The sequence below is a fragment of the Vasconcelosia minhoensis LEGE 07310 genome (assembly GCF_015207255.1).
GTDB classification, from domain to species: domain Bacteria; phylum Cyanobacteriota; class Cyanobacteriia; order Phormidesmidales; family Phormidesmidaceae; genus Vasconcelosia; species Vasconcelosia minhoensis.
Map to the genome: position 1 here is coordinate 1 of NZ_JADEXG010000014.1, position 55,872 is coordinate 55,872.

Consider the following 55,872-nt stretch of genomic DNA (forward strand, 5'->3'; position numbering starts at 1 on the left):
CAGGAGCTTGGCAATTTCGCTGACATGAGCTTGCAGCTGCTGGTTTTGCTCGGGGGTCATGGCATCTATTCTCTGCGTCCTACTCCTCTATAGTGGTTTTTCTCTCGCTAAATGATGACGCACTCCCAACCGCCAATCGTACCAATCAAGGCAAAGGGAATCGCCAGCAAAATGATGAACGGCTGACGAAAGGACCCCAACTGTAGCACCAGCACGGCAAACACCAGGAAGATAGCCAGTCCCAACGACTGACCGGCAGAACCAAACGTCTCAGCCTGGTCTTCTGTTTCACCGCCAAAGCTGTAGCGATATCCCTGGGGCCAAGTCTGCTGCATTTCCTGAAGTTTTGGCTCCAAGTCTGCCAAGATTTCACCGACGGTCCGACTGGTATTCTTAGCAAGGACGGTCGCCGTCCGCTGCCCTCCTCGGCGGGCGATAGAGAGGGGCGATTCTGCCTGCACCGCGTTAACCACTGCTCCGGCAGAGATCACCGCTTCGTCGGGATTGTTGGTAAAGAAACGTGTCGCCAGCAGCTCATCCCGGCGAGTTGGCCCCCCCACTTGCCCCTGGCGAGAAGGCCAAGCCGTACTCAGCCGGATCTCTAGATCTTCCTGATCGCCACCGATGGCGTAATCACCGACATCAATGGCGCGGGTGTAGTACTGAGCCTGGGCTGATAGTTCATCTTCGCTCAAATTGTAGAAAGACAGCTCTTCCCGCTTAGGCACCAAGCGCAGGTCTTGCTGGAGTGCCCCCAAGCTGTCACGTACATCCGTAGCGCCGGGTATTTGTCGCAAGGCGTTTTGCACCTCTTGAGCAATTTGCCGTAATTGACTCAGCTCACTACCGCTAATTTCAATCTGGATGGGGTCGCCGCTTTGACCTGACTGCTGAGCATTCAGCACAAGCGTCGCGCCTGGATATTGATTCACGGCAGTTTCTAGCTCTGGACGTAACTCTTCCAGGTATTCAAAAGACAGCTGATCCCGTTCATTCTCAGGTAGGAAGGTCGCTGAAAAGCCTACCAGATAGCTCCCTGTCGTCGGCTGTAGCTCTCCTGAAGCGACCAAGTTGCTGCGCTGTCCGACATACTTGATGACGCTGTCGAGGTAATCTTTCTCACGCAAAATTTCGCCCAAGTCATCGGCAACCCCTTGGGAAACCGCTAGGGTGGTCGTAGGTGGCAGTTCCACGTTGACGCTGAAGTTGCGCTGATCGCCTTGGGGAAAGAATTCAACGGGGATCTGACTGAAGGAAGCCATCACGCAGAAAAATAGCGCCAGGGTACCGAGTACCCAAGCCCAGGCAGTTTTGCGATTGCGAACGGTGTGGTTAAGGCTCCAACGCACCCAGCGGCGGGAGGCAGTCTCGCTCAAACGATCAATGCGGGACTTTTTCTCAGCTCCCTTCAGATCGGCCAGTAGGTAGCGTGAGAGGGGAACATCAATGAGTATGGCGATCGCAAAACTCAGCACCAGACAAATAATCGCCGTATAGGGCAGCAGCTGAATAAACTTGCCTAGCGTACCGCTGATGGCCAGCAGTGGAAACAGAGCCAGAATGGTCGTGAGCTGACCGGCAAAAGCAGGTGGAGCATAGGTTTTCACCGTTTTCAGAGCGGCTTGGTTAAAGCTCATCCCCTGAACAAAGATAAACTCATGCATTCCCTCCATCATCAGGATGAAGACATCCACCAAAATGCCCAGCGCCAGCACCATGCCAATCAGCACCATGTTGTTCAGCGTCTGCCCGGTCAGCCAAAGCACCGCCATCGCTCCCAGAAAGGTCAGAGGAATCGATAGCCCAGCAATCAGAGCTTCGCGCCAAGACAGGGCAATAAACAAAATCACAAATACGGCTACCATGGCCTGTAGAGCGTTGACAAACAGGTTGCCGAGCTGTTCCCAGATAATGTCTGCCTCGCTGGCAATGACGCTATATTCCATGCCGCTGGGCCAGTCATTGGGATTCTGCTGAATCTGCTTTATAGTAGTCAGGACGCTATCAATGACCTCAATTGAGTCCTGCCCAGGCACCTTTTTAATCCCGACGCTGACCACAGGCTGATAGGGTTCACCCTGATTGCTAATAAAGGCGCGAGTTTCCTCTTGCGCTAACTCTCGCCGGACGGAGGCTAGTTCTTCTAAGCGCACGACTCGACCTTCTAGACGGGTAATGGGCAGCTCGCGCAGGTCTTCCAGATTCCGAAACCGAGCATAGAAGCGGACCTGCGAACCAATTACGTCACTCTCAATTTCCGCTAGCGGCACATCTCGGTTAGCCGTGCGGATCTGATTGGCCACAGCTGTCGGTGAGATCCCTAGAGTCGCCAGGCGAAAAGGATCCATCTGCACGCTGATGACCTCTTCGCGGGCACCACCGAGATTCACTTCGCTGACGCCTGCTACCTGCTCTAGACGGTCCTGAATGCTTTCGGCGGCTTGAGAAATCACGGTGGTGTCGATGTCGCCAAACAGAGCCAGGGTCAGAATGGGCGCATCGTTGACTGAAACCTGCTCGACTACCGGCTGGTCAGCATCCTCCGGCAGCTCCGATTCTGCTTGGGAAACGGCCTGACGCAACTCCTGCACTGCCTGATCCGGATCGGCCTCTGAGGTGAATTCAACATTGATCACAGAGAACCCTGTGTAGGACGCACTCTGAATCTCGCTGACGTTTTCCACTGAGGTTATTTCAGTTTCAATTTCGCTCGTCACCTGCTGCTCAATAGTTTGAGGGTCAGCGCCTCCCCAAGTGGTTGTGATGGTCGCTACCGCAATATCAATATCGGGGTTGGACTGCTTGGTCATCGAAAAATAGCCCAAGATGCCGCCCACGACCATCAGCAGACTGAGCAGAATCGCAAAGATGGTATTTAGAAAAAAGAACCGAGCCAGTCGTGGCGTTTTACTGACGTTAGGGGCATTGACTGGGAGATCGGGAGACCGACCGTTATTCTGGGCATGGGTATTCTTTAAGTGGGGTTTCACTTCGCTCATGATTCGCTCTCATTGTCGCGGCCATTATCGCGGTCAACTACCTGAACTGAGGCTCCGTCCACTAGGCGATTCTGGCCTTCCGTCACGACAAGTTCTCCAGCGGTCACGCCGCTCGCGATCGCTTGCTGAGTAATGCCTGTAATCCCCAGCTCAACCTGACGCTGCTCAACGATGCCCTGATCCGGATTGACCACAAATACATAGGGCACCTGGTCTCGTCGCACCACAGCATTGAGGGGCACTACCACAGCGTCAGAATTTTCGGCCACCGCAATCCAGGACAAGACCTGCTCACCGTGCCGAATATCTTCAGTCGTCGTTGGATTCAGCCGAATTCTAGCTTCGATTGCCCGCCCCCCCGGACTAACAGCGGGATTCACTGCAAAGACTTCACCCCTGGCGCGAGCATTGGCGATGAGCGTTTCTCGGTAGGTCTCTGCTTGAGTCACCGAATTGTTAATATCCGTTTCCGAAGCCACAAAGGCATCCTGGCCTACTTCTACTCGTTCCCCCGTTGGGCCTGCCAGCTCAACCAGCACCTCGTACTGGCTAGGGTCAATAATCACCATCGGAATGCGCTCCAGAATGCCCTGGTAGTCGCCACCCAGCTGAGAGGTCACAATCTGCGGGGTGAAATATTCCCCCTCTGTAATGTTGAGGTAGGCAATAATGCCGTTAAAGGGAGCGTAGATGCTAGCCCCTTCGAGAGCGATTTGGGCCTGAGAGAGTCGCGCCTGGGCCGTTGTAATAGAGGACTGTCGCGCCTCGACCTGCTGCTGAGCGGCGGTGACCTGGGCCTGGGCCGACGTCACCTGCTGCCGAGCCGATTCGACCGCTGCGCGAGCGGACTGTACCTGGGCTTGAGCATCGTCTAGGGTATTTTGCCGCTGGTCAAATTCCAGCGCGGAGACCGCCCCTTGATTAACTAAAGACCGATATCGTTGGACGTTGGTCGCTGCTAGGTTGCGAGATGACTGAGCGTTTTGCAGCTGGGCTTGGGCCTCCTGCAGCTGGGCTCGGGCCTGGGCGACCTGCGACCGGGCCCGAGCCACCTCAGCAGAGGCTGCGGCTCGCTGCTGCTGAGCTTCGGCGACGGCGGCTTCTGCTTGACGGACATCAGCCACTAGCTCACGATCATCGACGCGAGCTAGCAGTTCGCCTTCGGTAACGCGATCTCCCTCTCGCAGCCGTCGGCCATCGCGGTCAGCCAGATAGGTAACATCGCCTTCGGTATCAAAGGTTAGGTGCTGATACTCGACCGCCCGTGCCGTGCCTTCGCTAGAGACCCAGGCGCGAATCGGCTTTTGCTCAGCCGCCACTGCCCGGACGGATAAGGGAGCCGTTTCGGTCACCGCGGGCGGCTCATCCTCTCGCAGTCGAATGAAGGTAACGCTTCCGACCGCTACCACTAGCCCCAGCACCGGGATTAGCCACCAGTATTTTTTAATGCCTGACTTCTTTTCTTCTGAAGAGGGCTCAGCTGCCTCTTCATCGGCTGAAGGTGTGACCGTTTCGGGGGGTTGCTCGGCAGGTGCCTTTTCAACACGGCTGGCCGATTCAGGCTGAGATAAATCTAACGTAGGTTGGGATGAGAATCTGTCTTGGGAGGTCATGGGAGCAATAAGGGGTCGCAAATGGATGGATTTAAAGGGCTTATTTGGTTAACAATCCTGATTAAACAAATGCTGAACAAAGCCGAAGCTTCTCAGGCTTTATTCAGTTCTATAGATGCCTCTAAGACTTGTACGATATAAGCGCTAGCTACTTCTCAGCTTGCAGTGAAGAGAACAGAAGCACTACTTATTTTCGTTTTCAAAAGGCGGTCAAAGCATCTTTCACGGGAGGGATGCTCATATGGGCTGGCCTCAACCTTTTGTGATAGAAGAGCTGCCCATCCCATGTTCTAGAACATAGATCAGCTCGTCAAAAATTTGCTCAACTGCCTGCATATCGATCTCAGGTGCTCCTTCACTCGTAAGCTGTTCAGGATTCAGCCCTAGCCGCTGAGGAATAAAGTATCTCAGGCCATCTGCCAGCGTATTTATGACAAAGGTAGCGAGATCTGGGTCTATGCCAGAGTCAATATCTCCTTGGCTGACTCCCTGCTCTACCAGACGGTAGACATAGAGTAAGGATGCAGATTGAATCTGCTTTAAAACCTCATCACGGAAGGGGACATTGCCGTAAACTGCACGATTGATAATTTGACTTAGGGCCGGGTGGGACAGGTCAAACTGAGCGCTTTCTCTGAACAGCCAGCGCAAATAGGCAAAGAACCCAATCTCAGGTTTTGGAGGACGAGCCTGTTGTAGAAAGTCAATCTTCTGCTGGTGGGCTAGATTAACTAAATATAAGTACAGGTCTTTCTTATCTTCAAAGTATTGATAGAAGCTGCCTTTAGCTATTTTTGCCTGCTTTACCACGTTGGAGATCGAGGCAGTATCGTAGTCGTAGCTAGCGAATTCCGCGATCGCAAGTTCAGTAATCAGCTGCCGCTTTTTGTCAGGCAGGTTGAAAAACGTCTGGTTAGGCATATCAGGTAATCTTCCATGATGACCAATCAGTCACGTGACCGATAAGTCACATTATAGACGCAGTTGTGCCGAACTGCTACACCTTCTTTAAATTTCACCTTGAGGACAGGCGCGATCGCGTCTACATTCAAAGTCACCGTCGAAAATCTTGCGCCTGGATTATTAACCTACTTCAGCAGCGGTGGCTCGGCGCTCAGGCGTTCTTTCCAGCGGGCCAGGCGGGGATCGTCGGGCAGGGCTTGCTGCCACATTTGCAGCCAGGATCGGGCCCCGTCGCGCTGCTTTTGGGCTAGCAGCAGCGTAATGTAGGCTTCGGAAAATGCGCTGAATTCCATAAAGTGAAAGCGATCGCGCTTCAAAAACGGTTTCAGCAGCGCCTCGGCAGCATCGAGCTCGCCCGCGTCGATCAGCGCCTCGGCCCGCGCCGCTCGGGCAAACAGGTAGTCGGGATAGCGCTCAATCACTTCGTCGATGAGGGCCTGAGAGTCTGCCTCGCGGCCCTGGATGAGATAGGCCATAGCCAGATTATTCTTCAGGTCGGGCGCGTCGGGCTCCAGCTTTAAAGCTTCCATAAAAAGCGCTTCGGCGGCTTCCGCCTGGCTTTTAGTCCTTTGGCGCAGCAGCGGCGTGCCCTGCGCTAGCAGCTTTTCGACTTGCTTAGAATGCTCATACATCAGTTCGCCGTGAAATTCGTAGGCGAGCAGCATCAGCTCACGCCATTCGCCGCCCATCCAGAGCCTGACCTTATCCTTGGCAAGCAGCCCGACTTCGACAGCGAGCATAGCGGCCTGATAGCGCATCTGATCGGTACCGCTCTGGCTGAGGGCAAAGTCTTTGACCATTTCCAGCAGTTCGGGCGATCTGATTTGCGCGGCGTTGCCAAATACAAACTGCTGCCCGGCGGGACCCCCGCGCTCCAAAATTCGCGGGAATAGGGTTAATAGCTCTGGATGACGGCTGAGAAAAGCCCTGATCTTTGGAACAATCTGGTCAACGGTGGTCAACGGCTTGGCTGTTTTCAGAGACTCCATCAGGTCGGCTGAGGCTTTGGGCGGCAGCCAATATTCCCAGCTATAGGGCCAGGCACCGTGACGCTGGCTGGCGGGCTTACGAATATCGCGCAGGTTATCAGCGGCTAGATCTAGGCTGGGCTGGAGTTCCAGGGCTTTTCCCCACTGCGCGATCGCGGCCACCCGGTCGCCCGTCCGGGCCAGACCCACCGCAGCCAGGTGATAGAACATTGCCCCGGCTGGGGAGTCAGCCACTCCCGCTGCCACAGCCTGCTCGAAGACTTCCACCACACCTGCGTCGTCGGCCAGATAGCTGAGCCCCTCAAGCTTTTTGGTCCAGCCGTCCCAGGCGTCGGCCTGGCTGGCCTTGAGTCGTTCACCGTAGGGCTGGGCGGCCTCGGCCTGTCCCACCACGACCCGATAGTGAACCAGATTGGAGAGGGCATGGATGTTGTCTGGATCGCGCTCTAGGACATGCTGGGCGATTGCGATCGCGTCTTCCGCATCGCCCTCTAGCCAGCTAATCAGGCTGAGATTGTTATGAGCTGACAAAAAGTCAGGATGTAGGGCTAGTACCTGATTTTCGGCCTCGCGGGCAGCCGCATAGTCTCCCTGCTCCAGGTAAGCCTGCCCCCGCTCATGTAGAATAGCAATCTCTTTGCCGTTTGCCTGAGTTAGCCCCATCTCTTCTAAAACACCCGTGAGCTGAGGTGTGAGCTGCTCAAGCGTTTCTTTAGCTTTGGCCGCAAGCTCATGGTCAGGCGCGATCGCGACAGCCCGTTCAAAAGCTTCCAGTGCCAGCAGCGGATGCAGGTTATGGAGGTATGCGCTCCCCAGCTGAAAGGCACTACTAGCGTCATTGGGAGCCGCCCTGCACAGACCTTCACAGGCTTTTTGGTAAAGCTGCATATTGCCAATCTCAAAGCTAGCCTCTGCCATGTATCCCCAAATTTTTTTATGCTGAGGCTGCTGCTCAACAAGAGTCTGTAGAACTTCAAGGGCATCGATCCAGTTTTCTTTCGCGAGATAGGCTTCGACCCGACGCAGCTCTGACTCCAGATTTTTGGTGCCAAAGCCCCAAGTCCTCAAATTTGCTGGCTTCTTTTTACGCTTAACCATATCAGCCCGTTTGCAAACTATTCGGAAAGTTAGCCATAGTCTATCGCGGCAGCGCTCTGCCGAGCCACTTTTAAGTAGCCTCCTGTCCAGCAGCTTAGGCCAATGTTTGGATGAGAGAACACTATTGCCATCGCGGTAAATTTTATGGTACAAATGAACTATTCCCTCAATTCAAATCTATGGCTTTCCCTATTCCCGGTGACGCCATTGAGCCGCACCTGAATCTGAACCAGTACCTAATTGACAGCCCAGCCTCGACTTTCTTCTTTCGGGTTGGTGGAAATCACAAAAGATGTCAGACGGGAACTCAGGAAGTTCAGCCCGGCGATTTGCTCATCGTGAACCGAGCGCTAGATGTGGGTCATCAGTCGCTCATTGTCGGCATCATCAATGGAGAGTTTATCGTTTCAAGGGTGCAGAAACGAGCAGGGAAATGGGTTCCCTTGACGCGTGAAGACGATAATGCCGAACTGTCCTTGACAATTTGGGGAGTGGTCATTGTGATTGTTCGCAACGTTAGCGCGGCGCCGCTATGTTTGGCTTAATCGACTGCAACAACTTTTTCGTGTCCTGCGAACGGGTCTTCCAGCCTGAGCTAGAGGGCAAGCCGGTGGTGGTTCTTTCCAATAATGATGGCTGCGTTGTCTCTCGTTCCAATGAGGCAAAGCAGATTATCCCGATGCAGACAACGCTGTTTGCCATTCGCCATCTGGTCAATCAGGGCAAAATCCACGCCTTTTCATCCAATCCGGTGCTCTATCGAGATATGTCCCGCCGGGTAATTGCCACGCTGGAGCAGTTCAGCCCTGAGGTCGAGCAGTACTCAATTGATGAAGCGTTTTTGGGGCTGCATAGGTTCCCAGCAGATTCGCTGACAGACCGCGCCCAGCAGATTCGCAGGCGGGTCCACCAGTGGACGGGTATCCCGGTATCGGTAGGAATTGCCAGCACAAAAACGCTGAGCAAAATTGCGGCCCATCTGGCAAAGCGCGATCCTAGCCTAGAGGGGGTCTTAAACTTAGAGACCGTTGCCAGCCTAGAGGGGCTGCTGACGCAGGTTGAGGTGGGCAAAGTTTGGGGAATTGGGCGCAATTCAAAAGCAAAGCTCAACGCAGCGGGAATTGTTACGGCCTGGCAGCTGCGGCAGGCGGAGGACCGCTGGGTGCAAAAGCACTTGGGCATTTTGGGGCTACGCACGATGCTGGAGCTGCGCGGTACGGCCTGCTTTGCGATTCAAACGGTGGAGCCCCAGAAAAAGATGCGCATCGTCTCGCGCTCCTTTGGCCATCTTGTGACTGAGCTGGCCGATATTAAAGAGGCCGTGGCGACCTACACGACACGATGTGCCGAAAAGCTGAGGCTGGATGGACTGGCGGCGGGCTGCCTCAGCGTCTCTATGCGCACCAGTCGGTATCGCGACAGTCATCCCTATCAGGCTGCCCGTTCGGCGGTGCTAGAGCCACCAACCAACGATACGGCTGTCCTGATTCGCACCGCTATGCGGCTAGCGGAGGCGGCCTTCGAGCTGGGCTATGAATACCAGAAGGCAAAAGTGATCGCGACTGAGCTGGTTGCGGTGAATGAAATTCAGGGCAATCTGCTGGCAGAACCGGTGGATTCGGAACAGCAGGTGCGGCTGATGCAGGTGATGGACCGGCTCAACCGCAGATTTAGCTCAGATACGATTAAATTCGGGGCACTGGGCCTGAGCCCAGACTGGAAAATGAAGTCAGCCTATTTTTCTCAGCAATACACAACAGACTGGGAGGCGCTGCCCCAGGTCGAAGTTTGGTCCGCACCGGGTCATTCATTTCCGATAGACAGGTAGAATTAGCACTAGGGTGAGCACTAGCAAGCCCTGAGCCGATTTCTGGGGGTCTATGCAGGCAATCTGGTCAGAGAATAAAAAAATTATTGGCCTGATCGGAGCTGTCGTTGGAGCGGTATTGCTGCTTGGCTTTCTTTTGCCCACGGATGAATGGGCAGTTAAAATTAACCAGTGGCTAGAGTCGCTCGGCCCATGGGCGCTACCGGCTTTCGTTTTAATCTATGTCATCGTCTCGGTCTGCGGCCTGCCTAATGTTGTTTTTTTGCTGGTGGCCGGAACCGTTTTTGGTTTTTCCAATGGAATATTTTCGGCGTCAATCGCAGATACGACCGCAGCGGTTGCCTGCTTTTTATTGGGTCGTACGCTGATTCGCAAGCAGGTAAAATCGCGGGTTGAACAAAGCTCCCAGTTTTCAAAACTAGATCGCGCAGTGGCTCAAAAAGGCTGGAAAATTCTGTTGCTCAGCCGTCTAGCACCAATGATTCCCTCCAATATTCTAAACTACGGGTTTAGCCTAACCCAGGTTAAGTTCTGGCAGTACCTGCTATGTACCTGGGTGGGAATGCTGCCTGTGATCGTCTTTTATGTCTATCTCGGCTATTTCGGCATGAGTCTGTTGGGTCAAAACTCGACCCCCCAGGTGCTGATGCTACAGGTTGGAGGGGTCGCGATCGCGGTTATCGCCGCGATCTACGCCACAAACCTTGCCCAGCAGGCCCTGTCCTCTGAAGAGAGTGACCGTTAAGGCCGGTAAGCCCCTCAGATTGACATCGGTGAGCTCAGAATTGCCCCATCGCTGTTTACAGTAAGCGGGCTGCGAGAGGGGGGTTAGCGCGCCAGAAGATTTTCCAGACTACCGGGCAGTTCCTGACCCTGTTCGGGCGGCGGCAGCTGAGATTGGTCGTCATGCCGTCTTCGGTGAGGTTGACGTGCTAGACTAAGAGCAGTCAAGAGCTGGGTAGCGTGCTGTTAGCTTGAGCGCAGGGCGCATGCTATCTAGGGGCTGCCTATGCTTCACCCCAAGGCACCCCCCAAAATATCCTATGGCAGATAGTCCTTCTAACTATGACCTAGCCGTCGCGGCTTACCGGGAGAGCTGCGATCGCAACAATCTCACCTTTAGGCAGCCGGTCGAAGCCTTTTCCAAGCGCATCGATAACGTCATCTATATGCGCACCAGTTCCGTTGGCTATGTGGCCAGATACGACATCCGACGGCGGCAAATTCTGGTCTAGCTGGCTTGCCGCCATTGCTCACCCGTTTAACCCGATCAGAGCCCGCTCGTTGAAGGCTCTGATCGGGTCCCGCTGGCTTAAATTCGCGCCCTTGACCCGTTCCTGATACCCAGTCTTGAAATCATGCTTGCAAAACCGACCTACGTGAAAGAACTGCTGAGCCGATATACGGCTGGACAGCGAGATTTTCGGAATCTAAACCTGATTGCCGCTAATTTGAGAAACCTAAACCTAAGCGGGGCCAACTTCAGCGGCTCCAATCTAGCCAAAGCCAATTTGACCGGGGCCAACCTGAGCCAGGCCAACTTAACCGATGTCGTGCTAACCGGGGCCAATCTGACAAATACCAACCTGACTCGGGCAAACTTGACCAACGTCAGCCTGAATGACGTTGATTTAAACCGGGCGATTTTGCGCAGTGCTATTATTCCTCAGTCATCCTAGACACTGAAAATACCGTTATTTTTAAATGACCCCAGAAGCGATTCGGCAGCTTTCCCAAATTAGAGACGAATTTAACACCCTATTCTCAGCGGCGATTGGATTGCCGGTCAGCATTACGAAGGGAAGCTCTCATTCTAGCAATGCGGCTAAGATTGCCTGGGAAGATCGTCACCACAGGCAAAACTATATTTGCCTCTATGCCTGCATCGCACCCGATGAGCTGCTGCCAGACCGTCCCCTCATCCTCCGTCTCGGCGTCAACAAAGGATTGGGAGTCGAAGCGGCCCGGCGGGGTAAGAAATCTCAGCAGACCAGCCAGAAGCCGCTACGATTTGAGCTCACCCTTTTACCCGATGAAGTCCTCAAGGTTGTCCCCTGGGTGATCAGCCTGCTACAGTCCTACGATCAGGGTTCAAGTTTGGATATCGCCCCACCCTGTCGGCTCAATTTTGATACCCTCGACCAGCTGGTACGGCAGGGAGCCTGGACCCAGCGGGCAGCCTGCCGTACCCAAGCGCATGCTTCCCAGGCCCTTGAGAATGTTGATTTTGAGTTAACTGACGAACGGCTGACTAACGGTTGACCAACATACGTTAGATTTATGGGCATTCAGCCCTTTTCGATTTTTCTGCGGTGTGATGACGGCTGCTCGATTTAGAAAACGCACGGCTCCGATTTTAGCGATACTGCTGGGGCTGCTTCTATGTGGCGGAATGCTTCAGGTTGGCGTGGGTTTGTGGATCGATCATAGCTGGTTTTCTGCCCTGGGCTATGGCCGGGCCTGGCGGCTCAACCGGGCTGCTCCCTGGGGCTTAGGAATAACCGTTTTTGTCAGCACTGCCCTGTGGTTAGCAATCAATTTGCGGGTCGCCTGGCCTAGGCCAAAGCAGCACTGGCGGGGGCTGATCGTCGTCGTCGCCAGCGCGATCGCGGCCGCTGTGACAATGTCTCGCTGGTTTCTCGTCCTGGTGGCGCTGTTTCAACAACGAGTGGGCATTGCCGATCCGATTTTGCAGCGCGACATTAGCTTTTATCTGTTTAGCCTGCCGCTGCTGCGGCAGCTTCAGCTGTGGGGTTGGCGAGTCGGCGCTTTTACCCTTTGCCTGATCGTGCTGTGCTACAGCGTTCGGCTACAGCGGCTGTCGGCCCGGGCTCAGGAGCGGCTCGGCCGTCAGGCCCAGCGGCATCTGCTGAGCCTGGGCGGTCTGATTTTGCTATTGCAGGCGGCCGGGCACTGGCTGGCTCGCTATGTGCTGATGTATTCCAATCGCGGCGCTTTTGCCGGGGCCAACTATACCGATGTCCATGCCCAGATGCCGGTCGATGGGCTGCTGGCCGGGGTCGCAGTCGCTGCCGCGATCGCGCTATTTTACCTTGCCCTGTTTGCCCCGGAGCTAGTCTATCTCAAATTTTCTGCGGGCCAGCCAGAGTGGTACTGGCAGCCTCAGCAGATGACGGCACTGCTGCTCGTGTTGGGTATCTATGGGCTGATGGCGCTGGGCGGGGGCGTCATTTACCCCGACCTGGTGCAGCGAATTGTCGTTGTCCCTAACGAACTAGAGCGCGATCGCCCCTACATTGAGCACAATATTGCCTTTACCCACCGGGCCTACGGCCTCGGCGAGGTCGAAGTGCGGTCCTTTCAGGTGAAAGACAATCTCACCTCTGAAAGCCTCAGCCGTAACCAGGCCACCCTGAAAAACATCCGGCTGTGGGACAATGAGCCGCTGCTCGCCGCCTACCGACAGCTCCAGGAAATTCGGCCCTACTATCAGTTTCCCAGCGTCGATGTGGACCGCTATCCGATTGGCGGCAGCCTGCGCCAGGTCATGCATTCTGCTCGCGAGTTGGACGATGACCTGATCCCCGAACGGGCCCGCACCTGGGTTAATGACCATTTTTTCTATACCCACGGCTACGGCCTAGCGCTTAGCCCGGTCAATGTTGTGACCGAAGTAGGGCTGCCGGACTTTTTTATACAGGACATCCCACCGCGCGCGACTAGCCCGGCGGCGGCGGCGGCATTTCCCCTGGACAATCCGGCGATTTACTTTGGCGAACTCACCGACCACGATGTATTCGTTAAGACCAAGGCCCAAGAGCTAGACTATCCCAAAGCAGAAGCTAATATCTACGCCACCTACCAGGGCACGGGTGGGCTACCGATTAGCCAGTTCTGGCAGCGACTGGTCTATGCCTGGCATTTTGGCGACTGGCAGATATTGCTCAGTCAGGAACTTACCCCCGAAAGCCGCTTTCTATTCCGGCGGCAGCTCAGCCAGCGGGTAAAAACCTTGGCTCCCTTTTTGCAGTATGACCAAGACCCCTATCTGGTAATAGCCGACAGCGGCCTTTACTGGCTGATCGACGCCTACACGACCAGCCGCTACTATCCCTACAGCGAACCCACGCCAGATAACGAGCTGAACTACATTCGCAATTCGGTAAAGGTCGTGGTAGATGCCTACAACGGCAGCGTGGACTTCTATCTGGCCGACCTGCAGGATCCGATTATCGGGCTCTATCAGCGGATCTATCCCAGCTTGTTTAAGCCATTAGCCGCTATGTCGGCAGAGCTGCGATCGCACATTCGCTACCCCAACGACCTGTTTGAGGTACAGACCCAACAGTACGCCACCTATCACATGAGCGACGCCCAGGTGTTCTACAACAAAGAAGACCCTTGGCAAATTCCCGATCAGCTTCGCCAGGGAAACCGACCGGGCGGTGAAGGGGGCAGTTCCAACTGGCTGCTGCGGCCAGATACGCCCAGCCCACCGCCCACGTCTAAGCCGATGCCGCCCCACTATCTGATTTTGGAACTCTCCGCGATTGAGGCCGCTGGCAACCCTGATCGCGCCGCTCGGCCTAGTTCCGACCCCAGCGCAGAGTTTGTCCTGCTGTCGGCCTTTACTCCAGCGAATAAGCAAAACCTGATCGCCTGGATGGTGGCCCGCTGCGATGGCGAAGCCTATGGCAAACTTTTGGTCTATCAGTTTACGCGAGAAAGCCTGGTATTTGGTCCCCAGCAGGTAGAAGCCCGGATTAGCCAGAACCCGGCCGTGGCTGAGCAAATCTCGCTGTGGAACCAGCAGGGCTCTCGGGTAAATCGGGGCAATCTGCTGATTATCCCGGTGCAGCAGTCCTTAATCTATGTCCAGCCGCTGTACCTAGAAGCCGAAGACAGCAAGCTGCCCGAGCTCACCCGGGTAATTGCGGTTTATCGCGATCTCGTGGCGATGGAGTCCAGCCTGGAACAGGCCCTGAAAGCGCTGTTTGAGCCTTCAACTGAAGATGTGGCCGTCTCAAGGCGGTAACTCGCCCCGCTGTTTCAGAGCAGCAAAACAATCCTATCGCCATGTTTACAGGCAATAAGTGCAAACTCAGCTGGGAAACGGCATGGCGCTGGCTGGCCCCGCCGCAGTCTAGCCGAGATAGCTGCGAACAATATGCCAAAAAAAGGGTCAGGCCTTCCGACCCAACCCCTTTTTCATGTCTGAATCCTGAGGCCCTTGAGCCTCAGACTAGTTCCGAAAGCGTTTCAAACGCTAGAACTTAGTAGCCACCGCGAGAGAAGTTATTTCTGCCGCCGCCGCCGCGATTTTCACGGGGCTTCGCTTTATTAACTTTCAAATCGCGGCCCATCCATTCAGCACCGTCAAGGGCTTCAATGGCCGCCGCTTCCTCAGCCTCACTATCCATTTCGACAAAACCAAATCCGCGCATGCGGCCTGTTTCACGATCGGTCGGTAGCTGAACTCGCTTGACCGTTCCGTACTCTGCAAAGGCAGTTGACAGATCGGCTTCTGTAACCTCGTAGGAAAGGTTACCCACGTAAATTGACATAAATTTTCTCCAAAATTAAAGGGAAGTCGAGATCGAAGTTTCGGAGAGAAGCCTGTCAATGGGAAAAACGTGATTACCCGTTAGTTCTAGTAACAAATGCTGCAGCCGATATCTATTCTCTAGAGAGCATTGTATCACTTTATCTAAAGGATGGTCGGGTACAGCGAATAGCACCCAGCTAAGCCCAGCTGGCTAGAGCTAGAATCAGTTCTGTCAGGGGACTAGTCGCCTTGCAGGCGAATTTGATTAAGGTTAAGTTTTCTTAACTTTGGCCAGCGTTCGCAGCTGAGAGCTAAGCGATTCGGCTTGGCTGTAGCGCACAGACTGAGCTATTGCTACGGACGTTTCGCGGTATTACGCAGCAGCAGGCTCACCATTGCCCCTGCAGCCAGCGAGTTGAGAAAACCTACCTACTTCAAGGCTTCGGCAAAAACGCAGCGGCCCATGGAAAGGTCAAACAGGTGGAGGCCGTATTTAAGCGAGAGTTCTTCGAATACTTGCAGTCCTCTGACGCTGTTACCGTTAGCATCAATCGGTGGCGAGAACGTCGCTATTCCGGCTTTGCCCGGAACGACGGCGATGATGCCGCCTGACACACCGCTCTTGGCGGGAATGCCGACCCGATAGGCCCATTCACCGGCGCGGTTGTACATGCCGCAGGTGTACATGACGCTAAGAATATCGCGCACATAGTCAGGATTTACCGCCTGCTTTTGGGTGATGGGCTGTATGCCCTGATTGGCCAGTGTTGCCGCCATCATCGCCAGGTCGTGACAGCTGACCATGACCGAACATTGCTGAAAGTACAGATCTAGGGCGACCTCGATGTTCTGGTCGATCATGCCAAAGTTGAGCATTAGGTGGGCCATGGCCCGATTGCGATGCCCGGTAGAGCGCTCCGACATGAAGGTCGGCATGTCAATAAAAACCGGATTGCCCAGGTAGCGCTCAAACATAGCCAGCAGATGGTTGAGCTTATCTGTAGGATGTTTGCCCTTAATCAGGCTGGTAGTTGCGATCGCGCCCGCATTAATCATCGGATTATAGGGCCGCTTGGAATCCTCATCCAGCCGAATCAGTGAATTAAACGGATCTCCGGTCGGCTCTACGCCCACTTTTTCAAACAGCGCTTCCCGGCCATGGTCTTCTAAGGCCAAGCCATAGGCAAACACCTTAGAAATAGACTGGATGGTGAACTGCTGCTGCACGTCTCCCACTTCAAACACCTGGCCGTCGGCCGTGACCACGCAGATGCCAAACCAGCTGGGGTCGGCCTTGGCCAGTTCGGGAATGTAGCTGGCAGGGTTGCCCTGTTCTAGGCTGCGATAGCGACTGTGAAGTTCTTCAAGAAAGGTCTGGAGTAGCGACATGGCAAGCAAAAGACGCTCCTATGCAACAGGGGTTAGGACGCCTTGGCAAAATTTGCCGGGTCCTGGTCGCGGCGGTGGCGGGTGGGCAGAGGTAGACTCTGGCGGTCACCAACCCGAGCGGCTGTTGCTTCTAGGGCTTCCCTCAGACGCTTAGCGGCGTAGATCGACATATCTCGGGGAACGTTAATGCGATCGCGCAGATAGCGTAGGGCTAAATCAGACTCCGCAGGCGGGGTACAGGGCTCTCCAGTGATTAGGTAGGTCAGCGCTGCTCGCAGGGCTTCGTCGATTATCTCGTCATCGGCAGGATTGACTCGAATAATGTTGGCGCGATGCTTAATCACTCGCTGTAGCGCCTCCGCTCGGGAATGTTCCGGCTCTGGGTAGGTGGCGTCGGGCAGGCCCATCCAGGGACCGGTATCGACTCGGGCCTGATTCATTTGCGTCTGAGGATCGCGATTCTCATAGCAGCCGCCCATCTGCGGCGGCAGGTCGTGGGCGTGGGTGTGAAAGTCGCTCTGGGTGCCGCGATAGGTGGGGCGGCTTTCCATCGCGTCAAACCAGCTGGCAAAGCCGGGGTTCTCTTCCCGCAGAGAGTAGCCTTTATAGTAGAACAGGCTGGCGTTCATCCGCTCGACGTAGGGCGTAAAGAGCACGTCGGCAGTACCAAACGTTTCCAAAAAGTAAGGCCCCGGCGTCTGAGCCAGCGCCTCTTCAACCTTCGCTACAACGCTGACAAACTGTTCTCGGCTGCGCTGCTCGGCCCGGTCTGATCGGGCCGGAGAACAGAGCCAGCCGCACCAGGCTCGGAACAGCAGCCGCTCTAGCCGCCTGAGGGGCAGCACGTCAGGATCGGTCATGCCCTGTCCCAGGGGACCAAACTCGCGTTCCAGAGCCAGCAAAATATCATCGCTTTCAGTAATCAGGCGACCGTCTAGCTCCAGCGCTGGCAGCATTCCCGAGGGCACTTTACGCTTGTACCAGCGCTCTTTTTCGCCGTAGCAAAACATCGTTACCTTCTGAATCCGATAGGGAATCTGCTTTTCCTCAAGCCACAGCCAGACCTTCTGGCAGTAGGGACACCAGGCATGGTTGTCGCGGTACAGCGTGATCCGCACATCTGACTCGGGTTGGCTAAACAGCCGCAGCTGAGCCTGAGCGTTGGTCGGCCCGTTGACGGTGTCGATGTGGAAATCGGTTAGGGCTGCTAGCTCTGGCCAGCTTAGGGGAGCAGTCGTCATGGGGGAGGTGTCCTTTCCTTACTGGTTGCGCAGCGCTGATGATGTGTAACCGAATCCTACCGCGCGAAGCACTGATTCGTTTGGGGGTGACTGACTCTGCTGCTTCCAATCGTCAGTCAGCAGGCCCGAGAATCCCCAGTCTTCTTCATTGATCTCTTGAATGACCACATGGATGTGTTCAGGCTTCTTCCCAAGTACACGAACGAGAGAATTCGTCATGTCTTTAACCAGCTCTGCTTTTTGCTCTCTGGTAGCGCCCTTTGTAATCTGAAGATTGACATATGGCATGATCGTTTTAAGCGGCATCTCTAGTAGAATAGCGCCGCGATGGTTTCCTGAGCGATGTAGGAGAGCTAGACAATCTGGAAATAAGCAGTAGAATCACTGGAATAGCTGACCATTCTGGCTGGCGACTGAGACATTCAGTCAGCTGCTGTACGGCTTGTTCAGTGAAAAGGACTTCTTCTGTCATCACTATTAGGGCTGCACCGGTCTGAATGGCGTCGGCAACCGCTTGTACGGTTGGCGCACTGATGCACACTAGCCCCTGCGACTCTAAAACCTGACGCAACACCGTGGCGTTTCGCCCGACGCGAGCAGACAGTACGATATGGCATCGATGCTTTGGCGGGTTGAAAGGACAGTGTCGCTGTGCATTCGCTTCAATCAGGTTCTCGTCTTCACCGACATAGCTCGGTACGCCAGATAAAATGCCGGTAAACTGGCTCAGGGGTGCACCAATTTGAATGCCGCCGGGCTGGAGTCGAACTTCTCGGATGCGCCTTTCGAGAAAACCATAGCGCTTTTTGTAGACATTTAAGGCCTGACGAAGCGCTCCTCCGGCCTCAAAATGCCGCAGTAGGAGTACGGTGTCGGCTTGATAGCTTACATCTACGGGGACAGCGAGAGCGGAGCCGACTATCCCGTGCTGGGCGACGGATAAAAGCGTGAGTACCCCACGGCGACTGAGCATGAGCAGCAGCTGATGCATCTGAGCAACTAACCGCTCTTCGCTTGGCATCGAGTTGAGATAGCCCGTTAGCGTATCGAGCTAGGATAGTCTTACCGGTACCGGGAGCGCCGTTAACAACGTATATTTCTCCCTTTGGCAATCCTCCCCATATTATTTCATCGAGTGCTGAGATCCCAGTAGAGACCCGTGCAGGCTGAGTATTCTGACTTGCCATGTACCTTGCTGGACTACTTTAAAAAATAATACGTTTTGCTAATTCCTAGTTTATCATTCGCCTACGTCCCTCGAGAGAGATTCAGCTTGGGCTTTAGTCGTCCTTGATACAATGGCAGGATGTCGCTCTTGTGTGTCGTCTATGCCCACCCCTAAGCAGCTCGCCCATTCCCTCGCCGCCCTTGCCAGTATGGGGGACGAAGCCAAGCTGGCACAGCTACTGGAGCAGCTCAATCAGCTGCCGGTTGAGACGCAGCAGGCTATCCGCCGGGTGGCGATGACGACGGTGGAGCGAGCCTCGACGGGCAAAGAAGTTATGCAGCGGCAGTTTCAGCAGCATCCGCTGGCTGCTAGGCAAAAGCCTGAGCCTGGAGCTGGCTCAGAATCTTAGGCGGAATCAGCCTATATCTGAAGTGCCTGACCCCAGCTTTGCCACTCCCGGCTTTGTCGGGTTGGGTAGTCTGCCAAAGAAGCCGGTCATCAGCCGCAGGGCGAGCCGCTTCAGCGGGGCGACTAGGTCCAATAGCCAAATGCTCAAGCGGCGAGCTATCACCAGCGGCAGCCACTGGTTGGAAAAAGTCCGGTTCAGCAGGTCCGTCAGCCCTAGCGTCACCCAGTTTTCGGTACGCCGCCAGCGCTCATAGCGTCTGAGGACGGTGAGGCTACCCACGTCTTCGCCCTGCTCTGCGGCGCGCTGTAGGACTTCCGCTAGGGCCGCCGCGTCGCGAATGCCCATATTCAGCCCCTGGCCGCCGACCGGATGGCAGCAGTGGGCCGCATCGCCGATTAGCGCCAGCCGAGGCTGGATATATTGCCGACACTGCATCAGCCGCACTGGGAACAGAAAGGGCTCATGCATTAGGGCAACCTCGCCTAGCGAGTCGCCCAGACGCTGCTGGAGTTCGGCCATGAACTGCGATCGCGGCATCGCCAGCAGCGCTTCTGCTTCCGCATGGGGTGCCGTCCAGACGATCTGGCAGCGGTTTTGGGAGATCGGCAAGATGGCAAAGGGGCCGCTGGGCCAGAATTTTTCGTAGGCGATCGCGGCCTGGGGCAATTTCGGTTGAACCACGGCGGTAATGCAGGACTGCGAATAGGGCCAACCCTGGGTGTGAATACCGGCGGTCTGGCGAATCTGCGACTGCGAACCATCGGCTCCGATCAGTAGCTGAGCCTTGAAGACATAGGGCTGCGTATCTTGCTCCAGCAGCAGCTTCACGTCTTCACCGCTGTCTAGACTAGTGAGGCGAGTCGAGCACCAATAGTCCACCCTGTCTGACTCACTCACGGCTCGCTGTAGCGCCGCCATCAGCACCGAATGCTCTGCCGAATAGTAGACCGCATCGCGGCGGGCGTCTTCAGGCCGAAAGGTAATTACTTTGGGATAGTTTGCGTCTGATAGCTGCACCTGCTGAAAAGGGGTCAGCTGCGGCCCCACCTCAGCCCATAGCCCAAGCCCGCGTAAAATTTCGGCTGACAGCGGTGAAAAGGCGTAGGCCCGCTGTCGCCCGGCGGCCTGCTCTGCCGTCTGCGCTTCGATTACCGCAACGCTCAGGCCCGACTGACGCAGCCCACAGGCCAGGGTGAGGCCAACAATACCGCCGCCCACGATTACCAGATCATAGGTCTGATGCTGGGGCCGGACGCGATCTCGGTCGTCAGCCAGGTCAGGAACTTGGACGATCATAAAGTGCTAAAATTTGTAAACGAGGGTAGACAGAAAGAGCTTTTTATATTATTGCTCATATTGCTTGATTTATCAACGATATTTGTCAATGAATGCCTTTTCTAGCGGCTGGGCCTGACGGGCTGTGCTCCTAGGCATAGGCGACGGCGATGGCAGCCTCGGACAGTTCAAAATTGGCAGTGACCGACTGCACATCGTCCAGATCTTCGAGGGCATCCATCAGCTTGATTAGCGCCTGGGCCTGGTCGCCGTCGGTGACTTCCACCGTGTTGTTGGGAATCCAGCGCACTTCGACCTCCTGCACTGGGTAGTCTTGGGCCTTGAGCAAATTGCTAAGGGCTTCGAGCTGGTGGGGCGGGCAGAAAATCTCAGCGCCGGGCATGTCTTCATCTACCTCGGTGAGCTCATAGGTTTCGGCCCCGCCTGCCAGCGCCACCTCTAGCAGTGCTTCCTCATCCAGATCGCCGGTGACGACGGCAACCCCCTTCTGGTCAAACATCCAGCCGACGCAGCCGGTTTCACCCAGGTTGCCGCCGCGCTTGCTAAAGGCCGAGCGCAGGTCTGCCGCCGTGCGATTGCGGTTGTCGGTCAGCGCTTCGATTAGCACGGCGACGCCGCCGGGGCCATAGCCCTCATAGCGGATTGCCTCCAGGGCGTTATCATCGCCGCCCAGCTGGCCCGAGCCTTTCGCGATCGCGCGGTCAATATTGTCGTTGGGCACGCCTGCCGCCTTGGCCTTGTCAATCGCCGTCCGCAGCTGAAAATTGTCGTCGGGGTCGGCCCCACCCTGCCGCGCTGAGACGATAATTTCCCGCGATAGCTTGGCAAAAACTTTGCCCTTAACCGCATCTACTCGGGCCTTCTGCCGCTTGATGTTGGCCCACTTACTATGACCTGCCATGCCGCTACTGAACTGATAAGACGAGTAACCAGTTTATCGAAATCAGCAGGGGACCTCAATCAGCGAGCAAATTTCCACGCGAGAGTAGGCAAAAGACCGGACTCCCCTAAAGTTGGGACCGCTCCGGCTTAAAGCCGAGTCGCCCTGAGCGCCGCCCCAATCAGGCCGATATGCTGATTCAGCACGACGTGAACCGGCACCTGAGAGAGCAAATGGCTAACCCGGCCCTTGTGGTTAAAGGCGCGAATAAAGCCCCCGGCCTTGATAAGCTCAATATTCTTCGCCGCGACACCCCCGGCGATGTACAGGCCACCCCGAGGCAGCAGCTTCAGCGCCAGGTTGCCCGCCTCCGCGCCGTAGGTTTCGATAAACATCTCCATCGTTCGCTGGCTGAGGCGGTCGGTCTCGGCCAGGGCCGCCTGAGAAATTACCGCCGCCGGGTCAGTCAGCTCTGAGCGCCTGCCCGCCTGCCGTTCCCAGGTCGTTACCACCTCGGCGATGTCCGGCGTTTCGGGAATGAACATGCGATCGCGCAGAAATTGATAGATCGAAATAATCCCCTGCCCAGAAACCACCCGCTCTACCGAAACCCGCGCGATTGAATGCTTATCTAGCAGATATTTCAGCAGCTGAAACTCGAGCTCAGAGCGGGGAGCAAAGTCGGCATGGCCGCCCTCAGAGGGAAAAATATAGTATTTGCCTTCCTGGTGAATCAGAAAGCCCTGCCCTAGACCGGTGCCAGCCCCGATGATGGCAATCGGCGCGGTGTCGGTATATTCGCCCTGCTGGAGGGTGAATATATCGTCGGGCTGTAGCCCCAGCACCCCATAGCCGACCGCTTCAAAGTCATTGATTAGCTGCACCCGGTCGAACTGGAGCTCTTCAGCGAGGCGGTCACCGCTCAGCGACCAGGGCAGGTTGGTCAGCTGCGAGGTGTTATTGACAATGGGACCCGCGATCGCGAAACAGGCTGCCCGAGGTTCCACCGACCTGACCTGCTGGCCTGCCGCTTCTAAAAACTGCTTGACCATCGGCGCTAGTCCTTCAAAAGCGCCGCTGGCGTAGCGATTTTCATAGACGGTTTCGAGCCCCAGGTGGCGCGTGGCTAAATCCTTGATCGCACTGTCTTCGGCCTGCACCAGCCGTAAGATGGTCTTGGTGCCGCCGATATCTCCCGCTAGCAGTTGAGTCATGGTTGGCTATAGGCTGTCAGCTTTACAGTTCTAAGCATACGCAATCCCCCAGCTATCGGGCGTCTACTGTTAGGACGGTTTACATTTTAGAAAAATTAATCCCAAGATGACCGCAGCCCGTATCACAGCCTTGTTTGGCACGATGCTGATCCTCGCTATTGTCCCTGGCCCCAGCGATGTTGCCGTAGTCGCCAGGTCAATAGCCGCTGGGTTCAGACATGCCCTGCTGATGGTGGGCGGCATCCTGCTGGCCGACTTCCTATTCATTTTCCTGGCCATTTACGGCCTAGCTACCGCTGCCGAAAGTATGGGCAGCCTATTTACGATTGTGAAATCCCTCTGCGGAGCCTATCTCATTGGACTGGGAATTGGCTCAATCCGGTCAAGGTCCAAGGCTATGGGCACCTCTAAATTTAAGGGATTCCCTCAGTTTTCCAGCTTTTTGAGCGGTCTGCTGATTACTCTGGGCGATCCCAAAGCAATCCTGTTCTACATGGGTCTGTTCCCAGCTTTTGTAGACCTGGCGAACATATCGACTGCCGAAATCATTACCATCATGCTGATTGCGACAATCACTGTCGGCGGCGTTAAGACCGCCTATGCCTATCTAGCCGAAAGCGCCAAGCTATTTTTTGAGCACCCCCGAGCTCGAAGAACGCTAGACATTGCAGCCGGAGGAGTGCTCATGGGCACGGGCCTATGGCTGCTTTTGAGGAACTAACCTGGCTAGTCGTGCGCACAGGGTAAGCGCAAGAATCAATAAAGACTACCTTATTGAGAAAAATGACTACTCCTATGTCAACAGGGCAAAGCTATTGAGAACGGCAAGTACGAAAAAATGGGGCTTCTAGTCACTTCCGCATCGCCCGAAAGCCAATGCACACTTTGGATACGATTTTCTTGCGCTTACCCTGGTCGTGCGCATAAGCTTTAGATTCACGATCGTATGCCGTCATCGCTTCAGGTATCTTCGTTGTATACGCACTCTGAGCCACGCGCTTATGAAAATACAGATCCAGAAATGGGGGAATTGTTTGGCCGTTCGTATTCCCGAAGCAATCGCCCAAGAAATGGGTATCACTTGCGGTTCAATGGTTGAACTAGCGCTCGAAAGAGGTAAACTCACTATTCGACCAGCGGTAGATTCACCGTTTTCCCTCGATGAACTGCTGTCTGAAATCACAAAGTCAAACATTCATAGCGAAATAGAGACAGGAGCAGCCGAAGGAAATGAGGTCTGGTAGATTCAGGGCCGCTGTAGCCGAATCGTTACGGGCTAATCGATACAGATGAACTAGTTTATCCGAATGGGTCGGCGGGTACTGGTGCATGAATGGTGGAATTTTTGGTTTCGCGATCGCAGAATCACCAACGGCCCCACCCTAGCCGAATTCTGGGGCGCACCGCAGGATCATCAGGAGATTCCCCTACGCATTCTGCGATCGCAGAAGTCCCCAGAGGCTGAGAGCTACGTCTCGAAAACAAATTCGCCTAGATCGATGCTATAGTTCGCCTACCGCACAGTGTTAGCCCTCGCCATTCCGATTTATTTCGCGCTCAATAATATCTTTAACAAACTCTGGTAGTTCCTTTTCTAAACTTGTAGATTTTTGCTTTAGCCTTTCGTGAATTTCAATATCGTCGCCTTCCCAAAGAAGGTCTATTCTTCTAACCTGCCGCATTGCAATATGTTCATAATTTTCTGGGTATGCCCAGTAGCAAGTTAAGCAAATTGACTTATCTTTGATATTGTTCCAGTTTTCACAATGTTCACATGACCAGGATTTAGCACGATTCGCGGAACCACAAAGCAGCATAAAATTTTCTGGATCTAAATCTGGCTCACCGGCTACTTCAAAAGGAACACGATGATCAATTTGCAATTCACGCTCATCTACTTCTTCAAGATAGATAAAACATCTGCATCCATATTTACTGATTAGTGCCTCCCTAATCTGTTTAGATAATCCCGTTCTTCCAGAAAGGCGAGTAAATCTTGCCTTTCTGACATCTCCGAACCTATATGCAGCTATTTTTCTGCCATCGCTTCCAGTGACTCGAAAAGTTTCCAGCGGAATACCATTTTCTCTAACGTCTCTAGCCGCCCTTGGAGGATAACTATAGCCGTAGGTTTCCTTTAGCTCCTCAGTTGTAATAAATCCGTGTTTCAAAATATGATCAATAACTACTTTCGGCCTCTTTGCTGTTATTGAACGGCAGAGTTCTAAAAAGCTATCTGGCAGCTGCTGCAAATTCTCCATGCTTTTCTAAGAGAGTTAACTGCTCGGATTTATTGCTAATATAGTTGAAATCCTTGATTCGAATGCTTGTTGAGTTTCCGGATAAACCCGATGACAAATACAGCGATTCAGTTGTAATTTCTTCCTTGCCGAGCAGAGTTGACTGTGATGATCTTCCAGTTTCGATTTCAATTCTTTTTAGATTTAAGTCTGAAGGAAGAACCTTTCCGAAAGCTTTATCACCCAATCTGCCATCATAACTGATAGCAAATGCGGCCCCTTTTTGATTTAGCCGCTCAAGTTCTAATACAAAATCGTCAAAATTTATTCCAGACAAATATCTTGAATCTCTATTCCCGCATACCCCCTGATATGGAGGATCCATATAGATAAAGTCACCGTCCTGAATTTGGGATAAGACTTCTCGGTAATCCAAACTTGTAAACTTACACTTACTCTTGAGCAGGCTAGATACACCTAATATGTTCTTCTTCATTCTTTCAGGTCGCGTTCCTTTGCGTCTTTTGTCAGGGCTTTGGTTGAACAGACCTTCGGAATTGTAACGTACCGAACCTTTAACACATCTTGTTAGCAAATAGAGAAACGTTTTTGGATTGTTAGTTTTATTGAATTTTGATCTAACTTCGAAGTAATGAGCTATAGAATCGTCATGTTGCTCGTTCCACAACTTCAGGTAAAAATCTGCTATATCATCTGGGCTTTCTATCGCCAATTCCAACAATTCAATCAGAGGCTTGTTTAGGTCATTCAGCCAGAAATCTTGGGCAATCTGATGTGCTGCAGCGGCAACACTAATCGCAGCGGTTCCAGCAAAAGGTTCTACTAACCTATTTATTCTTTGTGGCAAAAACTGAAGAATGTAGTTCGCTAAATTCCTCTTGCTGCCTTGATATTGAATGAAATGAGGAAGGTTGGACATCACGACACAAGAACAAATGATCTTGTAGAAGTCTATCACATACGCAGGGCCTGTGGCTCAAATCAAGTTTATGTCACGAATAAGGATTGGTCATGAGATAGCTAACAAAGTTTTGTAGAATTTGTCAATGAGTTTGATCGATCTGACAATCCCGTTCAGTTAAATAGTTGGCCATGAAATTTAAGGTGAAAGCGCCTGGCTTTGAGCAGACCTATGAGCGCTGGACGGATGCGCTAGCAGCTGCGAATGGGCTCAAGCCGGAGCTGAAAAGCTGGTTTAAGGACATTCGGATTTTTGCGGGGGAAGACCTGATCTGGGTGTATAGCAAGCTGCGATCGCACCCCGAATACATCGGCCCTGGCACCTACAATCGGCTGGCCCGGCTGTTTATTGCTGAAGCCCAAGATGAGGCCGTGCAGTCGGCTCAGGCGGCGGCAAGCTGGCAGATTCGGCAGCATCGCCTGGCCTGGGGAGAGCGCACCTATCTGATGGGCGTACTTAACGTGACGCCGGACAGCTTCAGCGACGGCGGCCAGTTCAACGTCCCGGATGCGGCGCTGCAGCAGGCGCGGACGTTGGCCCAGTCGGTGGATATTCTAGACATTGGCGGCCAGTCCACCCGCCCGGGAGCTGAGCAAATTAGCCCAGAAGCCGAGCTGGAGCGGGTGCTGCCGGTGATTCAGGCAATTCGGGCAGAGGCGGATGAACCGCTGCGTTCCGTGCCGATTTCGGTCGATACAACGCGGGCCGCCGTGGCCCGGGCCGCGATCGCAGCCGGGGCCGACATCATCAACGACATTTCTGGCGGCACCTATGAGCCCGAGATCCTCAAGGTGGCGGCGGAGTGCGACTGCCCGATTATCCTCATGCACATTCGCGGCACCCCCGAGACGATGCAGCAGCTGACCGACTACAGCGACCTGATGGACGAGATCGCTGAGTTTTTTGTCACCCAGACTGAGAGAGCCCAGGCGGCGGGGATTCCCCGGCATCAGATTGCCCTCGACCCGGGCATCGGCTTTGCCAAGACGGCAGAGCAAAATCTAGTCATTCTGCGATCGCTCTCCCAGCTCCGGCCTCTGGGCTGCCCGCTGCTGGTTGGCCCGTCGCGCAAGCGCTTCATCGGCAAAATTCTTGATCAGCCCGACCCGCAGCAGCGCGGCTGGGGAACGGCGGCGGCCTGCTGTGCCGCGATCGCTCAAGGAGCCGATATTCTCCGCATTCATGACGGGGCTGAAATTCGCGATGTGGCCCTAGTGGCAGATGCGGTGTGGCGGGGCATCTGATTTAATATCACTTGCACGAACGAAAAACAGGAGGAATCCTCACCCATGAGACGATACCGGTCGGTAGTGGCGCTGATTTTAGCCGCGATCGCAACTTTCATCGTAAGCTGCGGTCCCAATACCGCAGCAGAGCCCCCGACTTATACCCCCGAGAAGGTTACTCAGCTGCGCAACTACACCCGCCGCCTGCTGACGGCTCAAGACCGGCTGCCAGAGCTAGCGGGCTATATCAATAAAGAAGACTGGGTCAACGTCAATAACTTTACCCACGGGCCGCTGGGCGATCTGCGCGAGCAGATGGCTCGCCTGACTAACCAGCTCCTACCCCAAGATCAGGATAAGGCCAAGGTCTTGAGCAAAGAAGTTTTGGGACATCTGCAAAAGATTGACGATGCTTCTGATGCTCGCAGCTATGAGCGGGCCGCTGAGCAATACAGTGAATTCCGGTCTGACCTGCAGGTACTGCTCGACCTGCTGCCGGTGGGCGCAGTTCCCCAGATCTCTGAGCCTGAGGCCAGCGTCTATGAGATGAGTACTCCGGTAATCGAGCCAAACAATCCCCGGCCTGAAGCGGAGGATATGGTGACAACGCCCATCCTGCTAGACGATGGCCCTAAGAACAAGGCTTCCCAGCCGGTGAAGCTGCCGTCTGATGCCGATTAGTAGGCTCGGCAAGCATGACTGAACGTCAGCGTCGAGTGGTGGTGATTGGCTGCGGGATTGTTGGGGCAATGATCGCCTACGAACTTAGCCAGGATGCCACCCTCGACGTTTTGGTTTTAGACCGACAGCCGCCCGCTCAGGGCGCAACCGGAGCGGCACTGGGCGTGCTGATGGGAATTATCAACCACAAGGTCAAAGGCCGCAGCTGGCGACTGCGGCAAGCCAGCATAGAACGCTATCCCAGCCTCATTGCCGAACTCGAAACCCAGCTCCAGCGCTCCGTTCCATTCAATCGCCAGGGCATTGTTAGCCTTTGCTTTTCCGCCGAAAAGCTGACCCGCTGGCAGTCGCTCCAGGCCATCCGCGCAGAGCAGGGCTGGCCGCTGGAAATCTGGTCGCCCGCACAGCTGAAGGAACGCTGCCCGCAGATTGAGACGGCGGGCCTGGCCGCGGCAATTTATTCCCCCCAGGATGGACAGGTACATCCGGCGCAGCTGACCCAGGCGCTGGTGACGGCGGCTCAGCAGCGGGGCGTTCGATTTAACTGGCGGGCTGAGGTGACTGAGCTGATGGCTGAGAGTTCGCACTGCCAGCGGGTCTGTACGACTCAGGCCGAACATGACGCAGATTGGGTGGTGGTTTCTGCGGGACTAGGAGCGGTTGGGCTGAGCCAGGTCGCCCAAACTTCCCTACGGATGATTCCAGTTCTGGGACAGGCGATGGCGATCCGGTTGGCGGCGACGCTGGGCGATCGCGATTTCCAACCCGTGATTAACGGCAATGACATTCATCTGGTGCCCAACGGCGACGGCCATTACTGGCTCGGTGCGACGGTGGAGTTTCCCCCCGATGGTGCCAATTCGCTCGCAGCTGTGCCGCAGGCCGAACTGCTAGAGGAAGTTCGTCAGGGCGCGATCGCCTATTGCCCCACGATCGCTCAGGCCCAAATTACCAAAACCTGGACAGGTTTCCGTCCCCGCCCCAAAGACCAGGCCGCTCCCGTCATCGCTCCGCTCAGCGGCTACGACAATGTCATCCTCGCCACCGGTCACTACCGCAACGGCGTTCTGCTCGCCCCCGCCACGGCTAAGCGGGTGAAAGAAATGATTTTGAATGCGTGAGTTTAATTTTAAGTTCAAGCCTATAGCTGCGGATCCCCAATCGGTGGATGCCAACCCCCGCGAATCCAAAGGCGACGAGCACGCCGAATGGAGCCTTCATCATGGCTTTCATCGTTCATGTCTAACCGTTGAACCGTAGCACGCCCAATGGGAGTGATGCCTACAATTCTTTGCCCATTAGTGGACCAGGTAAAATGGTCTGACCACTGATTTTGTCTAGGATTAAAAAGTGCAACAATCGTTTGAGTTTCAGGATCAATGCCCTCTGTAAAGTTATAGCGGCGACCATTGCAACGGTGGCAGGCAAGGGCAAGGTTTTCCTCTGTGTCGAGCCCGCCCAAGGATTGGGGAATAAGATGGTCAAATGTGAAGAGAGAAGCACTAGCTTCTTCAGAAGAATGGCAATATTCGCACAAAGAGTTAGCCCGCTGGCGAATACGCTGACGTCTGGCAATGCTGATGGTCACGAATCAGCGATGACGCGGGCGTTGATGAGAGTGAAGATACGGTCGAGTTCCATCATGCCTGCCAATTCGGCGGCTTCGTCTGAGGTGAGGATATCAGCTTTTTGGCGGTCAATGAGCGCTTCAAACCGGGCTTGAAGGCCATCGGTAAACTTGAAAAGGCTAAGTCCCCGCACTTTCTGTATCTGAATATCACCTTCAACCCAAGAGGAGGGCTGTACCATCGTCTGAGTGATCATGGCTAGCGATCCTGCTGCATACATTCCCCCCATTTTACTTGAAGGAACTCACCTATTTTGCATAAGCTCACGCATGGACTCAGGTGAGATCGCGGCTTCGAGTTGCGGGGCCATAGTACCCCTTCTCGGTCCGTATGAAGCGTGATAGGCGCGATCGCAATATCACAATGCGGTCTAGCTACTGCTCCATGATCGGGTTAAGCCCATCATCGGCTGAATCAGGTCGCTTCAGCAATCGACATTTCGACAATGATATTGTTAGTACAGTTCTTCAGTACAGCAAGAGAACAAAAATAACTTGGCTGGTCAGTATATTTGACAAACTTTGTGCGCGCTGACGGGCTGGGCTGCTGATTTGGGAAAGTTAGGGCAGAGTCAGCGTAGAAGTGTCCTATCAAGTAGTCAGAGTGATTAAGTTGAGTTAAACGCAGTGAACTTTATCTTAGGAAAAAGGGTCTCATGATGTCTTCTGTTCTTTTTCTATTGCTCTTTTTGGCCAGCTTAGGATTGATATTGGTGGGCGGCATCATCAGCCTGATTATGCCTTTCCAAGAGAGTGTCGTTTGGGGGCTGCTTTATCTGTTCGTTCCTTTCGCGTCGCTGGTCTTCTTAGTCAAGTTCTGGCATCGTAAGTGGGTTCGGAAATCTTTCTTTATGGTTCTCTTAGGCTCCTTTCTGATGGGCTTCCTATCTGCGTTAGCGCCGAGCTTTACCCCGCAGGATGAATTTGCCACATCAGAGCCTTACTCTTCTGAATATGCTACGGCGGAAAGCACTGACAGTTTGCCTCAAGCAGCGGTGTCGCCAGCTGCGGCTGCTCCAGTTGATCAATCGACGGCGTTCGCGATGCGATCAACGCTGCTACTGAGGCCTCACAGCGGACTCAGACAGCTACTTCTAAAGAAGACTGGGCTGTAGTAGTAGGCGTTTGGCAGAAGTCAATCGATCTGCTGGCTGCGGTTCCACCGGAAGACCCCAACTATGCGACCGCTCAGACAAAGATTGGCGAATATAAAAACAACCTTGCCTACGCCCAAAATGATGCGCAGTAACAGCGCGCTTTGCTGAAAGAGCTGGCCCTTTCCCAGAACGGTGCCAGAATATGGTCTCAAGCTTCAGGGCTAAGTACCTGAGCATTAAAATTTACATAGAAGGAATTGTCATTCCGAGCATAGCGAGGAATCTCTCAATCACTGACGCTGCTGGGATAGATGCCTCGACAGGCTCGGCATGACATCAGGCTCTCCTTTGCAAAAAATGTGTAATTAACTTTGTTCGACTACTTATATGCTGGCAGCGAATAATCGGCAGGCTTCACGCCATGGGTAACTTGGTGAATCATCCAAAAGTCTTCGGTTCGCACCGACTCGAAACCGGCGGCGCCCATCCAGGCGTCTAAGCTGCCGCTGGCATATTCTCGGATGTAGGGTTCTTCAAAGATATCGTTTAGCCAGCCGGCCCAGCGTAGGGTGCGCTGATTGCCGTCGAGGATGGCGATTTCTCCCGCTGGCTTGAGCAGTCGATGGCTCTCCGCTAGCACCGCCCGGGCGACGGATGGCGGCGTTTCGTGAAACAAAAGAGAGGCTGACACCAGGTCAAAGGAAGCATCTGCAAAGGGAACCTGGGCCGCATCTCCCTGTATCCATGTCACCGATAGTCCTTCAGCGGTAGCCTTTTGCTCGGCGACAGCCAGCATATAAGGCGACAGATCCAGCCCGATCACCTCAGCTTTTGGAAACGCCTGCTTGAGTAACAGCGTCGTGGAACCGGTGCCGCAGCCCAGGTCTAGAATTCGTCGGGGCTGGCCTTGAATAGTATCAACTAGGTTCTGACGCACCCAGGTTTCATTCGGCGGCAGCACATATTGGGTAATGGGGTCGTAGGTGACGGCTGCGTCCGGTGACAGATAGCCGCCCTCGATGCCGTGAAAGTTGCCGGTCTGATAGTAGTCTGGATAGCCCACCGCGCCAAACTGGTCAGCTGCGGCTGCCCAATCGACGCTGCGCCGCAGCTGAAGCATGGCCTCACGATCTAAGAGCTGCCCCAATACGGGTGCTAAAAACCGTTCAAAAAGCGTATCTTGACCCGTTGCCATAGCTGTTTCGAGATTGCCTGCCGTCATCAATCTAGCGCATCCCTTCTAAACTATGAACAGGAGGGCTAGGCTGCAACTAGGATCATCGCGATCGCGGCCAGCCCGACCCCAAGCCCCTGGCGCAGCGTCAGCGTTTCATGCAGAAACGCGATCGCCAGCAGCACCGTCAGCACCGGATAGAGCGCCGATAGGCAAGAAACCAGCGTCACCGGCCCTTTGGTCACCGCCGTTAGAAAGAAAAACGCGCCGAGAAATCCCAGCACGCCGGTACTCAGCGCCAGAGCTGAACCGATGGGGTGAAAATCGAGTTGAAAGCGAACTCGGGTCAGCGCTAGGACCGCGACTAGCAAACCGCCCGCAACCTCATAGACAATCGCATCCTGCGGCAGCAGATAGCGGGTGGTGATTTTCGGAATAAAGCCCCAAAGCCCCCAAAAGACAAAGGTGCACAGCGTGGGTAAAATCCAATCTCTCATTGTTACAGCTGTGCTCCGGCACTTAAGCTTACGGCTATCAGCATAAATCCTATCGCTAGCTGACATCCTGCGGACAGCGGTATGAAAATCGCGATCGCGACCGCTATGATAGGGTCACTGCCTCTCAACATCTATCGCCCTAGGGGTTTAGCCAGCACAATCGCTATGAATGAGCCAAAAAGAAAGGTTGTTGAGGTCGATGCCGCCACGCTGATGCTGGTGATTGTGGCCGCGCTGCTGATTCCGCTGCTGCTGACCGGATTTTGGTTTCAATAGCCGCAGCTACGAACTTGACCCGGCTTGGCTCAAATCAGATATACTCAGCTATTCTTGTGCAAAGGTATTGACCGAGGTTGGAACGCTTGCCTCAAGTGAGTACCTTCCAGAACAGCGTGAGGCATGATGTATGTGTGGCATTGTTGGATACATTGGGACCCAGCCTGCAAGCGGCATTCTGATCGAGGGGCTGCGGAAGCTAGAGTATCGCGGCTATGACTCGGCGGGTGTTGCTACTATCTCTGAAGGGCAGCTGCAGCGGACCCGAGCCAAGGGTAAGCTACAAAACCTCCAGGTCAAGCTAGAAGGGCTAGAAGACCCGGCGCGGGTAGGGATCGGCCATACCCGCTGGGCTACCCATGGCAAGCCTGAAGAGCACAATGCCCACCCCCACACCGACAGCAAAGAGCGGATTGCCGTCGTCCAAAACGGCATTATCGAAAACTATCGCGAGCTGCGCGCAGAGCTGAAAGCGAAAGGCCACCAGTTTCGCTCTGACACCGATACTGAGGTTATCCCCCATCTGGTCGCGGAATATCTGGCCCATCCGCCCGCCGACAATCAGCTGGGCCGCCAGTCGCCGCTGCTAGAAGCCATGCGCCAGGCCGTCAACCGCCTCCAAGGAGCCTTTGCTCTGGCCATGGTGTCGGCCGATTTCCCCGATGAGCTAATCGTAGTGCGGCAGCAGGCTCCCCTGGCGATTGGCTTTGGCCAGGGCGAATTTTTCTGCGCGTCGGATACGCCTGCGATCGTGCCCTATACCCGGGCCGTACTGCCGATGGACAATGGCGAAATTGCTCGGCTGACGCCCCTGGGCGCTGAGGTCTACGCCTTTACCGGCCACCGCCTCAAGAAGCATCCCCTGACGCTGAACTGGAACCCGATCATGGTGGAGAAGCAGGGGTTCAAGCATTTCATGCTGAAGGAGATCTACGAGCAGCCCGGCGTCGTACGCGCCTGCCTGGAAGCTTACCTAGATGAAGGCTGGAGCGCCGATCAGCAAAAATCGCCGGTGACGATGGCGATCGCGCCTGCCCTCCTAGCCGACCTCCAGCACATCCAAATCGTTGCCTGTGGCACCAGCTGGCACGCCAGCCTGGTGGGCAAACATCTGCTGGAGCAGCTAGCGGGCATTCCTACTTCGGTGCACTACGCCTCAGAATTTCGCTATGCGCCCCCGCCGCTGATGCCGAATACGCTGACCATTGGCGTCACCCAGTCCGGCGAAACGGCCGATACCTTGGCAGCATTGGAAATGGAGCAAAAGCGCCGATCCGAAAGTCCCGAAGCGGCCGATCAGCCTCGCCTGTTGGGGATTACCAACCGTCCAGAAAGCTCCCTAGGCCGACTCTTGCCCCACATCATTGATACCCACGCCGGAATTGAGATTGGTGTCGCAGCGACGAAGACCTTTTCGGCCCAGCTGATGGCCTTTTACGTTCTGGCTCTAGAGCTTGCCTATCAGCGTCAGACGCTCACCCCCGCTCGGCTGGAGGAGATTGTCACAGCGATGCGTCAGCTTCCGGCCCAGATGGAGCTGGTGCTGGAAAGCCAAGAACGCTATATCGAAGAGCTGGCCCACGAGTTTTCGGAAACTCAGGACTTCATCTTTATTGGTCGCGGCATCAACTATCCGATTGCCCTAGAGGGCGCCCTGAAGCTGAAGGAGATCAGCTACATTCACGCCGAGGGCTACCCAGCAGGCGAGATGAAGCACGGGCCGATTGCGCTGCTGGATGAGAAGGTGCCGGTGGTCGCGATCGCGGCCCCCGGCAGCGTCTACGAGAAGGTCCTCTCTAACGCCCAGGAAGCCAAAGCCCGCGATGCTCAGCTGATTGGCGTTGCCCCGATGAACGATGCCGATGCCGAAGAGACCTTCGATTCGCTGCTGCCGGTGCCGGTGGTAGACGAGCTGCTGTCGCCGGTGCTGACGGTGATTCCGCTCCAGCTTTTGGCCTATCATATTGCCGCCCGGCGCGGCCTGGATGTGGATCAGCCTCGAAATCTCGCTAAGTCGGTCACGGTGGAGTAGCGGTCGTGATTTGGTAGCTTATTCCGTAGCGATAGAGTGGCTCGCAGTAACAGCAGCCGTTGCTGTGAGCGCTCGATTAGCGATGCTCTAGGCCATCCAGGTATTTCATCACCATTTCGTAGTTGGCGGTCAGGCCCTGGTCTAAAAAGAGGGTAGCGGCCCGGCGCAGATCCGCGATCGCGCCCTGACGATCGCCCATATTGGCTTTGACCAAGCCGCGATCGCCGTAGGCCCGAGCGTGATCTGGCACCTGCTCTAGCACCAGGCTATACTTTTCAACTGCCGTAATATAGTCCGTATTCTCGGCTGCAACTGCCGCTGTGCGAATTAAGGCATCGACTGTTAAGACAGATGTGTTGTGCTGCATAGCTAGCTCTACATACCGTGGGGCAATCCAACAGTACAAGCTTTCTAGAGCTCAAATTGAGTAGTAGGTTACAAAATTCGCCGAATGTGACAACAATACGACCCACTTCTCAGCTACAGCTACAGCTTAATCCCGCTCAGCTGCTGCCGAGGGTCTTTTGTCCGGCTGTCGCGAATTTTTTCGTAAAGCTCACGCTCGGTATCACTTAATGACTTAGACGGGGTAATCATTACCCTCACCAGCTGGTCAGTGCGTTCCCCTTTAGGCTTAGGCCAGCCTTTCCCTTTCAGCCGCAGGGACTGCCCGGAGCGAATTCCAGCGGGCACATTCATGGTAACGCTGCCATCGGGCGTCGGTACCTCAATTTTGGCCCCTAGAACGGCTTCGTCAGGTGTAATCGGGACTTCGCAGACCAGGTTATCGCCTTCAAACTGGAAAAAATTGTGGGGAATCAGTTCCACGATTAAATAAATATCGCCCCGCTGCTGATTATAAGGATTGAGCGTTCCTTTACCCCGCAGGCGAATCTTGGTTCCGGGCTTAGCCCCGGGTGGAATCCGCACATTCACCACCTCGCTGCCAATTTGCAAGCGCTTCTCAGAGCCGTTAAAGGCTTCGCTAAGGCTGAGCCGAATGCTGGCTTCCTGGTCAAAGTTGGCCTGGCTAGCGGTGCGGGGGTCAAAGCCAAAGCCGCTGTTACCAAAGCCGCTTGGACCCGTCCGAGTGCGATAGCCATAGGTCGAGCCACCGCCTGGCGTCGCACCGCCGAAGCCAGTCCCAAAGCGACCCAGCAGCTCGTTGATAAATTCGTCAAAGCTGCCATAGGCACTGAAGTCAAAGCCGCCATAGTCGGCCCCACCTGGAGCCGGGCCACCCCGGGCCGCCTGTTTCCAATATTGACCGAACTGGTCGTATTTCTTACGGTTCTCTGGATCTGACAGCACTTCATAGGCTTCGCTGACTTCTTTAAAGCGAGCTTCGGCCGACTTGTCGCCAGGGTTTACGTCAGGATGGTATTTGCGCGCTAGCTTGCGGAAAGCCTTTTTGATGTCGTCTGCGCTCGCCGTTTTACTGACCCCGAGAATGGCGTAATAATCTTTGAAGTCAGTTGCAGCCATCAATCATGCCCTCCTAGTTCGGCTTTACAAATACCAATTGCCACCAGTTGCCCCAGTTGCCCCAGTTGCCCCAGTTGCCCCAGTTGCCGTAGAGTAAACCAAAATTCCCTAAACATAGGGTAGCAAAGCCCCCTGTGCTTCGAGGTTCGGTTTTGAGGTTCGGTTACGGTTTAGCTCTGGGTTTAATCCTGGGGCTCGTCCCACTGGCCGGGGGCACGCCCGTAGAGGTCGGTGAGATAGCTGAGCTGCTCGCGAATTTTGTGGGTCAGCACCGATTCTTCAAACCGCCATTCCCAGTTACCTTCGGCTTTTCCTGGCGTATTCATGCGAGACTCGCTGTCGCGGCCTAAGAGATCCTGGAGCGGTATTACGGCTTGTTTGGCAACGGAACCCAGGGCTAGGCGGATCATCGACCAGTGGACGGTCTCCGGGTTGAAGGCACCGATGTAGGAGGAAAGACGCTCTTTTTCATAGTCTGTCCCATTTTGAAACCAGCCCACGGTCGTGTCGTTGTCGTGGGTGCCGGTGTAAATGAGGAAATTTTCACCGACGTTGTAGGGCAGGTAGGGATTGCGGTGGTCCGAACCAAAGGCAAACTGGAGGATTTTCATGCCGGGAAATTCAAACCGGTCCCGCAGCGCCCCAACTTCGGGCGTAATCGTTCCCAAGTCCTCAGCCAGAAAGGGTAGCTTTCCCAGCTTCGCCTCGACGGTTTCAAAAAAGGCGTAGCCTGGCGCTTCCACCCATTCGCCGTGGATGGCTGTATCCTGGTCGCCGGGAACCGCCCAGTAGGACTCAAAGCCGCGAAAGTGGTCAATCCGGATCAGGTCGTTGTAGTCTAGCTGCGCCTGAATGCGCTGGAGCCACCAGCTGAATTCGGTTTTTTGGAGTTCTTCCCAGTTATAGGTGGGGTTGCCCCAGAGCTGCCCGGTTTCGCTGAAGTAGTCCGGCGGCACCCCGGCCATCGTAGACGGTTTCAAGGTGTCCAGATCGAGCATGAAATTTTCTGGGAAGGCCCACACGTCTACGCTGTCGTGCGCTACGTAGATCGGCATGTCGCCCACAATCTTAATGCCGTTTTGGTTGGCATAGCGCTTCAGGTCAAACCACTGGCGGCAGAACTCAAACTGCATGTACTTGTGATAGAAAATCTCGGGGGCGAGCTCTACCCGCTTGCGGTCTAGGGCGTCTGGTTCACGCCGCGCGATCGCGCTTTCCCACTGGCTCCAGCTAGCACCGTTCTGCTCGCCCTTGATCGCCATAAACAGGGCATAGTCCTCCAGCCAGACGCTCCGCGCTTCGCAAAATTGGCTAAACGCGGTCTGGGTTTCGCTGTCGGCCCGATCCTTAACCCGCTCTGCGGCCTTCCGCAATCGGCCCAGCTTAAACGGGATCACCCGGTCAAAGTCTACGCGCTCGTTGGGGAAGGGCGACTCGATCAGCAAGTCTTCCGGATCTAGCAGCCCATGGGCCTGAATCGTCTCCAGGCTAATCAGCAGCGGGTTGCCCGCCATCGAAGAGTAGGACATGTAGGGCGAATTGCCATGGCCGGTCGGCCCCAGGGGCAAAATCTGCCACAGCTGCTGCTTCGCCTCAGCTAAAAAGTCAATGAATCGATAGGACTGTAGGCCAATATCGCCAATTCCAAAGCGCCCAGGGAGAGAGGTCGGATGCAAAAGAACGCCGCTGGTCCTGGCTTGAGTTGAAGACATAAATTAAGAAGGGTTTGCCGCCGAATCCTATCGACTTTAACACGGTTGTTTGGAGGGATAATCTGCTTTTGGAAAGAATGCGTCATGAATTACCGTAATCCTGCCCCGACGGTGGACCTGATTATTGAAATGCGCGATCGCCCCCACCGACCCATCGTGCTGATCGAGCGGCACAACCAGCCCTACGGCTGGGCCTTACCGGGTGGCTTTGTGGACTATGGCGAAGCGGTCGAAACGGCAGCAGTCCGAGAGGCTGAGGAAGAAACGGGCCTGACCGTCACCCTGATCGAACAGTTCCAGGTCTATTCAGACCCGGCCCGGGATCCGCGCAAGCATACCCTCAGCATTGTCTTTATCGCAACTGCGGTGGGAACACCTGCAGCTGGAGACGACGCTAAAGCCCTCAGCCTGTTCAACCCTTGGGAAATTCCGACGAAACTTTGCTTTGACCACGATCAGATTCTTCAGGACTACTGGCGCTATCGTCATTATGGCATCCGTCCCCAGTTGAGCATGAATTGAGCAGTTGACCGCTGAGGCAGCTGAAGGGCGATAATGTGGCTGACCTTCTTGATACCCCACTATGACCCGTCACATTATCCAAACTGACCAGGCTCCCGCCCCTGTCGGCCCTTACAATCAGGCCATCGTCGCCTCGGGTGAAATGATCTTTGTTGCCGGGCAAATTCCACTGGATGTGGCAACCGGCCAGATCGAAGGCAGCGACGCCGCCGCCCAAACGGAAAAAGCAATCCAGAACCTGGAAGCGATCCTGGCCGCCGCTGGCGTTAGCCTGGCTAGCGTGGTCAAGACCTCCGTTTTCCTCAGCAATATGGACGATTTTGGCGCGATGAACGGCGTCTATGCCAAGTATTTTGGCGATCTAGATGCCCCGGCTAGAGCCTGCGTGGAGGTGTCACGGTTGCCCAAAGATGTGCTGGTCGAAATTGAGTGCATTGCGGTGAAGTAGTTGACGTTTTTGGTGGCCCCTGTTACATTGCTGAAAGCAAAGCATTTTTCGGGCATTTTTGGGTCATGCAGAAATCAACCCGCCGATTTTACTTTTGGTTTAGCCCGGTTCACTGGAGGTGAGCCCCATTTTGCATGGGCTTCCAGTGAACCGCAGAGATAGCCCTCTGCGGTTTTTGCTTTTTTAGCCCGCTTTTCCCCTTTACGCTTTACTGAATTCAAGCCGACGGCAAATGACGACTCTAAACTGGCAATTTGGATTTTTTTACGCCCCGCCAAGCTCTGGGTAAACGGTCGCTATGCCAAAACGACTTGCCCGGAGCCCCAAGCTTCGGGCTTTTTCATGAGCTTTCAATTATTCCAATTCTTCTCAAATACCCTAAAACACCCCTCCGGAGACTCCCATGCAAGACGCCCAGCTCGCAGCCAAATCCCATCCCCAGCACCGTACCGAGATTGCCCTGACCGACAGCATCAGCGTCGGTGGCGAAGCCCTGTTCATCATTGGTGGTCCCTGCACAGTCGAAGACATGGCCCAGATGGAAACGGTCGCCACACACCTGCTGAATGCGCCGGTGCAGGGCCTACGCGGCGGCGCATTCAAGCCGCGCACCTCGCCCTACAAATTCCAGGGGCTGGGTGAAGCTGGGTTAGAAATTCTGGCAACGGTGCGCCAGCGCTATGAGCTGCCGGTGGTGACTGAGGTGATGGCCATTGACCAGATTGACGCCGTTGCGGCCCATGCCGACCTGCTCCAGGTAGGCAGTCGCAATATGCAGAACTATGACCTGTTGAAAGCGCTCGGCCAGGCAGGCAAACCCATCCTACTCAAGCGCGGCCTCGCGGCAACCCTAGAAGAATTCATCATGGCGGCTGAATATATCCTCAGCCACGGCAATCCCAACGTGGTTCTCTGCGAGCGCGGCATTCGCAGCTTCGACACCTATACCCGCAACGTGCTCGACCTGGGGGCCGTTGTCGCCCTAAAGCAGATTACGCATCTGCCGGTGATTGTTGACCCCAGCCATGCTGCCGGCAAGCGCGAACTGGTGCCCGCCCTGGCCCGCGCCGCCGTTGCCGCCGGGGCCGACGGCCTGATTGTGGAATGCCATCCCGAGCCCGAAGCCTCAGTTTCTGACGCCCGTCAGGCGCTGTCGCTGCCGGCGATGGTTGAGCTAGTCAACAGCCTGCGACCGATTGCGGCGGCGGTGGGACGCCGCGTTCCTGAGGCGACTCGACTGCCTGAGCGCCAGTTGATTACGGTTTAGACAATCCGATCATTGTGAAATCTGCACAGGTTATGGAGCGAAAGACTGGAGCGCCTTACCTTGAATTTTCCCACCGGGATTCTTAGGATGCGGTCAGGCTAATCGTTCTCTTCAGCCTAGGGATTCTATGCAGACGCACTATAAGTACATCGTTCTGGGCTGTGGCGGCATTGGTAGCGCGGCCCTCTACTGGCTTTCGCGGCGGGCCGGCGCAGAGGTGCTGGGAATTGAGCAGTTCCCCCTGTTCCATTTTAACGGCGGCTCTCAGGACTATTCTCGGATTATTCGCCTAGCCTACCATCAGGAAAAATACGCCCGGCTCACGCCCTATACCTACAAGGCGTGGGAGACTATCGCTGAAGAGTCCGGCATTTCCCCGGTCATTCGTACCGGCGGCGTGCAGATTGCCTTTAAGGACAGCCCCCACCGGCAAATTGTCGAAGACTATGCTGAAGCGATGGATCGGGCCGATATTCCCTACGAGCGGCTGGATGGAGATGGATTGCGCGATCGCTTCCCCCAATTCCAACCGCAAGCAGACGTCGTTGCGCTATACCAGGCCCAGACTGGCATCGCCGATCCCTCCCGGGGCAACGCGATTCACGTTTCCCTGGCTCGGGGCTACGGTGCTAATATTCTGGACCATTGCCCGGTGATTAGCATTCAGCCTGACCCCAGCGGTGGCGCTCTGGTCAAAACCGAACAGGGCGCGTTCACTGCCGAAAAGCTGGTGGTCACGGCGGGAGCCTGGACGAACGAGCTGCTGGCCTCCGTCGGTATGAGCCTGCCTCTCACAATTACTCAGGAGCAGGTAAAATACTACGCTACGCCCCACCTCAAGGAATTTACCATAGGCCAGTTTCCCATCTTTCAGTGGAAGGACGAGGCCAGCTACTACGGCTTCCCGATCTATGGCGAAGTCGCCACTAAAGCCGCCATTGACGCTTCAGGTGACGTGGTGACGGCTCGCACCCGCAGCTTTGAGGCCAACTCCATCCGCGAAAGCCAGCTGGATGATTTCCTGGCGGCCAACATTCCCAACTTCGTCGGGCCGAAGCGCTATACCAAAACCTGCCTCTACACGATGCCCCCGGATCGCGATTTTGTCATAGACCAGCTGCCGCAGCATCCCCAGATTTGGCTCTGCGTTGGCGCGGGTCATGCCTATAAGTTCGCCAGCCTGCTGGGTCAGATTCTCAGCGACCTGGCGATTGAGGGCGCCACGCCCCACGACATCTCACCCTTCCGGATCACCCGCCCGGCTCTGACGGAGCCCGATTTTGTCCCGGCCCTGAGAATCTAGCCCAGAATTTCGTTCAGAACGGCAGCAGAACAGAAATAGCTGCTGACGGCATAATAATCAGTAATCTCAAGCCGTTTGCCAGCCGCTCTGCCCATGCTGACCGTTCGTGAAGCCCTAGAATTCCCGGTATTCGCCGAGGCTCGGCTAGTGGCGGGGGCGGCGGGGTTAGACCGAGAAATTCAGTGGGTGCATGTGGTAGACCTGGTTCATGCCCACTATCAGTGGCAGCGCCAGGGGGTTCTGCTGCTGACGACCGGTCTGGGCCTGCACCAGCAGCCCGAACTTCAAGAAACCTTCATTCCAAAGCTCAATCAGCTGGGATTTTGCGGCCTGGTGCTGAGCGTCAGTCACTATTTCGACCAGGTGCCCGAGCTGATGCGGCAGCAGGCGGATGCGCTGGGTCTGCCGATTATTGAAACCTCGCCCGAGCTGCTCTTTATTCAGGTTACCGAGGTCATCCTCAATCGCCTGGTCAATCAGCAGCACGACCTGCTCCAGCAGTCGGCCCAGCTGAGCCAGCGGCTTACTCAGCTAGTCTTGCAGGGGGCTGGCCTGAGCGAGCTGACCCAAACCTTGGCCGCTTTGCTGCACCGATCCATCACAATCGAATCGTCGCGGTTTCAGGTACTGGCGGCAGCTCAACAGGGTGAGGTCGATCCGGCCCGCAGCCGCAGCGTCGAACAGGGCCAGACGACCCGCCAGCTAGTAGAGCAGCTCACCCAGGCCGGAATTTATACCCAGCTGCTAAAAACGATGAAGCCGGTACAGGTGCCGCCGATGCCCGAGCTGGGAATGACGATGGCCCGGATCGTTGCGCCGATTATCGTGAAGCGGGAAATCCATGGCTATATCTGGATGATTGCCGGTCATGCCCCGCTGACGCCGCTGGATGAGCTGGCCCTGAGCCACGGGGCGACGGTAGCCGCGCTGATTTTATTTAAAGAGCAGTCGGTGCGGCAGGCCGCGATCGCGCTTCAGGGCGACTTCTTTACAAGATTACTCAATGAAGAGGCCGGTTCGGTCGCGCTGCAAGAGCAGGCCCAGCAGCTTCACTATCGGCTCGACCGTCCCCATCAGGTTTGGATCATTCACAGCACCCAGGCCCAGGTTGCCGACTCCTTAGAGAAGCCGATCCGTCACTGGCTAGAGCAGCAGCGGCAGCCGTTTTTGCTTTTTCCCCGCGATCGCGGCTGGGTCGCTGTCGTGGAATGCGAAACCTCCCAGCAGGGACTAGCACAGGCGACTGCAATGGCAGAGTCCCTGGCCAGGGCAACGCCGCTCTTAGTCGGCATCGGCGACGTCAGCCCGCCCGCTGCGGTTGGAAATATCACCCTCCAGTCCAGCTATGAGCAGGCCCAGGAAGCGCTGCATATCGCGATCGCCACCGGGCAGCAGCAGGGCGCGATCGCCTTTCACAACCTCGGCATTCTCCATTGGCTCTACCGCCTTTCGCCCCAGGAGCGGGCCGTTAATTCCTACCTAGCCCAGCTCGAAACCATTTTGGCCTACGACCGCAAACGTAACGGCAATCTGCGAGAAACCCTGGAAAGCTATCTCGACCACGGTGGCTCGCTAGCGGAAACGGCGGCGGCTCTGCATATTCATCGCAATACTCTGCTGCACCGCCTGGAGCGGATTGAGTCGCTCTGTCAGGTCAGTTTGAAAGAGCCCATGCAGCGGCTGAATTTCTACGCTGCGATCAAGTGCGATCGCCTCCACCGGCCCTGACAAGCGGAGGGATTTGTTTAGCAGGCAGATGAAACTGATACAAATCGTCTATCAAGTTTATTTTGATCTGTGATTTTCCTCAGGAGATTCCTGCTAAGCCATGCCAGGATAGAAAAAGAGACTTTAGGAATCTATCGCATATGGCCTCGTCAGCGTCGGATACGGCTCGGTTTCGTTCGGCAACTGAGTTTCCCAAAAGTATTCAGGGGTTAGGGCATGAGCAGGCGAATACACTTTACGCGGAAATGCGGGACTGCCTGGTCTTTACCAATCGCAGTCGCGCCCAGCTGATTCGCAGAAATACAGAGCATAAGGACACAACCCTCCAGCTGCGAGAGCGGATCCGGCATTTTCAGGGCCTGATCGACCAGCTGCAAAATCAGAAGCTGGCTCAGCTTCAGGAAAAAGAATTGCTGATTGCCCAGCTGGCCTCTGAGATGGCGGAGATGGGTGCCCAGCTAGATGTCCTGTCCGATGCTTTTGATGCCGTCGGTGACCCAGAGGCAATGGTTCAGACTCACTGGGGCTATGTCGCCTTTCCGGGCCGCTTCCTCCAGCTTGTGAAGGCGGTTAAAGCCGTTATTCTATGGTGGAAGCGTAAAGATGAAGACGGCGAGCTTTTGAGGGGTGACCCCCAGCCTGCTTTACCCAGCGACAATGAAGAGGACAGGCGCGATCGCCCCCAGCTCTATACGGATCAGGCTTCGATCAATCGGTCGCTGTTAGATCCCTAGGGGTCAAACGAGATAACCATCATGGGTAAGCAAAAAATAGAACGATTGCTGGCACAGCTGCAAGGTAACCACAGCCAGGATATTCAGAATGCAGCGGCCATTTTCACCGTGGCTCAGGGTGCTGTCAAGCAGCTAGATCAGATAGACAGGGCAGCTCCAGCGCAAACTGTTCTTCCAGCCGCGCCAATATCACTGACGAAGGCAGACCTGGAAAGCCGCTATGGCAAATTTAACGCCTGCCGAAAAGCTGCGAAGCAAGCAGGAATCACCTTCAGTAAAACCCCCAGCTGGTCACAGCTAGTCGCTGCCTTTAGCTACCTGGAGGCTTGTCAGTCCTGCGTAGATGCCTATCTACAAGACCATCCTTGCCCAGATCTTAAGGGTGTCAGGCTTAGCCTTAGGTTAGGGAATTAGCCGGAGCAGCCGCTGTCGGGCCAGTCGCTTTATCTGCTTAAGACCATAAAGAAGCAGCCTTCAATCATCGAAGGCTGCTTCTTTGCGTTTCTAACGCAGCAAGCGACTGGTTTGAACGCTGAGACTGGTACCTAAGCCCACTTTTTGGCCATTAGCTCGGCCAGGTCTACCACCCGCTGGCTGTAGCCCCACTCGTTGTCATACCAGGCGATGACCTTGACCATGTCGCCGTCTAAGACCAGGGTAAGGCTAGAGTCAACCGTCGAAGATTCGTCGCTCTTGCGATAGTCAACCGAGACCAGCTCTTCTTCTGAATAGCCCAGAATTCCCTTCATAGGGCCGTTAGCAGCCGACTTCAGCGCTGCATTGACCTCTTCGGCGATCGTCTTTTTCTCAACTTGGGCAACCAGGTCCACAACCGAGACGTTCGGCGTCGGGACGCGCAGGGCAATCCCGTCGAGGCGACCTTTCAACTCAGGAATCACAATGGCCACGGCTTTGGCAGCACCGGTCGTAGTTGGCACAATATTGAGCGCAGCGGCTCGAGCCCGGCGCAGATCGCGGTGGCTCGCGTCTAGCAGGCGTTGGTCACCTGTATAGCTGTGTGTCGTCGTCATCGTGCCTTTGATAATGCCAAAGCTGTCGTTGATGACTTTGGCAACCGGCGCCAGACAGTTGGTTGTACAGCTGGCATTGCTGACGACGTCGTTCTTGTCATGTTCGTAATCCTGTTCGTTTACACCGATGACGTAGGTGCCGATGTTGGGTCCTTTGCCCGGAGCCGTAATCAGGACCTTTTTCGCTCCCGCCTCGATATGACGAGCGGCGCCTTCAGCGCTCCGAAACACGCCGGTAGACTCGATCACTAGGTCAATATCCCAGCTTTTCCAGGGAAGGTTGTTAGGGTTGCGATCGGAGCAGCACTTCAGTGGCTTGCCGTTGACGGTGAGCGTATCGGTGCCGGCGCTAATATCCGCGTCTAAACGACCGAGCATCGAGTCATATCTGAGCAGATGGGCATTGGTTTTGGGGTCAGAGGTGTCGTTGATTGCGACAACTTCTAACTGACTATTTTCTCGGGTCAGCCAACACCGCAAAAAGTTCCGGCCAATGCGACCAAAACCGTTAATGGCTACTCTAATCACTACGCTTTACCCCTGTCTTATTGATGTCCAGATTCGTTAGTAATAAGCTAAATTATCATACCGCATTGTCTGTCTAAATTCGAACTATTCCTGGTCAAAGCTGAGCTATAGCCAGGGCAGAATTTATTTCATCTCACAAGAGAATTTTAGTGCTTTGGCGCTAGGGAAATGAGCTATTATTTCAGACTTCCGAGTTGAAATTTGGGTAATCTTCAAGGCAGGCTTTGGAATTGGGCTGTCCGTCCAGTGTAGTCACCCTGTACAGATATAGGCTCTTGGGCAACTATGCGGGCATTGATTATCTGCGGCGCGAAAATCCAGGAGATGCCGTAGCCATTTTGAATTTTCCTGGTATGATACGCCTGATATTGCTGTGGTGTGGTGTGTGAGGTAGTAATTATGCTGAATTCAGTCGATTTCAGCGGTAGACCGTTTCATTTCATCGGTATCGGTGGAATTGGCATGTCGGCCCTCGCCTATGTGCTAGCCCAGCAAAATTTGCCGGTCTCCGGATCGGACCTACGGCTAAGCCATATCACCCAGCGATTGGAAGCCCAAGGCGTGCATATCTTCTGGTCTCAGGTGGCTGAAAATCTCTCATTCTGGACCCAGGGGCTGCCCCAGGTGGTCTGCTCAACGGCGATTGGCCAGAGTAATGCTGAATACCAAGCTGCCGTAGAGCTAGGCTGCCCCATCTTTCACCGGTCTGACATTCTAGCGGCGCTTATGGAGCAGCACCAGGGCATCGCCGTTGCCGGTACCCATGGCAAAACCACGACCAGCAGCATGATTGGCTACCTGCTATTGAAGGCGGGACTAGACCCAACCATCGTGATTGGCGGAGAGGTCTCTGCTTGGGAAGGCAATGCCCATGTGGGTGAAAGCCGCTATATGGTAGCCGAGGCCGATGAGTCAGACGGTTCCCTAGCCAAGCTAACGGCTCAGATTGGAGTCGTGACAAATATTGAGCTCGACCACCCCGATCACTACAGCAGCCTAGATGAAGTTGTCGGCATCTTCACCGCATTTTCTGGCCAATGCCAGGTTGTCGTAGGTAATCTTGACTGCCCGACGGTGCGTGACCGGCTGCGTCCCACGGTCAGCTACGGTCTGGGGACGGGGTCGGATGCGGACTATGTTGCAGATAACATTCGAAAAAGCGCTCAGGGCATGACAGCTGATGTCTGGGAGCGCGGTAAGCGGCTGGGCAGGTTGGACCTGCCGCTGTTAGGGCAGCATAATTTGAGCAATGCGATGGCCGCGATCGCGGTCGGTCGTCTGCTTGGTATCGATTTTAGCCAAATTGCGACTATTCTGCGACAGTTCCAGGGGGCGCGGCGGCGGTTTGAGCGGCGCGGCTATCATAGCGACATCCTATTTATAGATGACTACGCGCACCACCCCAGCGAAATTCGGGCCACCCTGGCTGCCGCCCAACAGCAGAGCAGCGAGCCACTGCGCTCAGGTCAGTCACGGCGGGTGGTAGCGGTCTTCCAGCCCCATCGCTACAGCCGTTCGGCGGCGCTGCTGGATGAGTTCGCCACCGCTTTTGACGACGCTGACCAGGTGATTGTTACCGACATCTACGCGGCGGGAGAAGTCAACTGCCATCAGATTAGCGGTGAGCAGGTACGGGATGCGATCGCGCTGCACCATTCCCAGACCGAATATCAGGCCAGTCTCGAAGCCGTTAAGCAGCGGCTCAGCAGCGGTCTACGGGCCGGCGACATTGCGATTTTTCTGACCGCAGGTAATCTCAATCAGGTCATTCCCGAGGTGATGAGCGGCTTTCAGCAATCTGCCTCGTCGCCCCAGGAAGCGCTAATTAACTAGCATGAACCCATCGCTGATTGATTCTCAGCTCAAATGTGAGCTCAAAGCCAACGCCTCACTCGCCGAGCTGACCACGCTGCGAGTCGGCGGGGCGGCTGAATGGCTAGCCCTACCGCGTAATCTGGCGGAGCTAGGGGAGAGCTGGCGCTGGGCAAAGGCCGAGGGGATGCCAATTGCGTTGTTGGGAGCTGGGTCTAACCTATTGATTAGCGATCGCGGCCTGCCAGGACTCGTCATCTGCACGCGCTACCTGCGGCAGACTCGATTTGAAGCGGAATCGGGTCAGGTTACGGCCTTCACGGGTGAGCCCTTAGCGACGCTGGCCTGGAAAGCGGCCAAGCACGGCTGGCGCGGGCTGGAGTGGACGGCGGGAATACCGGGCACCGTCGGCGGTGCCGTCGTGATGAATGCCGGGGCACAGGGTAGGGATACAGCGGCTGTCCTGGTGAATACATCAGTGCTGGAGTTGGACGGTAGCTTTACGACTCTGGAGCCAGATCAGCTGCAATATGGCTATCGCAGCTCGATTTTGCAAACGGACTGTCGGCCGGTGGTACAGGCAACCTTTCAGCTCCGACCCGGCAGTGACCCGGCGGCCGTCAAGGCCGATACGGCAAAAGATCTGGCTCAGCGTCACAGCACTCAGCCTTACCATCTGCCCAGCTGCGGTAGCGTTTTTCGCAACCCTCTGCCGCACAGCGCCGGACAGCTAATCGAGCAGGCGGGCCTCAAAGGGTTTCAAATCGGCCGAGCCCAGGTGGCCCAGCGCCATGCCAACTTTATTGTCAATCTAGGCGGCGCTAAGGCCAGCGATGTCCTAGGGCTGATTCGGCATATCCAAGCTGCAATTGAGCAGCGGTTTTCCGTTCAGCTCCAAACCGAAGTGAAGATCATCGGCGAATTCTAGCCGCGCTGAGGCTTTTTTACTGGACTTTGGCGCTGCGATTGCAATCAGTAGAATTGCAATAAGTAGAGATGAGTCGTACCATGCCATATAGTTTGACGTCAACTTAATGTTTCAATTCAAGCGGGCAATATGAATAAAGGGCAGGGATTTGGCTTTGGCCTTGGCAAGATGAAAGAGCTGACTGAAGCTTTCAAAAAGGCTCAGCAGGTGCAGGAAGGGGCCAAGCGTCTGCAAGAAGAGCTGGAAAATATGGAGATCGAAGGCCAGGCCGGTGGCGGCCTGGTCAAGGTTTACATGAGTGGCAACCAGGAACCGCTGAGCGTCCAGATTACCGATGAGGCTCTGAATGAAGGGGCCGAAGTCCTCTCAGACCTGGTCAAGGCGGCGATGCAGGATGCCTATAATAAGTCCACGGCGACGATGCGCGAACGCATGGAAGAGCTGACCGGTGGGCTCAATCTGCCGGGTCTATAGCCCTTTTCCTCCATTGCTAATGCTCCATGCCCATTCGCCTGCTGTTTGTCTGTCTCGGAAATATCTGTCGTTCTCCCTCGGCAGAGAACATCATGAATCATCTGCTCCAGCAGCGTCAGCTGGAGGGTAAAGTCGTCTGTGAGTCGGCGGGGACGTCAAGCTACCACTTGGGCAGCCCACCCGACCGGCGGATGAACGTAGCTGCCCAGAAACGAGGGCTGACCTTAGTGGGCAGCGCGCGTCAGTTTCAGCCTGAAGACTTTTCGCAGTTCGATTGGATTCTAGCGATGGATCGCAGCAACTATCGGGATATCCTCTCGCTTGATTCGACGGGCGCCTATCGTGAGCGGGTCAGGTTGCTCTGCAATTTTTGCCGCGATCGCGATCAGCAAGAAGTTCCTGACCCCTACTACGGCGGCGAAGCTGGCTTTGACAATGTGATTGAGCTGCTGCTCGATGCCTGCAACGGGCTGCTTGATTTTCTCGAAAGTCAGCAGCTGGCTGGGGGAAAATCTGAGATATCTGATATTTAATCTGGTCGGCAGACAGACCGCTGGCGGTCTAGATCCAGTCAGACCGCCAGCGGTCTAGGCCCGCCAATCTGCGACTCGAGTTCAGAAATGCTGCCAAGGCTGAGTCACAGATTGGCTTAAATGAAAAAGCTTTATAAAATTTAAGGAAACCTGTGTAAGCATTTCCGGATTGAGCTGCCGAGCGTAAAGTTTAGGCTTTGAGCAGCCTCTATTCTAGAAAGTTACGCAGAGTTACATTACGATTTGGCTAAACGGCCACGTTGAAGACGGTCATGTCACCCAACCCACCCGAGTCTGAAAAAGGGAATATTCTGGTTGTCGATGACAATCCGACAAATCTCAAACTGCTTGCCAAGCTTTTAAGTCAGCAAGGCTATACGGTCAGCCAGGCAGCCGACGGAGAAGCCGCGTTAGCAATAGCCACCGCCCAGCTGCCCGACCTGATTTTGCTCGACGTCATGATGCCTAGTATGGACGGCTTTGAGGTGTGCCAGCGGCTAAAAGATAGCTCTCATACGGTCAATATTCCAATTATTTTTCTCAGCGCCCTCGATACTCCGATTAATAAGGTCAAAGCGTTTCGTAACGGCGGAGCCGACTATATTACCAAGCCGTTTCAATTTGAGGAAGTGCTTGCCCGGGTCCAGTATCAAATGGAACTGCGGCTTGCCCAAAAGCAGCTCCGGCAATTCAATATAGAGTTGGAAACTCGGGTACGGGAGCGGACCCAGCAGCTGGAGCAGGCCCACAATCAGCTGATTGAGCTGGCGCTGCGTGACCGGTTGACCGGGCTGCCCAATCGGGTCTGGTTCGTAGAGCGCCTGGAGCAGGCCATTGAGCGGTCCAAGACTTGTCAAGACTGTGACTTTGCCGTACTTTTCTTAGACTGCGATCGCTTCAAAATGATCAACGATTCGCTGGGTCATAGCGTTGGCGATCAGATGCTGCGGGGCGTAGCCGAACGACTATTGCAGCTGCAGACCCGCTATCCCAGCACCAGCGAAATCGCTCGCTTTGGCGGTGACGAATTTGCCCTTTTGCTTGTCGGCAGCTGGGATACGGAAAAGGTGACCGAGGTGGCCGATCGGCTCTTAGACAGCTTTTCGCAACCTTTTGAGCTCGCCGAGCGAGAAATTTTTATCAACGTCAGCATTGGTATTGTCTGGGGACAACAAGAATATGACGCGGCCGAGTATTTGCTACGCGATGCAGACGCCGCTATGTACCGCGCCAAAGCCTCTGGAAAAGGCCAATATCGCTGGTTCGAGCCCGCTATGCATAAACGAGCGGTGCAGCTGTTGCAGCTGGAGACCGGGCTACGCCAGGCACTCGATCGGCGCGAATTTGTGGTTTACTACCAGCCCATTGTCGATTTGCAAACCCGCAATATCATCGGACTAGAAGCGCTGGTACGGTGGCAGCAGCCTGGACAAAGTCTGATTTATCCCGATGACTTTATCCCCTTTGCTGAAGAAACCGGGCTGATTGTCGAGATCGGCGACCAGGTGCTCCAGCAGGCCTGCGCCGATCTGGCGCAGTGGCAGCAGCAGGGGCTGGTCGATCAGCACTTTACGATTAGCGTCAATCTTTCTAGCCGTCAGCTGCTGCAGCCCAATCTTTTAGGGCGGATTGGGAGCATCCTGCAAGAAAACGGCCTTTCTTATAAACAGCTACGCCTGGAGCTCACCGAAAGCTCTATCATTGACAATCGGGCCTTTGTGGATGGCGTACTACGGACCCTTAGAGAGCGCCATATCCAGCTCAGCATCGATGACTTTGGCACCGGATATTCGTCTTTGAGCTATCTCCATACGCTGCCGGTCAGCTGCCTAAAGATTGATCGATCGTTTGTTAGTTCGATTACAGCCAATCCTGACAGCCTGGGTATCGTTCCTCTAATTTTAAATATCGCTCAAACGATGAATATGCAGGTGATTGCCGAAGGGATTGAGTCGGAAATGCATCTCCAGCAGCTCCGTCAGCTGAACTGTAGGTATGGTCAGGGCTACCTCTTTCACTATCCCGTCCCCGCCGAAGCCGTACCGGTTCTCCTGGTGCAAGCGGGCAATCGCTCGAGCCGCACGGCTGAGCCGGTTTAGCCGCTGCTTAGCCTTGCTATCGGCAGCTCGGCAGCTCTCTGGGGGCGCTTACTGGCGAAAGTTAAAGTCGTACCCGGCATACTCGTCTCCCTCATACAGCACAACAAACCAGGTACTGGGGTCGAACGCCAGTGGATAGGCTTCCCTCTCAGACTCAGCCCCTTCCCGAACTGAAATTGGCTGCAATAGGCAGTAGGGTTCCAGCACAATTCGGCGCACGGCCTGCTTGGAAGACCGCTCGGGGATGGCCAGCAAACGAGAGAGCTGATCGCGCGAAAGCTCTGCCCCCGACTGGATCACCTCTTGACAAAGGCCAGTATCGCCAGCGCCGGTATAGCCAGCGTTAAAGCGGCTGGCCTGGGGCTTGAGCTGAGCCGGGACAAACGCTAGCAGAGCTAAGACCGCCATAGCGCTACCCGCTAGCAGAGCCTTGTGATGGCCGCGATCGCGCCTTCTCCCAGTTGGCTGAGGACTTTGCTGAACGGCCCGTACCCTAGACTGCGGCGGCTGTGACCGGGCAGCCTGCTGCGAGGATAACCGCGATCTGGGATGGGGCATACCCGGATGCGGATTGCCACCATAGAAGGGCGGCTGGTAATGATCGCGCGGATGGAGCATGACTCACCTCTAACATTCATAGGACTCAATTTGTGGGGCTCAATCTGCCTGACTCAATCCCTGGGACTCAACCTTTTGGATTAACTTAATAGTAGTGCATTAATAGTACAATTGAACTATTTATAACCTTTTCTCCAAGATTCTTTAAACTAGTTGTGTATCTAGCCGACCTCACCGCGATTTCACGTCTGTCATGAACCGCACCCTGGTCTGGTTTCGCCGCGATCTACGGATCGCCGATCACGCGCCGCTCTACCGGGCGGCGCGGCGCGGCGCGGTGATTCCAGTATTTGTATTTGACCGAGCCCTGCTACATCATCCGGAAACCGGCGCCGCCCGCGTGCGTTTTATGCTGGACTGCCTCAGCGCTCTGGATGACGATCTGAGCGAGCGCGGCGGGCGGCTGATTCTGCGCTATGGCGACCCGGTCAAAGTTTTGCCCGAGCTTGTTCGCCAGACCGGCGCCGACGGCATCTACAGCTATACCGACTGCGAGCGGATCTATGGGCGCATGCGCGACGCCCGGCTAAACCGGGTACTGGCCGAGGCTAACTTAAAAATTCGCTGGTTTGAACCCGTCGCTAGCGCGGCAGAGCTGATGCCCTATCCCCACTACCGTGACTGGTGGTATCAGGAGATGCGATCGCCCATGGTGCCCATTCCGCCATCGGTAACGGTGCCAGAAGACATCTTCAGCGAACCGCTGCCTAACTTAGCCCGTTTGGACCATCTGGACGATGGGAAAGCGGTGCCCAAGTGCGGTACGGCCGAAGCCCGCCGCCTGCTCCAGGAATTTATCGCCGAAAAGGCCGACCGCTACTACTGGCGGCTGTCCTACCCCAGCGCCGAGGCGACGACCGGGCTGAGCGCCCATATTAAGTTCGGCGCGATCACGATCCGAGAATGCGTGCAGACGATCTGGCAGGCCCAGGATGGGGGCGATTACCGGGTCAGCAATAGCTATCAGCAGCTTGTATCGCGGCTGCGCTGGGGAAACGGCTTTACCCAACGGTTTCGATATCTCCCCCAGCTTGAGCTGCGATCGCTCTATACGCCCTTCGACGACGACGGCTGGGAATTCGACGAAGCCCTTTACACCGCCTGGCAGCAGGGACAAACCGGGTTCCCAATCATCGATGCTGCCGCCCGCTGCCTGCAAGCAACGGGGGGGTGGCTAGCGCTCAACTTTCGCAGCCGGGCGATGTACGCCAGCTTTTTGAGCAATCTGCTTGGGATTGACTGGCGCTACGGCGCGCTGCATTTCATGCGCCACCTGATTGACGGCGACTGCCCGATCGATCACTACCAGTGGGCAATGCAGTCGGGCGTGACCCACTGTATCGACAAGTCCTGGACGCGCATTTACAACCCTGGTCAGACGGCGGTAGACCGCTGCGACCCCGAAGGCAGCTTCATCCGTCGCTGGGTGCCCGAAGTCGCCCATCTGCCCGCTGGTCAGCTGGGTAGCTCACCGCCGGTTTCAGGCTATCCGGCCCCAATCGTCAGCTATGCCCAGGCCCGGCAGCGGCGCATCAGTCAGCTAGAGCGACAGCGCGATCGCATCCTCACCGCACCCAATGTCGTCCCCTTCGTCACCCGCCTGCCGCAGGACCTGACCCCCTTTGGCGCCGACCGCTATCCCAGCGAAGTCGCCTGGAGCCGATTACCCAATACAGCGCTATTCCCTGCCGGGCTCGATCTCGATCAGCTCAATTTAGAACAGGCCAAAACCCTGCGCACCTGGTTCGTAGTCCATGTCGATTCTGGCGCTTGGGCAAAGCGGCAGCGATCGCGCCCCCGGTCCAAAAGCCCTAGCGATTCCCAACAGCTCAGCCTGCTCACCAACCTACTCTAGGTAACTTCGCTGTGCGGGCTTGGGAACCAAGCCCCTGCCTACCCACCCCCCATTTCCCCATCACGCGATCACTCCATCACCCCGCCGCCTTGGATACCGCTGCATCAGTCGCTGTACTTCCCCAGCGTGATAAGAACTCCGGGTCAGCGGCGAAGCCACCACTTGGAGAAAGCCCAGCGCTTCCCCCGCTACCCGCCACTGCTCAAACTGGTCTGGTGGAATAAAGGCTTCGACGCCAAGGTGCTTTTGGCTGGGCTGGAGGTATTGGCCAATCGTCAGAATATCGCAGTCTACCGCCCGCAGGTCGGCCATGACCTGACGCACTTCGGCATCGGTTTCGCCCAGTCCCACCATGATTCCCGACTTGGTATAAACCCAAGGCGCAAGCTCGCGACTGCGCTGGAGCAGTTCCAAACTGCGCTCATAGCTACCCTGGGGCCGAGTCCGGCGATAGAGCCGAGGGACAGTTTCAGTATTGTGATTGAGTACGTCTGGCTGGGCTTGAAGCAGGGTGGTCAGAGCCTGCCAGTTGCCGCACAGGTCTGGAATCAGGACTTCAACCGTCGTCTGAGGCGAGCTCTGACGCACCGCCTGGAGGCAGCGGACAAACTGTTCGGCGCCGCCATCGGGTAGGTCATCGCGGTTGACTGAAGTAATCACTACGTGGTTGAGCCGCAGCCGCCGGACGGCCTCGGCTAGTCGTTGAGGCTCAGTCGGGTCAAGCCCTCGCGGCGTTTTATCAAAGTCAATATCGCAGTAGGGACAGGCTCGGGTGCAGGCGGGACCCATGATCAAAAAGGTTGCCGTCCCGGCGTTGAAACATTCGCCAATGTTGGGACAGGAGGCTTCTTCACAAACGGTATTCAGGCTGAGGTCTTGCAGGATGCTTTTGACATTGCCGATGCGCTCCCACTGAGGAGCCTTGACCCTTAGCCAATCTGGTTTGACGACCACCACGCTACCCTATCTGTTGAGTTCCTTCCAATCTTAGCAAGTTGCTCGTTCAGAGCCCCCGTTCTGGTTGGGACAGCGCTAAGGTAAAAGCAGCTAGGCCCTACGGCAATATGCTGCGCCATCCCCCCATTATTCGCTGTTTCGTCACCCTTTGTTTTGGCTCAGCTGTGCTGCTGGCCGGATTGGAATGGCATCAGCTATCGATAGAGCCTCGGGTGGCCAGCCCAACGGCGGCGCGATTGCGGCTTCAGTTCGCTAGCCTGAGCCAGTGGAAAAGCTATCGGCAAAGACAGCATATTGATGCCGCCGCCGATGTCGCCGACAGCGAGCCAGCCGCGACCGTTAGACTGGTGGTGCGTCTCGCTTCGCGGCAGCTGGAGGTCTACGAACAGGATCAGCGAGTCAAGCAGTACGACGTCGCCATTGGCAAAGACGACTGGCAAACCCCGGTAGGTGAGTTTGAAGTCACCCAGATGCAGCAGCAGCCTGCCTGGCAGCATCCGATCACCAAAGCCGTAATTGAGCCAGGGCCAGACAATCCGTTAGGCCCCCGCTGGATTGGCTTTTGGCAGGAAGACGGGTCTCAGATTGGCTTCCACTGCACCAATCAGGAAGAGCTGGTCGGTCAGGCCGTCTCCCATGGCTGTGTGCGGATGCGCAACTCGGATATTCAGGATCTCTATAGCCGGATTCAGCTGGGCACGCCCGTAAGCGTCATCCCGTAGCGATATCAGCTATACCAGCTCTTTTTCGGGCTCAAACTTATGGGCGTGATCGTTGAGCAGGTCGCTCACCTGGCTGAGGAAGCCATCGCCTTCAGAGCGCTTGAGACTGTGCCGGTTGGGGAAGAAATCAGGCTGATTGAGGTTCCGACCTACTGCTTTACTGACCTGCTCAGCAATCAGCCCGGCCAGTTCAATACGGGCCTTTTGCCGCTGATAGTCGGCGCCTTCCTCCGTGGTCGCATAGAGAGGCGGCAGCCGGTTAAGGGCATAGGCGGCGATATCGCCCAAATCCAAGGTACTGCCGCTAGTGGATTCAATTTCGGCAACCTGAGCGATCGCTTCGGTCAGCACGAGTTCTTCCATCACATTGATAAACTGCTTGCGGGGTACAGCCACCACTTCGCCCGTGAGCAAACAGCTCATTAGCCGGTCTAGCGCCACGTACTCATCGATTGAGAGCTCGGCAGCCGTGTCGCAAATTCGGCCTACTTCTGACTCCATCGCCGGACTAAGGTAGCCATCGTGCAGGGCCTGTTCAACAATTTTTTCAATGCTACTCATGCGGCTTAAAACTCCGTTTAAAACGTCTGCTTGAGGGGGTGGTCTCAGCTGAACGCGTTATTCAGCTTCCCAACGTTTTATTAAGGTTCCCCGACTTTGCAGCGCTAGCACATGAATTAAACAGACTTCA

At 55.4% G+C, this 55,872-nt stretch carries 54 protein-coding genes and 2 pseudogenes; 30 read left to right on the top strand and 26 right to left on the bottom strand.

The features are described from left to right. Nucleotides 1-107: 107 nt before the first annotated feature. The 4 genes from IQ241_RS07820 to IQ241_RS07835 all read right to left on the bottom strand — a co-directional run bounded on the left by IQ241_RS07820 (nt 108) and on the right by IQ241_RS07835 (nt 7,662). Nucleotides 108-2,999, bottom strand: a complete 2,892-nt coding sequence (locus IQ241_RS07820) for an efflux RND transporter permease subunit (protein ID WP_228021486.1) — start codon at nt 2,997-2,999, stop codon at nt 108-110. Then, nucleotides 2,996-4,612, bottom strand: coding sequence for an efflux RND transporter periplasmic adaptor subunit (locus IQ241_RS07825; protein WP_228021487.1), 1,617 nt, complete (start codon nt 4,610-4,612; stop codon nt 2,996-2,998). Before IQ241_RS07825 ends, IQ241_RS07820 begins: the two co-directional genes overlap by 4 nt. Nucleotides 4,613-4,864: 252 nt before the next feature. Beyond that, nucleotides 4,865-5,533: a TetR/AcrR family transcriptional regulator gene (locus tag IQ241_RS07830; RefSeq protein ID WP_193905866.1), complete on the bottom strand. Its 669-nt coding sequence runs from the start codon at nt 5,531-5,533 to the stop codon at nt 4,865-4,867. 167 nt (nt 5,534-5,700) lie between these two features. Next, nucleotides 5,701-7,662, bottom strand: a complete 1,962-nt coding sequence (locus IQ241_RS07835) for a tetratricopeptide repeat protein (protein WP_193905867.1) — start codon at nt 7,660-7,662, stop codon at nt 5,701-5,703. A gap of 179 nt (nt 7,663-7,841) precedes the next feature. Between IQ241_RS07835 and IQ241_RS07840 the strand changes: the two genes are divergently transcribed. The 7 genes from IQ241_RS07840 (at nt 7,842) to IQ241_RS07870 (ending at nt 14,486) form a co-directional block, all read left to right on the top strand. After that, complete coding sequence (locus IQ241_RS07840) at nt 7,842-8,207, top strand: S24/S26 family peptidase (protein ID WP_193905868.1); 366 nt, start codon at nt 7,842-7,844, stop codon at nt 8,205-8,207. After that, nucleotides 8,195-9,490, top strand: a complete 1,296-nt coding sequence (locus IQ241_RS07845; RefSeq protein WP_193905869.1) for a Y-family DNA polymerase — start codon at nt 8,195-8,197, stop codon at nt 9,488-9,490. The genes IQ241_RS07840 and IQ241_RS07845 overlap by 13 nt, the downstream gene beginning before the upstream one ends. Before the next feature lie 52 nt (nt 9,491-9,542). Then, nucleotides 9,543-10,235: a TVP38/TMEM64 family protein gene (locus tag IQ241_RS07850; protein ID WP_193905870.1), complete on the top strand. Its 693-nt coding sequence runs from the start codon at nt 9,543-9,545 to the stop codon at nt 10,233-10,235. A 298-nt stretch (nt 10,236-10,533) separates the two neighbouring features. After that, nucleotides 10,534-10,725 (top strand): hypothetical protein, encoded by a 192-nt coding sequence (locus IQ241_RS07855; protein ID WP_193905871.1) that lies wholly within the window; start codon nt 10,534-10,536, stop codon nt 10,723-10,725. 123 nt (nt 10,726-10,848) lie between these two features. Next, nucleotides 10,849-11,169 (top strand): pentapeptide repeat-containing protein, encoded by a 321-nt coding sequence (locus IQ241_RS07860; RefSeq protein ID WP_193905872.1) that lies wholly within the window; start codon nt 10,849-10,851, stop codon nt 11,167-11,169. Between the two features lie 25 nt (nt 11,170-11,194). Further along, nucleotides 11,195-11,752, top strand: a complete 558-nt coding sequence (locus IQ241_RS07865) for a hypothetical protein (protein WP_193905873.1) — start codon at nt 11,195-11,197, stop codon at nt 11,750-11,752. 55 nt (nt 11,753-11,807) lie between these two features. Beyond that, nucleotides 11,808-14,486: a UPF0182 family protein gene (locus IQ241_RS07870; protein ID WP_193905874.1), complete on the top strand. Its 2,679-nt coding sequence runs from the start codon at nt 11,808-11,810 to the stop codon at nt 14,484-14,486. A 238-nt stretch (nt 14,487-14,724) separates the two neighbouring features. On the opposite strand, the gene IQ241_RS07875 is transcribed toward IQ241_RS07870, so the two are convergent. The 6 genes and pseudogenes from IQ241_RS07875 to IQ241_RS26440 form a co-directional block, all read right to left on the bottom strand. Then, nucleotides 14,725-15,015: an RNA recognition motif domain-containing protein gene (locus IQ241_RS07875; RefSeq protein ID WP_193905875.1), complete on the bottom strand. Its 291-nt coding sequence runs from the start codon at nt 15,013-15,015 to the stop codon at nt 14,725-14,727. 410 nt (nt 15,016-15,425) lie between these two features. After that, the gene (glsA, locus tag IQ241_RS07880; RefSeq protein WP_193905876.1) at nt 15,426-16,385 is read right to left on the bottom strand and encodes a glutaminase A; all 960 of its coding nucleotides are present in this window, start codon (nt 16,383-16,385) and stop codon (nt 15,426-15,428) included. A gap of 32 nt (nt 16,386-16,417) precedes the next feature. Next, on the bottom strand, nt 16,418-17,626 hold the full coding sequence (locus IQ241_RS07885) for a glutathione S-transferase family protein (RefSeq protein ID WP_193905877.1): 1,209 nt from the start codon (nt 17,624-17,626) through the stop codon (nt 16,418-16,420). A gap of 18 nt (nt 17,627-17,644) precedes the next feature. Then, nucleotides 17,645-17,914, bottom strand: a complete 270-nt coding sequence (locus IQ241_RS07890) for a tautomerase family protein (protein ID WP_193905944.1) — start codon at nt 17,912-17,914, stop codon at nt 17,645-17,647. A 7-nt stretch (nt 17,915-17,921) separates the two neighbouring features. Further along, nucleotides 17,922-18,647, bottom strand: coding sequence for a hypothetical protein (locus tag IQ241_RS25440; RefSeq protein ID WP_228021498.1), 726 nt, complete (start codon nt 18,645-18,647; stop codon nt 17,922-17,924). A 40-nt stretch (nt 18,648-18,687) separates the two neighbouring features. Continuing rightward, nucleotides 18,688-18,813: pseudogene (locus tag IQ241_RS26440) on the bottom strand (ATPase domain-containing protein); the annotation flags it as partial. A 141-nt stretch (nt 18,814-18,954) separates the two neighbouring features. On the opposite strand from IQ241_RS26440, the gene IQ241_RS07900 reads away from it, so the two are divergent. Further along, the gene (locus tag IQ241_RS07900; RefSeq protein WP_193905879.1) at nt 18,955-19,203 is read left to right on the top strand and encodes a hypothetical protein; all 249 of its coding nucleotides are present in this window, start codon (nt 18,955-18,957) and stop codon (nt 19,201-19,203) included. A 6-nt stretch (nt 19,204-19,209) separates the two neighbouring features. Here IQ241_RS07900 and IQ241_RS07905 read toward each other — a convergent pair whose 3' ends face one another. The 3 genes from IQ241_RS07905 to IQ241_RS07915 form a co-directional block, all read right to left on the bottom strand. Then, a complete protein-coding gene (locus IQ241_RS07905; RefSeq protein WP_193905880.1) occupies nt 19,210-20,499 on the bottom strand; it encodes an FAD-dependent hydroxylase in 1,290 nt (429 codons plus the stop codon). A 130-nt stretch (nt 20,500-20,629) separates the two neighbouring features. Beyond that, nucleotides 20,630-21,400 carry a YebC/PmpR family DNA-binding transcriptional regulator gene (locus IQ241_RS07910; RefSeq protein ID WP_193905881.1) on the bottom strand — a complete coding sequence of 257 codons (771 nt, stop codon included), beginning with the start codon at nt 21,398-21,400 and terminating at the stop codon, nt 20,630-20,632. A gap of 128 nt (nt 21,401-21,528) precedes the next feature. Beyond that, a complete protein-coding gene (locus tag IQ241_RS07915) occupies nt 21,529-22,593 on the bottom strand; it encodes a glucokinase (RefSeq protein WP_193905882.1) in 1,065 nt (354 codons plus the stop codon). A 142-nt stretch (nt 22,594-22,735) separates the two neighbouring features. On the opposite strand from IQ241_RS07915, the gene IQ241_RS07920 reads away from it, so the two are divergent. The 3 genes and pseudogenes from IQ241_RS07920 to IQ241_RS07930 form a co-directional block, all read left to right on the top strand. Further along, complete coding sequence (locus IQ241_RS07920) at nt 22,736-23,314, top strand: LysE family translocator (protein WP_228021489.1); 579 nt, start codon at nt 22,736-22,738, stop codon at nt 23,312-23,314. A 280-nt stretch (nt 23,315-23,594) separates the two neighbouring features. Continuing rightward, nucleotides 23,595-23,837 (top strand): AbrB/MazE/SpoVT family DNA-binding domain-containing protein, encoded by a 243-nt coding sequence (locus tag IQ241_RS07925; RefSeq protein WP_193905884.1) that lies wholly within the window; start codon nt 23,595-23,597, stop codon nt 23,835-23,837. A gap of 54 nt (nt 23,838-23,891) precedes the next feature. After that, a pseudogene (locus IQ241_RS07930) lies at nt 23,892-24,101 on the top strand (magnesium-protoporphyrin IX monomethyl ester cyclase); the annotation flags it as partial. 18 nt (nt 24,102-24,119) lie between these two features. On the opposite strand, the gene IQ241_RS07935 reads toward IQ241_RS07930, so the two are convergent. Together IQ241_RS07935 and IQ241_RS07940 are read right to left on the bottom strand one after the other, a co-directional pair. After that, nucleotides 24,120-24,854, bottom strand: a complete 735-nt coding sequence (locus IQ241_RS07935; RefSeq protein ID WP_193905885.1) for an HNH endonuclease — start codon at nt 24,852-24,854, stop codon at nt 24,120-24,122. Then, the gene (locus IQ241_RS07940; RefSeq protein WP_193905886.1) at nt 24,826-25,773 is read right to left on the bottom strand and encodes a Dam family site-specific DNA-(adenine-N6)-methyltransferase; all 948 of its coding nucleotides are present in this window, start codon (nt 25,771-25,773) and stop codon (nt 24,826-24,828) included. Before IQ241_RS07940 ends, IQ241_RS07935 begins: the two co-directional genes overlap by 29 nt. A 173-nt stretch (nt 25,774-25,946) precedes the next feature. Between IQ241_RS07940 and folP the strand changes: the two genes are divergently transcribed. From folP to IQ241_RS07955, 3 genes are read left to right on the top strand one after another with little or no spacing between them, the layout of a single operon-like run. Then, nucleotides 25,947-27,059, top strand: a complete 1,113-nt coding sequence (folP, locus tag IQ241_RS07945; RefSeq protein WP_193905887.1) for a dihydropteroate synthase — start codon at nt 25,947-25,949, stop codon at nt 27,057-27,059. 45 nt (nt 27,060-27,104) lie between these two features. Continuing rightward, nucleotides 27,105-27,722 (top strand): photosystem II protein PsbQ, encoded by a 618-nt coding sequence (psbQ, locus tag IQ241_RS07950; RefSeq protein WP_193905888.1) that lies wholly within the window; start codon nt 27,105-27,107, stop codon nt 27,720-27,722. 14 nt (nt 27,723-27,736) lie between these two features. Further along, nucleotides 27,737-28,843 (top strand): NAD(P)/FAD-dependent oxidoreductase, encoded by a 1,107-nt coding sequence (locus IQ241_RS07955; RefSeq protein ID WP_193905889.1) that lies wholly within the window; start codon nt 27,737-27,739, stop codon nt 28,841-28,843. A 20-nt stretch (nt 28,844-28,863) separates the two neighbouring features. On the opposite strand, the gene IQ241_RS07960 is transcribed toward IQ241_RS07955, so the two are convergent. Together IQ241_RS07960 and IQ241_RS07965 are read right to left on the bottom strand one after the other, a co-directional pair. Beyond that, complete coding sequence (locus tag IQ241_RS07960; protein WP_193905890.1) at nt 28,864-29,310, bottom strand: HNH endonuclease; 447 nt, start codon at nt 29,308-29,310, stop codon at nt 28,864-28,866. Continuing rightward, nucleotides 29,307-29,546, bottom strand: coding sequence for a hypothetical protein (locus IQ241_RS07965; RefSeq protein ID WP_193905891.1), 240 nt, complete (start codon nt 29,544-29,546; stop codon nt 29,307-29,309). The genes IQ241_RS07960 and IQ241_RS07965 overlap by 4 nt, the downstream gene beginning before the upstream one ends. 459 nt (nt 29,547-30,005) lie before the next feature. Here IQ241_RS07965 and IQ241_RS07970 point away from each other — a divergent pair, with 459 nt between their 5' ends. Then, nucleotides 30,006-30,464, top strand: coding sequence for a hypothetical protein (locus IQ241_RS07970; RefSeq protein ID WP_193905892.1), 459 nt, complete (start codon nt 30,006-30,008; stop codon nt 30,462-30,464). 361 nt (nt 30,465-30,825) lie between these two features. Here the strand turns inward: IQ241_RS07970 and IQ241_RS07975 are convergent, their stop codons facing one another. Then, nucleotides 30,826-31,641: a class I SAM-dependent methyltransferase gene (locus IQ241_RS07975; RefSeq protein WP_193905893.1), complete on the bottom strand. Its 816-nt coding sequence runs from the start codon at nt 31,639-31,641 to the stop codon at nt 30,826-30,828. Nucleotides 31,642-31,706: 65 nt separating this feature from the next. Then, nucleotides 31,707-32,117, bottom strand: a complete 411-nt coding sequence (locus IQ241_RS07980; protein WP_193905894.1) for an EamA family transporter — start codon at nt 32,115-32,117, stop codon at nt 31,707-31,709. A gap of 406 nt (nt 32,118-32,523) precedes the next feature. On the opposite strand from IQ241_RS07980, the gene glmS reads away from it, so the two are divergent. Further along, nucleotides 32,524-34,425, top strand: a complete 1,902-nt coding sequence (glmS, locus tag IQ241_RS07985) for a glutamine--fructose-6-phosphate transaminase (isomerizing) (RefSeq protein ID WP_193905895.1) — start codon at nt 32,524-32,526, stop codon at nt 34,423-34,425. Between the two features lie 76 nt (nt 34,426-34,501). Here the strand turns inward: glmS and IQ241_RS07990 are convergent, their stop codons facing one another. The 3 genes from IQ241_RS07990 to malQ form a co-directional block, all read right to left on the bottom strand. Next, nucleotides 34,502-34,792, bottom strand: a complete 291-nt coding sequence (locus IQ241_RS07990) for a tetratricopeptide repeat protein (RefSeq protein ID WP_193905896.1) — start codon at nt 34,790-34,792, stop codon at nt 34,502-34,504. 119 nt (nt 34,793-34,911) lie between these two features. Beyond that, nucleotides 34,912-35,910 (bottom strand): DnaJ C-terminal domain-containing protein, encoded by a 999-nt coding sequence (locus tag IQ241_RS07995; RefSeq protein ID WP_193905897.1) that lies wholly within the window; start codon nt 35,908-35,910, stop codon nt 34,912-34,914. Between the two features lie 182 nt (nt 35,911-36,092). Continuing rightward, entirely contained in the window at nt 36,093-37,622 is a 1,530-nt protein-coding gene (gene malQ, locus IQ241_RS08000; RefSeq protein WP_193905898.1) for a 4-alpha-glucanotransferase, read from the bottom strand. An 84-nt stretch (nt 37,623-37,706) separates the two neighbouring features. Here malQ and IQ241_RS08005 point away from each other — a divergent pair, with 84 nt between their 5' ends. The 7 genes from IQ241_RS08005 to IQ241_RS08035 all read left to right on the top strand — a co-directional run bounded on the left by IQ241_RS08005 (nt 37,707) and on the right by IQ241_RS08035 (nt 44,038). After that, the gene (locus tag IQ241_RS08005) at nt 37,707-38,144 is read left to right on the top strand and encodes an NUDIX domain-containing protein (protein WP_193905899.1); all 438 of its coding nucleotides are present in this window, start codon (nt 37,707-37,709) and stop codon (nt 38,142-38,144) included. A gap of 61 nt (nt 38,145-38,205) precedes the next feature. Continuing rightward, nucleotides 38,206-38,592, top strand: a complete 387-nt coding sequence (locus tag IQ241_RS08010) for a RidA family protein (protein ID WP_193905900.1) — start codon at nt 38,206-38,208, stop codon at nt 38,590-38,592. A 403-nt stretch (nt 38,593-38,995) separates the two neighbouring features. Next, entirely contained in the window at nt 38,996-39,859 is an 864-nt protein-coding gene (aroF, locus tag IQ241_RS08015; RefSeq protein ID WP_193905901.1) for a 3-deoxy-7-phosphoheptulonate synthase, read from the top strand. A 127-nt stretch (nt 39,860-39,986) separates the two neighbouring features. Continuing rightward, a complete protein-coding gene (gene solA / locus IQ241_RS08020) occupies nt 39,987-41,162 on the top strand; it encodes an N-methyl-L-tryptophan oxidase (RefSeq protein ID WP_193905902.1) in 1,176 nt (391 codons plus the stop codon). 93 nt (nt 41,163-41,255) lie between these two features. Further along, on the top strand, nt 41,256-42,890 hold the full coding sequence (locus IQ241_RS08025; protein ID WP_193905903.1) for a PucR family transcriptional regulator: 1,635 nt from the start codon (nt 41,256-41,258) through the stop codon (nt 42,888-42,890). 140 nt (nt 42,891-43,030) lie between these two features. Continuing rightward, nucleotides 43,031-43,624 (top strand): hypothetical protein, encoded by a 594-nt coding sequence (locus IQ241_RS08030; RefSeq protein WP_193905904.1) that lies wholly within the window; start codon nt 43,031-43,033, stop codon nt 43,622-43,624. Between the two features lie 21 nt (nt 43,625-43,645). Further along, nucleotides 43,646-44,038 carry a hypothetical protein gene (locus IQ241_RS08035; RefSeq protein WP_193905905.1) on the top strand — a complete coding sequence of 131 codons (393 nt, stop codon included), beginning with the start codon at nt 43,646-43,648 and terminating at the stop codon, nt 44,036-44,038. Nucleotides 44,039-44,169: 131 nt separating this feature from the next. On the opposite strand, the gene IQ241_RS08040 is transcribed toward IQ241_RS08035, so the two are convergent. Then, nucleotides 44,170-45,183, bottom strand: coding sequence for a type I glyceraldehyde-3-phosphate dehydrogenase (locus IQ241_RS08040; protein WP_193905906.1), 1,014 nt, complete (start codon nt 45,181-45,183; stop codon nt 44,170-44,172). Between the two features lie 399 nt (nt 45,184-45,582). Between IQ241_RS08040 and murC the strand changes: the two genes are divergently transcribed. The 5 genes from murC to IQ241_RS08065 all read left to right on the top strand — a co-directional run bounded on the left by murC (nt 45,583) and on the right by IQ241_RS08065 (nt 51,029). After that, nucleotides 45,583-47,016, top strand: coding sequence for a UDP-N-acetylmuramate--L-alanine ligase (gene murC, locus IQ241_RS08045; protein WP_193905907.1), 1,434 nt, complete (start codon nt 45,583-45,585; stop codon nt 47,014-47,016). A gap of 1 nt (nt 47,017) precedes the next feature. Then, entirely contained in the window at nt 47,018-47,923 is a 906-nt protein-coding gene (gene murB, locus IQ241_RS08050) for a UDP-N-acetylmuramate dehydrogenase (RefSeq protein WP_193905908.1), read from the top strand. Between the two features lie 129 nt (nt 47,924-48,052). Next, a complete protein-coding gene (locus tag IQ241_RS08055; RefSeq protein ID WP_193905909.1) occupies nt 48,053-48,397 on the top strand; it encodes a YbaB/EbfC family nucleoid-associated protein in 345 nt (114 codons plus the stop codon). A 26-nt stretch (nt 48,398-48,423) separates the two neighbouring features. Then, complete coding sequence (locus IQ241_RS08060) at nt 48,424-48,930, top strand: low molecular weight protein-tyrosine-phosphatase (protein ID WP_193905910.1); 507 nt, start codon at nt 48,424-48,426, stop codon at nt 48,928-48,930. 272 nt (nt 48,931-49,202) lie between these two features. After that, nucleotides 49,203-51,029, top strand: a complete 1,827-nt coding sequence (locus IQ241_RS08065; RefSeq protein WP_193905911.1) for a two-component system response regulator — start codon at nt 49,203-49,205, stop codon at nt 51,027-51,029. A 48-nt stretch (nt 51,030-51,077) separates the two neighbouring features. Here the strand turns inward: IQ241_RS08065 and IQ241_RS25450 are convergent, their stop codons facing one another. After that, nucleotides 51,078-51,647, bottom strand: coding sequence for a hypothetical protein (locus IQ241_RS25450; RefSeq protein ID WP_228021491.1), 570 nt, complete (start codon nt 51,645-51,647; stop codon nt 51,078-51,080). 193 nt (nt 51,648-51,840) lie between these two features. On the opposite strand from IQ241_RS25450, the gene IQ241_RS08075 reads away from it, so the two are divergent. Continuing rightward, entirely contained in the window at nt 51,841-53,502 is a 1,662-nt protein-coding gene (locus tag IQ241_RS08075; protein WP_193905912.1) for an FAD-binding domain-containing protein, read from the top strand. 60 nt (nt 53,503-53,562) lie between these two features. On the opposite strand, the gene lipA is transcribed toward IQ241_RS08075, so the two are convergent. After that, nucleotides 53,563-54,456 (bottom strand): lipoyl synthase, encoded by an 894-nt coding sequence (gene lipA, locus IQ241_RS08080; protein ID WP_193905913.1) that lies wholly within the window; start codon nt 54,454-54,456, stop codon nt 53,563-53,565. A gap of 110 nt (nt 54,457-54,566) precedes the next feature. On the opposite strand from lipA, the gene IQ241_RS08085 reads away from it, so the two are divergent. Continuing rightward, nucleotides 54,567-55,181 (top strand): L,D-transpeptidase, encoded by a 615-nt coding sequence (locus IQ241_RS08085; protein WP_193905914.1) that lies wholly within the window; start codon nt 54,567-54,569, stop codon nt 55,179-55,181. Between the two features lie 9 nt (nt 55,182-55,190). Here the strand turns inward: IQ241_RS08085 and IQ241_RS08090 are convergent, their stop codons facing one another. After that, nucleotides 55,191-55,742: a late competence development ComFB family protein gene (locus tag IQ241_RS08090; protein WP_193905915.1), complete on the bottom strand. Its 552-nt coding sequence runs from the start codon at nt 55,740-55,742 to the stop codon at nt 55,191-55,193. Nucleotides 55,743-55,872: the final 130 nt, after the last annotated feature.

Excerpts from the sequence above, each read along its gene's own strand:
- IQ241_RS07850 (WP_193905870.1), top strand. The coding sequence starts at position 9,543 with ATGCAGGCAATCTGGTCAGAGAATAAAAAAATTATTGGCCTGATCGGA.
- IQ241_RS07830 (WP_193905866.1), bottom strand. The coding sequence starts at position 5,533 with ATGCCTAACCAGACGTTTTTCAACCTGCCTGACAAAAAGCGGCAGCTG.
- malQ (WP_193905898.1), bottom strand. The coding sequence starts at position 37,622 with ATGTCTTCAACTCAAGCCAGGACCAGCGGCGTTCTTTTGCATCCGACC.
- aroF (WP_193905901.1), top strand. The coding sequence starts at position 38,996 with ATGCAAGACGCCCAGCTCGCAGCCAAATCCCATCCCCAGCACCGTACC.
- IQ241_RS07975 (WP_193905893.1), bottom strand. The coding sequence starts at position 31,641 with ATGGCAACGGGTCAAGATACGCTTTTTGAACGGTTTTTAGCACCCGTA.
- IQ241_RS07835 (WP_193905867.1), bottom strand. The coding sequence starts at position 7,662 with ATGGTTAAGCGTAAAAAGAAGCCAGCAAATTTGAGGACTTGGGGCTTT.
- IQ241_RS07980 (WP_193905894.1), bottom strand. The coding sequence starts at position 32,117 with ATGAGAGATTGGATTTTACCCACGCTGTGCACCTTTGTCTTTTGGGGG.
- IQ241_RS07865 (WP_193905873.1), top strand. The coding sequence starts at position 11,195 with ATGACCCCAGAAGCGATTCGGCAGCTTTCCCAAATTAGAGACGAATTT.
- IQ241_RS07870 (WP_193905874.1), top strand. The coding sequence starts at position 11,808 with ATGACGGCTGCTCGATTTAGAAAACGCACGGCTCCGATTTTAGCGATA.
- IQ241_RS07990 (WP_193905896.1), bottom strand. The coding sequence starts at position 34,792 with ATGCAGCACAACACATCTGTCTTAACAGTCGATGCCTTAATTCGCACA.
- IQ241_RS07955 (WP_193905889.1), top strand. The coding sequence starts at position 27,737 with ATGACTGAACGTCAGCGTCGAGTGGTGGTGATTGGCTGCGGGATTGTT.
- IQ241_RS07825 (WP_228021487.1), bottom strand. The coding sequence starts at position 4,612 with ATGACCTCCCAAGACAGATTCTCATCCCAACCTACGTTAGATTTATCT.
- IQ241_RS07970 (WP_193905892.1), top strand. The coding sequence starts at position 30,006 with ATGATGTCTTCTGTTCTTTTTCTATTGCTCTTTTTGGCCAGCTTAGGA.
- IQ241_RS08085 (WP_193905914.1), top strand. The coding sequence starts at position 54,567 with ATGCTGCGCCATCCCCCCATTATTCGCTGTTTCGTCACCCTTTGTTTT.
- IQ241_RS07915 (WP_193905882.1), bottom strand. The coding sequence starts at position 22,593 with ATGACTCAACTGCTAGCGGGAGATATCGGCGGCACCAAGACCATCTTA.
- IQ241_RS08065 (WP_193905911.1), top strand. The coding sequence starts at position 49,203 with ATGTCACCCAACCCACCCGAGTCTGAAAAAGGGAATATTCTGGTTGTC.
- IQ241_RS07995 (WP_193905897.1), bottom strand. The coding sequence starts at position 35,910 with ATGGCTGCAACTGACTTCAAAGATTATTACGCCATTCTCGGGGTCAGT.
- IQ241_RS07940 (WP_193905886.1), bottom strand. The coding sequence starts at position 25,773 with ATGTCCAACCTTCCTCATTTCATTCAATATCAAGGCAGCAAGAGGAAT.
- IQ241_RS07875 (WP_193905875.1), bottom strand. The coding sequence starts at position 15,015 with ATGTCAATTTACGTGGGTAACCTTTCCTACGAGGTTACAGAAGCCGAT.
- IQ241_RS07900 (WP_193905879.1), top strand. The coding sequence starts at position 18,955 with ATGCCCACCCCTAAGCAGCTCGCCCATTCCCTCGCCGCCCTTGCCAGT.
- IQ241_RS08010 (WP_193905900.1), top strand. The coding sequence starts at position 38,206 with ATGACCCGTCACATTATCCAAACTGACCAGGCTCCCGCCCCTGTCGGC.
- psbQ (WP_193905888.1), top strand. The coding sequence starts at position 27,105 with ATGAGACGATACCGGTCGGTAGTGGCGCTGATTTTAGCCGCGATCGCA.
- glmS (WP_193905895.1), top strand. The coding sequence starts at position 32,524 with ATGTGTGGCATTGTTGGATACATTGGGACCCAGCCTGCAAGCGGCATT.
- IQ241_RS07935 (WP_193905885.1), bottom strand. The coding sequence starts at position 24,854 with ATGGAGAATTTGCAGCAGCTGCCAGATAGCTTTTTAGAACTCTGCCGT.
- IQ241_RS07965 (WP_193905891.1), bottom strand. The coding sequence starts at position 29,546 with ATGATCACTCAGACGATGGTACAGCCCTCCTCTTGGGTTGAAGGTGAT.
- IQ241_RS08035 (WP_193905905.1), top strand. The coding sequence starts at position 43,646 with ATGGGTAAGCAAAAAATAGAACGATTGCTGGCACAGCTGCAAGGTAAC.
- IQ241_RS08005 (WP_193905899.1), top strand. The coding sequence starts at position 37,707 with ATGAATTACCGTAATCCTGCCCCGACGGTGGACCTGATTATTGAAATG.
- IQ241_RS07840 (WP_193905868.1), top strand. The coding sequence starts at position 7,842 with ATGGCTTTCCCTATTCCCGGTGACGCCATTGAGCCGCACCTGAATCTG.
- IQ241_RS07845 (WP_193905869.1), top strand. The coding sequence starts at position 8,195 with ATGTTTGGCTTAATCGACTGCAACAACTTTTTCGTGTCCTGCGAACGG.
- IQ241_RS07925 (WP_193905884.1), top strand. The coding sequence starts at position 23,595 with ATGAAAATACAGATCCAGAAATGGGGGAATTGTTTGGCCGTTCGTATT.
- IQ241_RS07860 (WP_193905872.1), top strand. The coding sequence starts at position 10,849 with ATGCTTGCAAAACCGACCTACGTGAAAGAACTGCTGAGCCGATATACG.
- IQ241_RS08060 (WP_193905910.1), top strand. The coding sequence starts at position 48,424 with ATGCCCATTCGCCTGCTGTTTGTCTGTCTCGGAAATATCTGTCGTTCT.
- murC (WP_193905907.1), top strand. The coding sequence starts at position 45,583 with ATGCTGAATTCAGTCGATTTCAGCGGTAGACCGTTTCATTTCATCGGT.
- IQ241_RS25440 (WP_228021498.1), bottom strand. The coding sequence starts at position 18,647 with ATGCCAAGCGAAGAGCGGTTAGTTGCTCAGATGCATCAGCTGCTGCTC.
- IQ241_RS07920 (WP_228021489.1), top strand. The coding sequence starts at position 22,736 with ATGCTGATCCTCGCTATTGTCCCTGGCCCCAGCGATGTTGCCGTAGTC.
- IQ241_RS07905 (WP_193905880.1), bottom strand. The coding sequence starts at position 20,499 with ATGATCGTCCAAGTTCCTGACCTGGCTGACGACCGAGATCGCGTCCGG.
- IQ241_RS08075 (WP_193905912.1), top strand. The coding sequence starts at position 51,841 with ATGAACCGCACCCTGGTCTGGTTTCGCCGCGATCTACGGATCGCCGAT.
- IQ241_RS08025 (WP_193905903.1), top strand. The coding sequence starts at position 41,256 with ATGCTGACCGTTCGTGAAGCCCTAGAATTCCCGGTATTCGCCGAGGCT.
- murB (WP_193905908.1), top strand. The coding sequence starts at position 47,018 with ATGAACCCATCGCTGATTGATTCTCAGCTCAAATGTGAGCTCAAAGCC.
- IQ241_RS07885 (WP_193905877.1), bottom strand. The coding sequence starts at position 17,626 with ATGACGACTGCTCCCCTAAGCTGGCCAGAGCTAGCAGCCCTAACCGAT.
- glsA (WP_193905876.1), bottom strand. The coding sequence starts at position 16,385 with ATGTCGCTACTCCAGACCTTTCTTGAAGAACTTCACAGTCGCTATCGC.
- IQ241_RS25450 (WP_228021491.1), bottom strand. The coding sequence starts at position 51,647 with ATGCTCCATCCGCGCGATCATTACCAGCCGCCCTTCTATGGTGGCAAT.
- folP (WP_193905887.1), top strand. The coding sequence starts at position 25,947 with ATGAAATTTAAGGTGAAAGCGCCTGGCTTTGAGCAGACCTATGAGCGC.
- IQ241_RS08090 (WP_193905915.1), bottom strand. The coding sequence starts at position 55,742 with ATGAGTAGCATTGAAAAAATTGTTGAACAGGCCCTGCACGATGGCTAC.
- IQ241_RS08030 (WP_193905904.1), top strand. The coding sequence starts at position 43,031 with ATGGCCTCGTCAGCGTCGGATACGGCTCGGTTTCGTTCGGCAACTGAG.
- IQ241_RS07890 (WP_193905944.1), bottom strand. The coding sequence starts at position 17,914 with ATGCCATATGTCAATCTTCAGATTACAAAGGGCGCTACCAGAGAGCAA.
- solA (WP_193905902.1), top strand. The coding sequence starts at position 39,987 with ATGCAGACGCACTATAAGTACATCGTTCTGGGCTGTGGCGGCATTGGT.
- IQ241_RS07855 (WP_193905871.1), top strand. The coding sequence starts at position 10,534 with ATGGCAGATAGTCCTTCTAACTATGACCTAGCCGTCGCGGCTTACCGG.
- IQ241_RS07910 (WP_193905881.1), bottom strand. The coding sequence starts at position 21,400 with ATGGCAGGTCATAGTAAGTGGGCCAACATCAAGCGGCAGAAGGCCCGA.
- IQ241_RS07820 (WP_228021486.1), bottom strand. The coding sequence starts at position 2,999 with ATGAGCGAAGTGAAACCCCACTTAAAGAATACCCATGCCCAGAATAAC.
- IQ241_RS08055 (WP_193905909.1), top strand. The coding sequence starts at position 48,053 with ATGAATAAAGGGCAGGGATTTGGCTTTGGCCTTGGCAAGATGAAAGAG.